The sequence below is a fragment of the Pseudomonas sp. YL2 genome, assembly GCF_023063025.1.
In the GTDB taxonomy this organism is placed as follows: Bacteria; Pseudomonadota; Gammaproteobacteria; order Pseudomonadales; family Pseudomonadaceae; genus Aquipseudomonas; species Aquipseudomonas putida_A.
The window spans coordinates 141,776-191,469 of the sequence record NZ_JAJSLU010000003.1 but is presented as its reverse complement, the minus strand read 5'-3'; the positions used below and the strand labels follow the sequence as shown (position 1 = coordinate 191,469).

Below are 49,694 nucleotides of genomic sequence, written 5' to 3'. Positions count from 1 at the left end.
GGGCGCTCCCCCGGGGGGGCGGGGCTGCGGCGGGCAGGGGGTGTGCCCCGCCCCACCCCCCCCCCCACCCCCCCCCCCCCGCGAGAAACCCCCCTCCCACAGGGATTGTGTTTAACCCCTCATCCTCGTCGGGCCTCTTTATATGCGTATCAAAGTCCACTGCCAAAACCGCATCGGCATCCTGCGCGACATCCTCAACCTGCTGGTGGAGTACGGGATCAACGTTGCACGCGGCGAGGTCGGCGGCGAGCACGGCAATGCGATCTATCTGCACTGCCCGAACCTGATCAACATCCAGTTCCAGGCGCTGCGGCCGAAGTTCGAGGCGATTGCTGGAGTGTTTGGGGTCAAACGCGTCGGGCTGATGCCCAGCGAGCGTCGGCACATGGAGTTGAACGCGTTGCTCGGCGCGCTGGAATTCCCGGTGCTGTCGATCGACATGGGCGGCTCGATCGTTGCGGCCAACCGCGCGGCGGCGCAGTTGCTCGGAGTGCGCGTGGATGAAGTGCCGGGGATTCCGCTGTCGCGCTATGCCGAGGATTTCGATTTGCCGGAACTGGTGCGCGCCAACAAGTCGCGAATCAACGGCATGCGCGTCAAGGTCAAGGGCGACATCTTTCTCGCCGACATCGCGCCGCTGCAATCGGAGCACGACGACAGCGAAGCCATGGCCGGTGCGGTACTGACCTTGCACCGCGCCGACCGCGTCGGTGAGCGCATCTATAACGTGCGCAAACAGGAATTGCGTGGCTTCGACAGTATCTTCCAGAGCTCGAAAGTGATGGCCGCTGTCGTGCGTGAAGCGCGGCGCATGGCGCCGCTGGATGCGCCGCTATTGATCGAAGGCGAAACCGGCACCGGCAAAGAATTGCTCGCCCGCGCCTGTCACCTCGCCAGTCCGCGCGGGCAGTCGCCGCTGATGGCGCTCAACTGTGCAGGGCTGCCGGAGTCGATGGCCGAGACCGAACTGTTCGGCTACGGCCCCGGCGCCTTTGAGGGCGCGCGCGCCGAAGGCAAGCTCGGCCTGCTGGAACTGACGGCGGGCGGTACGCTGTTCCTCGATGGCGTCGGTGAAATGAGCCCGCGCTTGCAAGTGAAGTTGCTGCGCTTTCTGCAGGACGGCTGCTTCCGCCGGGTCGGCAGCGACGAAGAGGTGTATCTGGACGTGCGAGTGATCTGCGCCACTCAGGTCGACTTGTCCGAACTGTGCGCGCGCGGCGAGTTTCGTCAGGATCTGTATCACCGCTTGAACGTGCTGTCGCTGCACATCCCGCCGTTGCGCGAATGCCTCGACGGTTTGACCCCGCTGGTCGAGCACTTCCTCGATCAGGCCAGCCGCCAGATCGGTTGCTCGCTGCCGAAACTGGCGCCGGCAGCAATGGATCGCCTCAGTCATTATCACTGGCCGGGCAACGTGCGGCAGCTGGAGAACGTGCTGTTCCAGGCGGTTTCACTGTGCGAGGGCGGCACGGTCAAGGTCGAACACATCCGCCTGCCGGATTACGGCGTGCGTCAGCCGCTTGGCGATTTCTCGCTGGAGGGCGGGCTGGACGAGATCGTCGGACGCTTCGAGAAAGCGGTGCTGGAGCGCTTGTATTCCGAACACCCGAGCAGTCGGCAACTCGGTAAGCGGTTGGGGGTTTCGCACACCACCATTGCCAACAAGCTCCGTGAGTATGAGGTCGGTAAAGATCCTGAAGCTTGAGATCAAAAGATCGCAGCGTGCCGCAGCTCCTACAGGGGGAAGCATTTCAATGTAGGAGCTGCCGAAGGCTGCGATCTTTTGATCCTTTGCCGCCAAGCGGCATAACACCGCCGGTTTTTCGACTTCGATACATTTCCAGTTTCCCCACAAACCCCCGCAAGTCCTTTGTTTACCGGGCCGCAAGCCGCCAGAAAAAAGTTGGTCTGCAAATTGCTTATGGCTCAGCAGTACAGCGGTGGGCGGCAAACGTCCGGCATGCAGAGGAAAGAGTGTGGACAAGTACCTTTATGTGGCAATGACCGGCGCCAGTCAGAACGCACTGGCGCAAAAGGCCCATGCCAACAACCTGGCGAACATCTCCACCAATGGTTTTCAGCGCGACCTGGAGCAGGCGCGTTCGATGCCGGTGTTCGGTGACAGCTTTCCGGCGCGTGCGTTTGCCATGAGCGAACGGCCCGCCACCGACTTCACCGCCGGTTCGCTGGTGCAGACCGGGCGTGACCTCGACGTCGCCGTGACCGGCAACGGTTTTATTGCCGTGCAGAACCCTAACGGTGGCGAAAGCTACGTGCGCACCGGCAGCCTGAACATCGACGCCCTCGGCGTATTGCGCGCCGGCAACGGCATGCCGGTACTCGGCAATGGCGGTCCGATCGCCGTGCCGCCGGAGCAGCAGGTCGAAGTCGGTGAAGACGGCACCATCAGTATTCGTGCGATGGGCGAAGGCCCGCGCGTCATGGCGGAAGTCGACCGGATCAAACTGGTCAACCCGGACATCAAGAACCTCAACAAGGGCCTCGACGGCTCGATCTACACCAAGGACGGCCAGCCGGCGCCGGCCGATGCCAACGTCAAACTGGTGTCGGGTTTCCTTGAGTCGAGCAACGTCAACGCCGTGGAAGAAATGACCTCGGTGCTGGCCCTGGCCAAGCAGTTCGAGTTGCACGTCAAGATGATGAATACCGCCAAAGACGACGACCAGGCCATGGCTCGGGTCTTGCAGATCAGCTAATTATCAGAACGTCGCGCCGTAAAACAGGCGCACGAGGAGAATCGAATGCTTCCGGCTCTATGGGTTGCCAAAACCGGTCTGTCCGCCCAGGACACCAACCTGACCACCATTTCCAACAACCTGGCGAACGTCTCGACCACAGGTTTCAAACGTGACCGTGCCGAATTCCAGGACCTGCTGTATCAGATCAAGCGTCAGCCAGGCGCCCAGTCGACCCAGGACAGCGAACTGCCGTCCGGTCTGCAACTGGGTACCGGTGTGCGCATCGTCGGCACGCAGAAAAACTTCACCGCCGGCAGCCTGCAAACCACCGAGCAGCCGCTGGACATGGCCATCGACGGTCGCGGTTTCTTCCAGATCCTGCAGCCGGACGGCACCACGTCCTACACCCGTGACGGTACTTTCCACCTCGACTCCAACGGTCAGATCGTCAACGCCAGCGGTTTCGCCCTGGAACCGGCCATCGTCATCCCGAACAACGCGCAGAGCTTCACTGTCGGCACCGACGGCACCGTGTCGATCACAGTGCCAGGCAACCCGGCCGCTCAGGTGATCGGCAACCTGCAAACCGCCGACTTCATCAACCCGGCCGGTCTGCAGGCAGTGGGCAACAACCTGTTCCTGGAAACCGCTGCTTCCGGCGCGCCGCAAATCGGCACCCCGGGCCTGAACGGTTTCGGTACCACGCTGCAGAACACCCTGGAAGGTTCCAACGTCAGCACCGTTGAGGAGATGGTCAACATGATCACCACTCAGCGCGCCTACGAGATGAACTCCAAGGTGATCTCCACCGCCGACCAGATGCTCTCGTTCGTAACGCAGAATCTGTAATCAAGTCTATGGGGCGGCCATGAGGTCGCCAGCAACACCGTGAGGTAGGGTCATGAAACGCTTCGTATCTGTTCTGGCATTGGGTGGGGTCGTCTCGCTCGCGGGCTGCGTCGCACCGACGCCCAAGCCCAATGACCCTTATTACGCTCCGGTGTTGCCACGCACGCCATTGCCGGCGGCGGCCAACAACGGCTCGATCTATCAGGCCGGCTTCGAGCAGAACCTGTACAGCGACCGCAAGGCGTTCCGGGTCGGTGACATCATCACCATCACCCTGAACGAGAAGACTCAGGCGAGCAAAAACGCCAACTCGCAAGTGGCCAAGAACAGCAAGACCGGCATCGGCCTGACTTCGCTGTTCGGCGGCAGTGGCACCACCAACAACCCGTTGGGTGGCAATGACCTGAGCCTCGACGTCGGCTACAGCGGCGACCGCGCGACCAAGGGCGACAGCAAGGCGGCGCAGGGCAACACCCTGACCGGTTCGATCACCGTGACCGTGGCCGACGTGTTGCCCAACGGCATCATCGCCGTGCGCGGCGAGAAGTGGATGACCCTCAACACCGGCGACGAGCTGGTGCGGATTGCAGGTCTCGTGCGTGCCGATGACATCGCCACCGACAACACCGTGTCGTCGACCCGTGTCGCCGATGCGCGCATCACCTACTCGGGCACCGGTTCGTTTGCCGATGCGAGTCAGCCAGGCTGGTTCGACCGTTTCTTCCTCAGCCCGCTGTTCCCTTTCTAGGTGGCGACTTTGAATTTCAAGAGCCTCATGCTGGCTGCGGCCCTGTTGTCCGCAGCCTTTGGTGCCCACGCCGAGCGGCTGAAAGATATCGCCAGCATTTCCGGCGTGCGTTCCAACCAGTTGATCGGTTACGGCCTGGTGGTCGGGCTTAACGGCACCGGCGACCAGACGACGCAGACCCCGTTCACACTGCAGACCTTCAACAACATGCTCTCGCAGTTCGGCATCAAGGTGCCGCCGGGATCGGGCAACGTGCAGTTGAAAAACGTCGCGGCGGTGTCGGTGAGTGCCGATCTGCCGGCGTTCGCCAAACCGGGTCAGCAGGTCGACATCACCGTGTCTTCGATCGGTAACTCCAAGAGCCTGCGCGGAGGCACCCTGTTGCTGACCCCGCTCAAGGGTATCGACGGCAACGTCTACGCCATCGCCCAGGGCAACTTGGTGGTCGGTGGTTTCGATGCTGAAGGGCGTGACGGTTCGAAGATCACCGTCAACGTTCCGTCGGCCGGTCGCATCCCGGGTGGTGCGTCGGTGGAGCGTTCGGTACCGAGCGGTTTCAACCAGGGCAACAGCCTTACGCTGAACCTCAACCGTTCCGACTTCACCACGGCCAAGCGTATCGTCGACAAGATCAACGACATGCTCGGCCCTGGCGTGGCGCAAGCCATCGACGGCGGCTCGATCCGTGTGACGGCGCCGCTCGATCCGAGCCAGCGCGTCGACTACCTGTCGATCCTCGAAAACCTTGAAGTCGATCCGGGTCAGGCGGTGGCGAAAGTCATCATCAACTCGCGTACCGGCACCATCGTCATCGGCCAGAACGTGAAAGTTTCGCCGGCCGCCGTGACCCACGGCAGCCTGACCGTGACCATCACCGAAGACCCGATCGTCAGCCAGCCGGGTCCGCTGTCCAATGGGCAGACGGCCGTTGTGCCGCGCTCGCGGGTCAATGCTCAGCAGGAAGCCAAGCCGATGTTCAAGTTCGGCCCGGGCACCACCCTCGACGAGATCGTGCGGGCGGTGAATCAGGTTGGCGCGGCACCGGGTGACCTGATGGCCATTCTCGAAGCACTGAAGCAGGCCGGCGCGTTGCAAGCCGACCTGATCGTGATCTGAGGACGCCGACCATGGATATGCGCAAAGGCAGTCTGGTGGGCACGGGCGATTCGGGTTCGTACTCCGACCTCAATCGTCTGAACCAGCTCAAGGTTGGCGACAAGAACAGCGATGCGAACATGCGCAAGGTGGCGCAGGAATTCGAATCGCTGTTCCTTGGCGAAATGCTCAAGTCGATGCGTTCGGCCACCGAGGCGTTGGGTAAAGACAACCCGATGAACACCCCGGCGGCCAAGCAATATCAGGAAATGTACGACCAGCAACTGGCAGTGTCGCTGTCCCGTGAGGGCGGTGGTATCGGTCTGGCCGACGTGCTGATGAAGCAGATGTCGAGGAACAAACCGCTGGCACCGGGTGAGGCTGCAGCCGCGTCCGCCGCCAAGCAAGAGGCGGCGAAAGCCGCTGCGGTGCAGACCCCGATTGCCGCCGGCACCACTGCCACCAATGGGCCGTTATCGCGGCTCAATGGCGAGCGTCCGTTGTGGGCCTCGCGTTCCGGGCGTGTGGCTACTACCGAAGCCTCGCACAGCAATGACATGGCAATGATCAACAAGCGTCGTCTGGCATTGCCGCCGAAGCTGGCCGATCGTTTGCTCGCCGGTCTGGTGCCGTCCGCCACGCCGACCGCCACCAATGCCTTGCCGCAACGTGCGGCGACCACGGCCGCCACCGGCGCCGGCCCGCTGTACAACGGCGACTGGCTGACCCGTGCCGAAGACGCCAAGGCGTCCGGCGGGCAGATGCAGATTTACGGTCGGGCGATGGCGCAGATTCCGCTGGCGCCGGCCAAGCGCGCTTTCAGCTCCGCCGACGAATTCGTCAACACCATGCTGCCGATGGCCAAAGAAGCCGCCGCGCGTATTGGCGTCGATCCGCGTTATCTGGTGGCGCAAGCCGCACTGGAAACCGGCTGGGGCAAATCGGTCATGCGTGCCCAGGATGGCAGTAGCAGCCACAACCTGTTCGGCATCAAGGCCAGCAGCAACTGGACCGGCGATTCGGCCCGGGCAATCACCAGCGAGTTCCGCAACGGGCAGATGGTCAAGGAGACGGCACAGTTCCGTTCCTATGCCTCGTACAAGGACAGTTTCCACGATCTGGTGACTTTGCTGCAGACCAACAATCGCTATCAAGATGTAGTGAAGTCGGCCGATAACCCAGAACAGTTTGTACGCGAGTTGCAAAAGGCCGGTTACGCGACCGACCCGAACTACGCGACGAAGATTTCGCAGATAGCCAAGCAGATGAACAGTTTCGAAAACTACGCTGCGGCCGGCGTTTCAACGACGCCTCTATAAACACACGGTAAGGTTTGAATCATGAGTTTGCTCAATATCGGGATGTCGGGGTTGTCCGCGAGTTCTTCCTCTCTCGCGACCACAGGTAACAACATTGCCAACGTCGACACCGCCGGGTATTCACGCCAGCAAACCGTGCAGAGCACCAAGTCCTCGCAGCAGTTCGGCAACGTCTTCATCGGTACGGGGACGACCCTGGCCGATGTGCGCCGGGTCTACAACTCTTACCTCGAAAACCAGCTGCATACCGCCACCTCGCTCAATAGCGAAGCGGCTGCGTACGGTGCCCAGGCCACTGCGCTGGATGCCTCGATGTCCGATACCAACACCGGCCTGACCGGTGTGCTGCAAAAGTTCTTTACCTCGATGCAGGGCGTGGCGACCTCGGCCACTGATGACACCTCCCGTCAGTCGGTGCTGACCGGTGCGCAGGCCCTGACCAGCCGTTTCAATGCGCTGGCCAAACAGCTGAACGATCAGAACACCACGATCAATGGCAACCTGGGCGACATGACGTCCCAGGTCAACAAGCTGGCGACTTCGATTGCCAACCTGAACCAGAAGATCGGCGAGATTTCCACCAGCGGCGGCCAGCCGAACGATCTGCTCGACAGCCGTAACGAAGCGGTGCGTCAGCTCTCCGAGCTGACCGGGGCGCAGGTTGTCGAACGTGGCACCAGTTTTGACGTGTACATCGGCACCGGCCAGCCGCTGGTGATCGGCAACACCACCAACACCCTGAGCACCGTGCCGAGCAAGGACGATCCGACGCGCATGGCGATTCAGCTGGACCGCGGCTCAAGCGTGATCGATATCACGTCGGCCATGAGCGGTGGCGAAATCGGTGGCCTGCTGACCTATCGCAAAGAAGTGCTCGACCCTTCGCTCAATGAGTTGGGGCGTGTCGCGCTGGTAGTGGCCGATCAGGTCAACAGCCAACAAGCCCAGGGCATCGACAAGAACGGTGACTTCGGCGCAGCGATCTTCAACAACATCAACAGTGCCGCTCTGGTCAGTCAGCGCAGCATTGCGCAGTCGACCAATAGCGCCGGGTCGGGCAACCTCGATGTCACCATCAAGGACACCGGCAAGCTGACCACCAGCGATTATCAGGTGACCTTCACCAGCGCCACCAACTATTCGGTCAAGCGCTCCGATGGCACCGACATGGGCTCGTTCAGCACCACGACCACGCCACCGCCGGTAATCGACGGCTTCACCCTGGCCCTCAACGGCGGGGCGCTGAGCGCGGGCGACACGTTCAAGGTGACGCCGACCCGTAACGCGGCAAGCACTATTCAGACGGTACTGACCGATCCGAAGAAAATCGCTGCGGCAGCGCCGTTGACCGGCGTGGCCAGTGCCAACAATTCCGGTACCTACACCCAGCCGACGCTGACTGATTCGTTCGACATCTACAACCCGGCGTCGCAGACCGAGTTGCAGAATGCGCTCAAATATTCGACGCCGGTCAAACTGGTGTTCGGTGCGGTCGCCAGCGGCAGCCAGTCGTACAACATGGTCGACGCCAAGGGCAACACCATCGGTTCGGGCACCATCGTGCCGGGGCAGGCCAACACCTTGAACCTCAAGGTCGGCATGGTCGACTCCACCGGTGCTCCGGTGATGGACACCACGGTCACGCCGAACGTGCAGAAGACCTTCACCGTACAGACCACCGTGGGCGCGACGCCGAAGTCCGGTGAAACCTTCACCATCAACCTGACCGGCGCGGCGTCTTCGGATAACCGCAACGCACAGACACTGGTTGGCCTGCAGACCAAGCAGACCGTGGACACCGGCAGCGGCAGCAAGGGCATCAGCCTGACCGACGCCTACAACAAACTGGTGACCAACGTCGGTACCAAGGCTGCGCAGAGCAAGTCCGACAATGAAGCCACCTCGGTGATCCTCGATCAGGCCAAGGGCGCGCGTGATTCGCTGTCCCAGGTCAACCTCGATGAAGAGACCGGCAACCTGGTCAAGTATCAGCAGTACTACACAGCGTCTTCGCAGATCATCAAAGCTGCGCAGGAAACCTTCGCCACGCTGATCAACAGTCTTTAAGGAGTCGTAATTCATGCGCATTTCCACCGCCCAGTATTACGCGACGCAAGCTGCTCAATATCAGCGCAACTACAGCAAGACGGTCGCGACCGCCAACGAAGCGAGCAGCCTGCAGCGCATCAACACCGCTGCCGACGATCCGATCGGCGCCGGTCGCCTGCTCAAGCTGGGTCAGCAAAGTGCGATGCTCGACCAGTATCAGGGCAACATCGACACCACCAAGAGCTCGCTGACCGTGCAGGAGTCGACGTTGAACTCCATCACCACGGCTCTGCAGCGCGCCAAGGAAATCGGCCTGGCCGCCAACAACGGTATCGCCACCGACGACAACCGCAAGGCGTACGCGGCGGAACTGAGCCAGATCCAGCAACAAGTGCTGGGCCTGATGAACTCCAAGGATGCCAACGGCAACTACCTGTTCTCCGGTTCCAAGACCGATACCGCGCCGTACTCGCAAAACGTCGACGGCACCTACACCTATAACGGTGACCAGACTCAGATCAACCTGGGCATTGGCGACGGTATGTCGGTCGCGACCAATACTACCGGTTGGGACGCCTTCCAGCAGACCATCAACACCAGCCGCACCCAGACCAGCATGACCGCTCCGGCGGTGGATGACGGTCGTGTGGTGCTGTCCAACGGTACGGTCGGCACCGCAGCGACCTACAACGCCAAGTTCACGGCGGGCCAGCCATACACCGTGGATTTCATCAGCAGCACGCAGTTGAAAATCACCGATGCCCTGGGCAACGACGTGACGTCCGAAGCCAGCCAGAACGGCCTGATCAGCAACAGCAATGGTGCCAACCAGACCGTCAGCTTCCGTGGCGTCGACATGAAGTTGAACATCAACCTCAAGGCCGGCGACACCAACCCGGATGCGGTCATCGCCGGTCACAGCTTCCAGCTGTCGGCCACGCCTGATTCGTTCACCACTGCGCGCAGCCCGGGCAACCCGTCGACGGCGGTCATCACCGGCTCCAGCGTGACCAACCAGGCGGCGTACAGCGCGGCCTTCCCGTCGGGCGGCGGCGCGGTGCTGAAGTTCACCAGCGCCACCGATTTCGACCTGTACGCGGCCCCTGTGACCGCTGACAGCAAACCGGTGTCGTCGGGCACCATGGTCGGCAGCAACGCCACGGCCGCCGGTGTGACCTTCGCCATTGGCGGTACGCCGGGTGCGGGCGATCAGTTCTCGATCCAGTCCAACAACCACCAGACCCAGAACGTGCTCGACACCCTGGGCCAGATGGTCACGGCGCTGAACATGCCGGTCGATGGTGATCCGGTAGCCAAGCAGAAATTCCAGGGGGCCATGGAGTCGGCGCTGGGCAACATCGACAGCGCCTCCAACCAGATTGGCGCTGCGGTGACCTCGATCGGTGCGCGCGGTCAGTCGCTGGATGACCAGGACACCACCAACCAGAGCCTGATCCAGGCCAACACCACGACCCAGGGTTCGATCCGTGATTCGGATCCGGCCGAGGTGATGACCCGCCTGACGTTGCAGCAGACCATGCTGCAAGCCTCGCAACTGGCGTTCAGCAAGATCAGTCAGTTGGGTCTGTTCAACAAGATCTGACATTGGACGGGCGCGCAGGCGCCCGTTTGTCTCGTCCTTCAGTTAATGTTTTTTTGCGGTTTCATGGGCTCGCTTTACCGAGCGGGCTCGTACCGCCTGTGAGCCCGCCGTGAATCCACTTCCTCTCGTCAGTCTGGTCATTCCCGCCTTCAATCCGCGCTTCTTCGAGCGGACCTTGAGCAGTGCGGTGAGCCAGACTTATGGCCAACTCGAAATCATCGTTTGCGACGACAGCCGCGGCAGCGAGATTGAAGCCATCGTTGCGGCGGTAGTCGAGCAGTCCGGCGTCGCCGTGCGTTACGTGCGCAATCCGCGCACCTTGGGCATGGTCGGCAATCTCAAGGCCTGCCTGGAACAGGCGCAGGGCCAATTGGTCAAATTTCTGTGCGACGACGACCATCTCTATGCCGCCTGTGTTGAACAGCAAGCGCAGGAAATGGTGCGTGAGGAAGTCCGGCTGGTGCTGGCTCAGCGACTGTTCTGGGACGCTGACGACATCATTCTTCCAGCGCGTCTGGAAAACACTTCGCTGTCTCCGCTCAGTGGCTTGTTCAAGGGCGACGACCTGCTGGGCATCTTTGAAAAGTTTCCGGTCAATGTGCTGGGTGGGTTCACCAATGCGCTGTTTCGCCGGGAAGATCTTGTCGAGTTGCTGCCGGCATTGACCCAGGAAGGCCACTGCTTTGTGGCAACCCTGGATTTCGCGCTGTTCGTCTGTCTGATGCGGCGCGGCAACGTGGCGGTGTCCAACAATGTACTCAGTGCCGAGCGACTGTACCCGGAGCGCCTGAGCGCCCAGCAGTCGATGAAAGATGCGGTTGAAGTCGAGCGCGAGTGGATTCTGCAAATGCTCAAGGCGCGCAGCGGCGAATCTGCGCCTGCGCCAGGTTGGGTTCGTTACATTCCGCTGACCAAGGCTGATGAGACACCCCGGGTCTGGGAAGAGCTGCCTCTGAGCCGCACCCTGGGTACCAAACAAAGTCGCCAGGAGTGGTGTGTCGGCATCGACAGCTGGAGTTTTGCCGAGCTTTATGCGCAATGGCTGGAGTGCCGGGTGCTCACCGAGGGGCAGCGCAAGTTGCTGCCGGAGACCCTGGCTGGCTGGTCGCATCAGCCGCGCATCGTCCCGATCGTCATCGATCGCGACGGCAGTCGCGACGGTGTCGAGCGCACGCTGGAGGCGCTTGCCGCACAGGATTATCTGCCGGAGTTGATTCTGGTGCTGTCCGCTGCCTGTTCCGAGGCCGAGCTCGATGGTCGGGTGTTCCGCATGCCGTTGCAGGACGACGGACTGGAGCAGATCAATGCATTGTTACCGCAACTGGAAGGGGCCGACTGGTTCTACCTGTTGCAGGCCGGCGATCGTCCGGTGGTGCCGGCGTTGTTGATCATGGCCGAGCGCATCGCCCATTCTCCGGCGCTGACGTGTCTGTACAGCGATGAAGGCAGCCTGCGCAACGGCGAATCGGCGGAGCCTGCGTTCAAACCGGATTTCAACCTCGACCTGCTGCGCAGTTACCCGTACGTCGGGCGCGCGCTGGCGTTCAAGCGCGAACGCTTTCTGGCGCTGGGCGGATTCGCGGCGACGTTCGCCGAACTGGCCCCCCACGACGTGCTGTGGCGCATGGTCGAGAGTGACGGTACGCAGGTGGTCGGGCATGTCGCCGAAGTTCTGGTGCAATCGCCCTTCGATCTGTCCGCCTGGCTCGCCGCTCCGGCGGTCATCGAGCAGAATCCGCGTGTACTCGAGGCCCATCTGCAGCGCCTGGGGATTGCCCACGAAATCCGCCGTGGCAGTTCCGGGTTGCTCAATCGTGTCGACTATCGCCATGCCCGGCGTCCGCTGGTGTCGATCATTATTGCGACCAAGGACCAGACGGCTGCCTTGCAGCGCTGCGTCGAGACGCTGTTGGAGAAGACCGCTTACTCCGAGTACGAGTTGTTGCTGGTCGACAACGGCAGCGAAAGCACCGAAGCGCGGGCCTGGCTGGACGGTATGGCAGAGCTGGGCGGCGAGCGGATTCGTGTCCTGAACTACCCGCAGCAGGGCAACGCGGCGGCGCTGCATAATTTTGCGGTAGGGCAGGCGCGTGGTGAATACGTGCTGCTGCTCAATTCGTTTGCGGTAATCACCCAGGCCGACTGGCTCGACGAACTGCTCAATCATGCGCAGCGTCCGGAAGTCGGCGTGGTCGGCGCCAAGCTGTTCAATCCTGATGGGTGCGTGCTGCACGCGGGTCTGATTCTTGGTCTGCAAGGTGCAGTGGGTTTGCCGTTCTATGGTCAGTCGTTGCAGTCGGATGGTTACATGTTCCGGCTGCAAGCGGTCCATGACCTGAGTGCCGTCGGTGGCGATTGCCTGATGGTGCGCAAGGCGGTTTACGAGTCTGTCGCCGGTCTCGATGAGCAAGCGCTGAAACAGGCGCTGAATGTCGTGGATCTGTGCCTGCGGATCGGTCAGGAAGGATACCTGGTGGTGTGGACCCCTTATGCCTTGCTGGCACTGGGCGCACGCCCCAGTGTTCAGGCGACGGCAGAGGAGGAGCAATTGCAGCTTCAGGAGCAGGAAACCTTCTACCAGCGCTGGTTGCCGCGCATTGCCCGTGATCCGGCCTTCAACGTCAATTTGTCGTTGCAGGGTGTCGGTGCGACGAGCTTCAGCCTGGAACCGGGCCTGCGTACCGGCTGGAGTGCATTTTCCCGGGCGCAGTTGCCGAACGTGCTTGCCGTGCCGATCAACGCCTCGGCCATCGGTCACTACCGCATGAGCCAGCCGCTGATCGAACTGGAAGCGGCCAACCGCGCTGAAGGGCGGATTTGCTATGGACTGCCGTCGATCATTGATATCGAGCGTCAGTCCCCGGACGTGATTGTGCTGCAGGGGCGTTATTCGCAGGGTGCCATTGATGAGATTCCGCCACTGAAGAAATTCAGTCATGCCCGGCGCATCTTTGAGCTTGATGACTATGTGATCGACGTTCCTCATCGCAATGCGCATATTCGCAACATGCCCAATAAACAGGAAATGGAGCGGATGGTGCGCAGTGCGATCAGCCTGTGTGATCGGGTGGTGGTATCGACCCAGCCACTGGCCAATGCATTGTCGGACATGCACCACGACATTCGCGTCGTCCCCAACATGCTCGCGCGCAACTTGTGGACTGACTTGCGCAGTCAGCGCCGCACTTCGAAAAAACCACGAGTCGGCTGGGGCGGTGGGACCAGTCACCACGGCGACCTGGCGGTGATCGCCGATGTTGTGCGTGAGCTGGCCAATGAAGTCGACTGGGTGTTCTTCGGCATGTGCCCGGATGATCTGCGTCCGTACATGCATGAATTCCACGGGGTAATCCCGTTGGAAGTGTACCCGGCCAAACTGGCAAGCCTGAATCTCGATCTGGCGCTGGCGCCACTGGAATTCCACATCTTCAACGACTGCAAGAGCAACCTGCGTCTGCTGGAGTACGGCGCCTGCGGTTACCCGGTGATCTGCACCGATACCGAGGCCTATCGCGGCTACCTGCCGTGCACCCGGGTCAAGACCAACAGCACCGATGAATGGCTGCAGGCGATCCGCATGCACCTGGCCGATCCCGATGCGAGCTATCGCATGGGCGATGAACTGCGAGAAATCGTATTGCGCGACTACGTACTGCGGGGCGACAACCTGCGCTATTGGGAAAACGGCTGGCTGGCGGATTGACCGGCACTGCTGAAAAAGGCGACTTTCGAGTCGCCTTTTTTGCGTCTTCAATATCCTGTTTGTATCAGTATCGACACTTTTTTACCGCAGAGCCTCAAGCATAGCGCTTTTCCTGTCGATACTTCTCTATTCGCTGACCTCGGACGGTTGCTGCTGGCGTGATCGGCTTGTTACCGGGAGGCAGGTTTCCGGAATCAACAACAATGCAAGGAAGAAGCAAATGGCAGTGATTTATGGGACGAGTGAAGCCGATGTCATGAGCGGCAGTGAAGGCAACGACGAGCTCTTCGGACTGGAGTCGGATGATCAGATCTGGGGGACTGCCGGAGCCGATCTGCTGGATGGTGGCGAGGGTTTTGATTCTGTGGATTATCGAATCATGTCTTCGGGCGTCAGCGTCGATATCCGTCAAGGGCTAGCCAGCGTCACGAAGGCAGATGGTTCCATTGACACGCTGGTTGCCATCGAAAAAGTGGTCGGCAGCTTCCTTGATGACACCCTTGCCAGTTCGGTTTCCGGCGTCACGCTGGAAGGCAGCGGCGGGGATGACGTTTACATCATCGGCAGTGAGGGCGTGACGATCATCGAAGACGAGCGCGGCGGCTACGACGAGTTGCGCACCAGCGTTAACATCCAGAAGATGGACCCGTTCCTCGACAAAATGACCTTCACCGGAATCGGCGACTTCAAGGGCTACGGCAATGCCGAGCACAACGTGATCATTGCCGGCGCCGGTAATGACTGGCTGTGGGGTGGCGACGGTGGCGATCAGTTCATTGGCGGCGAGGGCTTCGACACCGTCAGCTATACCGACAGCCTTGAAGGCGTCAGTATCGAGCTCTCGAGCATGTGGGGCGCCACTGGTATTGCATTCGGCGATACCTACTCGAGCATCGAGGCCGTGCAGGGTTCGAATTTCAACGATGTGATCTTCGCCGACGCAAGCGCAATGGTCATGGACGGTGCCGATGGCTTTGACGCCGTCGATTACAGCCGTTCCAACGACGCGGTCAGCATCGAGTTTCGTGATGGCAAGGGCTTCGGTTCCGGCGACTACGCCGAGGGCGACACCTTGATCAATGTGGAAAAGGTTGTCGGGACTAACCTGGACGATCACTTCACTGCCAACTCGGGCGGCGTGACCTTCGAAGGTGGCTGGGGCAGCGACGTCTACACGATCAACAGCGAGGGTGTGACCATCGTCGAGACAGACTCAGGCATGGGGTTTGACGAGCTGTACACCAGCCTGTCGGTCATGAAGATGGACCCGTTCATCGAGAAAATGACCTACACCGGTACAGCCGATTTCACCGGTTATGGCAATGATTCCGACAACTACATCTTCGGCGGCAGCGGCGATGACCTGTTCTACGGTGGCGCCGGACGGGATGTCTTCGTGGGCGGCGCGGGAATGGACATCGTCAGCTATGAGGACAGCGACACGGGTGTGGTGGCCACGCTGTGGAGAATCGGCCAGAACGGCACGGCTGACGGTGACACGCATTACGATGTCGAAGGCTTGCGTGGCAGCCATTTTAACGATGAGCTGGGTGCCAACAGGGAAGATACGATTCTGGAAGGCAGCAGTGGTGACGATACCCTGAACGGCAACGATGGCAACGATCATCTCTATGGCGGGCTGAAGTCCGGTCTCGACGGCGACGTGGCGCAGGCTGACAAATTGTTCGGCGGCAACGGCGATGACGTCATCGTTAGTGCTGCGAATGACCTGGGCACTGTGGCGGACGGTGGACAAGGCAGTGACACCATCACGGTCCACAACGGCAGTGCCTTTGGTGATGACGGTTTTGACGTGCTCACCGGCACCGGCAACAGTTATCTGTTGTCAGGTGGCAGTGGCAACGACGTGCTGAACCTCAATCTCACGGGGCAGTCGGGCACTGGCGGCATCGCATTGGGCGGTATGGGTGACGATACCTATATCCTGAACACCACTGGGTTGGTATCGATTCAGGACGAGGGCTGGGATATCAATGACACCCTGATCCTGAACACCATCGCCAATATCAGCCAGTTGAACGTCACCCGCATCGGTGACGACGCCTATCTGCATGGTGCCAACGACGGCAGCGCCGGCGTTCCCGACAACGGCGTGAAGCTGCAGGGCTGGTACGCCGGGTACAACAACATCGAACATCTGCAGACCGCTGACGGCCAGTCCTACGACCTGCCTGCCACGATCGATGGATTCGCGATGTTTGGCTGATCCGTCCGATTCATTGAAGTAGCTTGATGAAAGGGATGACTCCGGCAACGGACTCATCCCTTTTTCATGCCTTGAATTCCCGCCGACGCAGCGCTCGCGGAGCTGGCGCGTTTCCTGCAAGTCCCCCTCAAATCGCCATAAAACGAGCGCTCGCGGTCATCGCAGCGGCGCCGCAGGCGGCAAAAGGGTTAGCCAGACGGCCCGCATCGCTCAACAAAGCCATGCGCAGCCCGGTGACGAACGAGAGGGGAGACGATGAAGGCAGTTATTTTGGCGGGTGGCCTCGGCACGCGCATCAGTGAAGAGTCGCACCTCAAGCCCAAACCCATGATCGAGATCGGCGGCAAGCCAATTCTCTGGCACATCATGAAGCAGTATTCCGCTCACGGAATCCACGACTTCGTGATTTGCCTGGGCTACAAGGGCTATGCGATCAAAGACTTCTTCGCCAACTACTTCCTGCACACCTCCGACGTCACGTTCGACATGCGCAACAACCGCATGGACGTGCACCAGAACTACAGCGAGCCGTGGAGCGTCACCCTGATCGACACCGGCGAGGAAACCATGACCGGTGGCCGCCTGCTGCGTGCCGGCCGTTACCTCAAGGATGAAGAGGCGTTCTGCTTCACCTACGGCGACGGCGTTTCCGACATCGACATTGCTCAACTCGTCGATTACCACAAAGCCCACGGTCGCCTGGCCACCGTCACCGCGGTGCAGCCGCCGGGACGTTACGGTGCCCTTGAGCGCCAGGGCGATCAGGTACTGGGTTTCACCGAAAAACCGCGTGGCGACGGTGGCTGGATCAACGGCGGCTTTTTCGTGCTGTCGCCCAAAGTCCTGTCCTACATCGCTGGCGATGAAACCACCTGGGAAGCCGAGCCGCTGGCGCGTCTGGCAGAGGATGAACAGCTGAACGCCTTCGAGCACGAAGGCTTCTGGCATCCGATGGACACCCTGCGCGACAAGAACCACCTCGAAGCGCTGTGGCAGAGCGGGGAGGCCCCATGGAAGCAATGGGCCTGAGCGCGGATTTCTGGCGCGGCAAACGCGTACTGGTCACCGGTCACACCGGTTTCAAAGGCAGCTGGCTGAGCCTGTGGCTGCAAAGCCTCGGCGCGCACGTCAGCGGTTTCTCGCTGGATCCGTCGACCGAACCGAGCCTGTATGAACTGGCGCGGGTTCACGAAGGGATCAACGATCAACGTGGCGATCTGCGTGATCTCGGCGCGTTGCTGGAGATCATTGCCGACACCGAGCCGGAGATCGTTCTGCACCTGGCCGCGCAGCCACTGGTGCGTGAAGGCTATCGCGACCCGCTGGGCACTTACTCCAGCAACGTCATGGGCACGCTGAACCTGCTCGAAGCGATTCGTCAGGTCGGTTGCGTGCGCGCCTGCGTGCTGGTGACGACCGACAAGGTCTACGCCAACAAGGAATGGCTGTGGCCGTACCGCGAGGACGAAGCCCTCGGCGGCCACGATCCCTACAGCAGCAGCAAGGCTTGCTGCGAACTGTTGGCGCAGTCTTACGCCGCGTCGTTTTTCCCGGCCGACAAGTACGCTGAACACGGTCTGGCCTTGGCCACCGCGCGCGCCGGCAACGTCTTGGGTGGCGGTGACTTCGCCCCTGAGCGGCTGATTCCCGACGTGCTCAAGGCCTGGACTGCAGACGAGCCGGTGACCCTGCGTTACCCGCAAGCGGTGCGCCCGTGGCAGCACGCGCTGGAACCGCTGGCCGGTTACCTGCAACTGGCGGCGGGGCTCTACGAACAAGGCCCGGAATACGCCGGGGCGTGGAACTTCGGCCCGGGCGAGGCGGACATGTGCAGCGTCGGCGAAGTGGTCGAACTGCTCGCCAGTCGCTGGCCACAGGCACGTGGTCTGCGCATCGAAAAAAGCGAACTGCACGAGGCTGGCCTGTTGCGCCTCGACAGTAGCCGCGCCCGTCAGGTACTCGGCTGGCAGCCACGCTGGACCTTGCAGCAATGCCTGACCCAGACCCTCGACTGGCATCTGGCGTGGCAGAACGGCGATGACATGCGCAACGTCACTCTCGGCCAACTGAACCTGTACCGAGGCGCGCTGTGAGCGAGTTTTCCTTGAAACCGTTGCCGCTGGCCGGGCTGTTCAGCGTCCAGCACAGACGCTTCGAAGATCAGCGCGGGCATTTCGCCCGGCTGTTCTGCGAAGGCAGCCTGAGTGCGTTCGGCAGCGAATTTCACATCCGCCAGATCAACCATTCCTGCACCCGTGAAAAGGGCAGCGTGCGCGGTCTGCATTACCAGAATGCCAATGCGCCGGAAGCCAAGCTGATCACTTGCCTGCGCGGTGAAGTGTGGGACGTGGCGGTGGATCTGCGTCCGGATTCCGAGACCTTTCTGCACTGGCACGCCGAGCACCTCAAGGCTGGCGATGGTCGCAGCCTGTTGATTCCGGCCGGGTTCGCCCACGGTTTCCAGACCCTGACCGATGACGCCGAACTGCTGTACCTGCACAGCGCCGATTACGCGCCGGAGCACGAAGGCGGCTTGTCGGTGAACGATCCACGGCTGGCGATTGCCTGGCCGTTGCCTGTCAATAATTTGTCAGCGCGTGATTTCAGCCATCCTGCGCTCGATCAACACTTTGCCGGAGTGCGTCTATGAACTGCCGTGGGTGCGCCGCACCGCTGAGCCTGCCGCTGATCGACCTCGGCACCTCGCCACCGTCCAACGCCTACGTGCATGCCGAGCGCCTGGAGCAGGCCGAACAGTGGGTGCCGCTCAAGGTCGCCGTGTGCCAGCAGTGCTGGCTGGTGCAGACCGAGGATTACACCCGCGCCGACAGCCTGTTCGATGCCGAGTACGCCTATTTCAGTTCGTTCTCCAGCACCTGGCTGGCCCACGCCGAGCGCTATGTCGCCGAGATGGTCGAGCGCTTTGACCTGAGCGCCGACAGCCGTGTGGTCGAAGTCGCCGCCAACGACGGTTACCTGCTGCAGTACGTCGCTGCTCGCGGTATTCCGTGTCTGGGTGTCGAGCCGACCCGCAGCACCGCGCAAGCGGCGCGGGAAAAGGGTCTGCAGATTCGTGAAGTGTTCTTCGGTCGCGACAGTGCAGCACAGTTGAAAGGCGAAGGCTGGGGCGCCGACCTGATGGCCGCCAACAACGTGCTCGCGCATGTGCCGGACATCAATGATTTCCTCGGTGGTTTCGCCACGCTGCTCAAGCCGACCGGCGTCGCCACTTTTGAGTTTCCGCAACTGCTGACGCTGATGGCTGGCGCACAGTTCGACACCCTGTACCACGAGCACTATTCCTACCTGTCGCTGACCGCGGTGCAGACTCTGTGCGAGCGCAATGGTCTGGAAGTGTTCGACGTCAGTCAGTTGAGCACCCACGGCGGTTCGCTGCGGGTGTTCGTGCAGCGCCAGGACGGAGAGCGTCGTGCTGTGCAGCCGGCGGTGCAGCAACAGTTGCAGGCCGAGCTGGATGTCGGGGTGAAAACCCCTGAGTACTACGCGACCCTCGCGCCTGCTGCCGAACGCATCAAGCATGAACTGCTGCGCTTTCTGTTGCAGGCCAAGGCCGACGGCAAGCGGGTGGTCGGTTACGGCGCGGCGGCCAAGGGCAACACCTTGCTCAACTACGCCGGGGTCAAGCCGGATCTGCTGGCTTGGGTGGCCGATGCCAACCCGCACAAGCAGGGCAAGTTTCTGCCGGGCAGCCGTATTCCGATTGTTGCGCCGGCGCAGATCGACATCGAAAAACCGGATTACGTGCTGGTGCTGCCGTGGAACCTGCTGCACGAAGTCAGTCAGCAACTGGCGCAAGTGCGTCAGTGGGACGGGCGCTTCGTGATCGCCGTGCCTGAGATGAAAGTCCTGTGAACGTCCTGGTCACCGGGGCCACGGGCTTCGTCGGCCGGCATCTGGTCGCGGCGTTGCTCGCCCGTGGCTGCGCGGTACGTGCGGTGGCGCGTAATGTCGAGACTGCGGCGAGCATGCCGTGGATCAACCACGTCGAATTCGTCGCGGCGGATATTCACGCGGCGGATCTGGACATTGCGGCGCTCACCGACGGTATTGACGTCCTCGCGCACCTGGCCTGGCCGGGGTTGCCGAACTATCGGGCGCTGTTTCATTTCGAGCACAACCTGATGGCCGATTACCGCTTTATCAAAGGCGCGGTCGAGGCGGGTGTGGCGCAAGTGCTGGTGACTGGCACCTGCTTCGAGTACGGCATGCAAAGCGGCCCGCTCAGCGAAAGCGTCGAGCCGCAGCCGAGCAATCCTTACGGTCTGGCCAAACACACGCTGAATCTGTTTTTGCAAAATCTGCAGCAGGAAAAACCGTTCACCTTGCAGTGGGCGCGTCTGTTCTACCTGCATGGCGAAGGGCAGAACCCCAACAGTCTGCTGGCGGCGCTGGACCGGGCGATCGATGCCGGCGAGGCGTCGTTCAACATGTCTGGCGGCGAGCAGCTGCGCGACTTTTTGCCGATCGCCAGCGCCGCCGATTACCTCGCCACGATCGTCCATCAGCGCGATTTCAACGGCGTGATCAATTGCGCCAGCGGCCAGCCGGTATCGGTGCGCGCACTGGTTGAACAACGGCTGCGCGAGCGCGGTGCGGCACTGAATCTGAACCTCGGCCATTACCCTTATCCGACCCACGAACCGATGGCGTTCTGGGCCGTGACCGAGCGTTTGCAACAGCTACTGGGAGAGCCGCAATGAGGCACGAGTTGTATCGGGTCACCGACCTGCCGGTATTGCAGAACCGCACCTTTGCCGACCCGGAGTCGGCAAAGGCGTCGGCCAGCGCCGACATGCTGCTGGTGCAGGATGAGCGCAGTGGCCTGATCTTCAACGCCGCGTTCGATGCCGACAAGCTCAGCTATGACGCCGACTATCAGAACGAACAGGCCCATTCGGGCCAGTTCCAGAAGCACCTGAGCGACGTCGAAGGCATCATCGCCAAACACTTCAAGGGCCAGGAGCTGATCGAAGTCGGCTGCGGCAAGGGTTACTTCCTTGAGTTGCTCAAGGGCCTCGGTTATTCGATCACCGGGATCGATCCGGCCTACGAAGGCGAGAACGCCGACGTGATCAAGGCGCCGTTCACCCGTGGTCTTGGCCTGGCAGCTGACGCCATTGTCCTGCGCCATGTGCTGGAACACATCGAAGACCCGGTGAGCTTTCTGGCGGTGATCGCCGAAGCCAATCAGGGCGGGCAGATCTACATCGAGGTGCCTTGCTTCGACTGGATCCTCGAGCACAAGGCCTGGTTCGATCTGTTCTACGAGCACGTCAATTATTTCCGCCTCGATGACCTGCGCCGGATGTTCGGCACCGTGCACGAGGCCGGCCACCTGTTTGGCGGCCAGTACCTGTACATCGTCGCCGACCTTTCGACGTTGCGCCTGACCCCGCAGCAACCGGTGCCACGCCTGACGCTGCCGGACGGTTTCACCGCCAGCCTTGAGCGCGCAGTGCAGATCATTCAGTCCGCACCCGAGCAGGGTTCGGCGATCTGGGGCGCATCGTCCAAAGGCGTGATCTATTCGCTGTTCCTGCAGCGCGCCGGTGTCGCGGTGGATCGCGTGGTGGATATCAACCCGGCCAAGCAGGGGCGTTATCTGCCGCTGAGCGGCGCGCGGGTGTCCTCGCCGCAAGAGGCGATGGATGCGCTGCCCGAAGGCGCCCACCTGTTTGTGATGAATTCCAATTACCTCGAAGAAATCAAGCGGATGACCGGTGGACGCTACGTCTATCACGCCGTCGACAGCGCTTCGTTCCAGTGACCATTGAGACTTTGAACATGACCGACAACAGCATCAACCAAGCCTTCGAAGCCGAATGCCGCGAGCAGATCGCCCAGCAGGGTGACGACCAGAAACTCACTGGCCTGGCCCGTGATTTCTTCAACGAATCGGCCAAACACAAGTACAGCTACCACTTCTCGTGGATGGGCCGCCCGATCATCCAGCTGCCGCAGGACATGATGGCAATGCAGGAGATCATCTGGCAGGTCAAGCCGGATCTGGTCATCGAGTGCGGCATCGCCCACGGCGGTTCGATCATCTACTACGCCTCCCTGCTGGAACTGCAAGGTCACGGCGAAGTGCTGGGCATCGACCTCGACATCCGCCCGCACAACCGTGAAGCGATCGAAAGCCACCCGATGGCCAAGCGCATCAAGATGATCGAAGGTTCGAGCATCGACCCGGCCATCGCTGCTCAGGTGCAGGCGGCGGCCAAAGGCAAGAAGGTCATTCTGGTCCTCGACTCCAACCACACCCACGACCACGTGCTCGAAGAGCTGCGCCTGTATGCGCCGCTGGTCTCGGTCGACAGCTACTGCGTGGTGATGGACACCGTGGTCGAAGACATGCCGGCCGATTTCTTCCCGGATCGCCCATGGGGCCCGGGTGATAACCCGAAAACCGCGGTGTGGAAGTACCTGGAAGAGAACCAGGATTTCGAGATCGACCAGCAATTGCAAAACAAGCTGCTGATCACCGTGGCGCCGGACGGCTATCTGCGTCGCGTTCGTTAATTCGCAACATCACCAAAGCGTTATCTCGGCGAGTCGCCGGTTGTGGAGAGAAGTTATGCAAGGCAAGTACAGTTCTGAACTGGCGCTACCGCTCAACGAGCTGTTGACCGTGGTGCTGATTACTCACAATCGGCCGGCGTTCCTGCGTCGGGCGGTGAAGTATTACAGCAGCTTGCCCTGCCGGATCATGGTGCTGGACTCCACACCCGAGCGGCCGGAGGGGGATTTTTCCGCCGTCGATTACCATCACGTGCCGCAGTTCGCCTACTGGGGCATGCAGGCCAAACTGGCTTACGGTGTTGAGCGACTGACCACGCCGTACATGGTGCTGGCGGCTGACGACGATTTCATCCTGCACGATTCGCTGGCCGAGTCCGTCGGTTTCCTTCAGGCGAATCCGGACTATGGCATGTGCCATGGCTATTGCCTGATGTACCTGACGCTGTCCGGTGGTGTGAGCTATTACCGTCGCGACAAGAAAGTCCAGGAAGATTATGCGTCCGAGCGGGCTCAGGATCGGGTTATCGACTACATGAGTCAGTACATCCCGCCGTTTTATGCGGTGACCCGTACCGATCTGATGAAGATCTGGCACTCGGCGTTGCCGGCGGGCACCAATTTCCAGTGGCAGGAAATCGGCCATGTGTATTTCCTGCTGGCCAGTGCCAAGGCGCGGATCCTGCCGATGCCTTACGTGGTGCGCGAGATCAACTACGGCAATTCCGAGCACAGCACCGAGGTGTATCACTCGCTGACTTACGTCGACGCCAAATCGGTCGCCGAGCGAGAAGCGTTCGCTGAATTCCTCGCGTCGCTGCCGACCGGCATCAAGGATCTCGACGCGCAACAGGGTAAGGCCTTTGCCCTGCAAAGCTTCGAGGCGATGGTCGACAGCCTGCAAAGCGGCCGGGCACTGACGGCAGAACTGATTATCCAGTCCACCTGGAATCAGTCGCTCAAGAGGCCTGACCGGCGGTTCGGGCCTTTGCAATACGTCGAGATGCCGTTTTACAACCAGCCATTTTTCGATCGTCTGGAACAGTTCGAATTCATGCTGCACGCCATGCCCGCCGGGCGCATTCAACTGCGCGACCTGGAGGGTGTGTGGACTCGTCAGGCGCACTTGCTGCAGGCGCGCAACAACGATACCCCGGAAAGTGTTCTGGATCGCTTGTGGCAGGCGCACGACCTCAATGCGTTCAACCGCACCGTGGTCAAGCGTCTGGCACAACAGCTGGAACTGGCCGGCGAGGACGAAGAAGCGCAGAACATGCGCGACTGGAATGCTCGTCTCGAAGCGTTGACGCTGGAAGACCATCATCAGGTGTTCGACCAGACGCAGTCCGGCCGACTGCTCAAGTGGCTGGATTCGCGTCAGGCCGATGGTGCTCAGTTGGCATCGATTGCCGAGCACCTGTCGGTCAACGGCGGTGGCCCGCAGTTCGGCATCTTCCTGCTGGATCTGGACGATGACATCGACAAGTTGCAGGTCAGCCTCGACAGCCTGCTCGAAGGCCAATGCAAGGCGTTCAGAATTGTCGTGTTCACCACCGGCGAAGCGCCGGCGGCCACCACGGCGCAGAACACTTTGCACTTTGTCCGGGTTACGCCGGCCAACCTGGTCGATAAACTCAATCAGAGTGCCCGTCAGTCGCCGTGCGACTGGGTGCTGCTGGCCGAGGCGGGCGACGAGTTCACCGCCAGTGGTTTGTTGCGCGCCAGCCTGGAGTTGATGTCCGCAGGCGATTGCCGTGCTGTTTCCACCGACGAGATTCAGCGCGGGGAGAAGGGCGCGCTGATGGATGTGTTCCGTCCCGGCTTCAACCTTGACCTGCTCTTGAGCCTGCCGGGCCTGATGGCGCGACACTGGCTGGTGCGGCGTGACGCTTTGATCGAGATAGGCGGCTACCGCGTCGATTTCAACAAGGCGCTGGAATTTGACGTGCTGCTGCGCATCATCGAAGAGCACGGTTTGAACAGCCTGGCCCACCTCGACGAGCCGCTGCTGATCACCGAAGCCGCGTCGCTGGAAGAAAACGCGCATGAGCGTCTGGCGCTGTTGCGCCACCTGGGCAATCGCGGCTACAAGGCCAAGGTCACCTCGGCGGTGCCGGGCATTTATCAGATCGATTACCACCACAGTGATCGTCCTCTGGTATCGATCGTGATTCCGGCCGCCGATGACCTGCCCGCCCTGCAACGCTGTCTCGAAGGGGTGCAACTGCGCACCCGTTATCACCATTACGAGATCCTGATCGCCACCACGGCCACGCAATCGGCCCAGGTCAATGACTGGCTGGGTACGTACCAGCATCCGAAAGTCCAGGTGCTGCGTGCCGATCAATCGCTGAGCGTACCGGCATTGCTCAACGCCGCCAGCCGCCAGGCGCAGGGCGAATACCTGGTATTGCTTGCGGCCGACGCGGAAGTGGTCAACCCGAACTGGCTGGACTCGCTGCTCAACCATGCCCTGCGTCCGGAAATCGGCGTGGTTGGGCCGAAGCTGGTCGATCGCGACGGCAAAGTCAGCCAGGCCGGGCTGATCCTTGGTATGCATGGCGGGGTGGGTTCGGCGTTCGTCGGTGAGAAACATGATGCCGACGGCTATCTGTACCGGTTGTCGGTGGAGCAGAACTGCTCGGCGGTATCGAGCGTGTGCCTGATGGTGCGCAAAGAACTGTTTGAAGCATTGGGTGGTCTGGACGACAGCACATTCGGCGACGCTTTCAACGATGTCGATCTGTGTCTGAAAGCCGCTCAGGCCGGTTACCTCACGGTATGGACGCCGTCGGTGCAGGTCCTGCATCAGGGCGCGATTGCCCAGGCACCCCAGGCACTGGCAGCGCTACAGGAAAAATGGGCCGCCGCGTTCGCTCAGGATCAGGCGTACAACGCCAACCTGAGCCTGAGCGGCAAAGGGTATGGTCTGAACGACAGTGCGTCGCTGGACTGGTCGCAGTTACTCGCTTGAGTCCGTCGGACAAGGAACAGGAATCAGCACATGTTCAACGGTAAATCGATCTTCATCTCCGGCGGCACCGGCTCGTTCGGGCGCAAATTCATTGCCCGTCTGCTTGAGCAATACCAGCCCAAGCGCGTGGTGGTGTTCTCCCGCGATGAGCTCAAGCAGTACGAAATGCAGCAGACGTTCAACGCGCCGTGCATGCGCTACTTTCTCGGTGACGTACGCGACGCCGATCGTCTGCGGCAGGCCATGCGCGGCATCGACTACGTGGTGCACGCGGCGGCGCTCAAGCAGGTGCCGGCAGCGGAGTACAACCCGACCGAGTGCATCCGCACCAACGTCAATGGCGCGGAGAACATCATCGCCGCCGCCATCGACAATGGCGTGAAGAAAGTCGTCGCGCTGTCCACCGACAAGGCCGCCAGCCCGATCAACCTGTACGGCGCGACCAAGCTGCTCTCGGACAAGTTGTTCGTCGCCGCCAACAACATTGCCGGCGAGCAGCAGACCCGTTTTGCCGTGGTGCGCTACGGCAACGTGGCGGGCTCGCGGGGTTCGGTCGTACCGTTTTTCAGCAAGCTGATTGCCGACGGTGCGCAGGAGTTGCCGATCACCGACGAGCGCATGACCCGCTTCTGGATCACTCTGGATCATGGCGTGCAGTTTGTTCTCGACAGCTTTGCGCGGATGCACGGCGGCGAAGTGTTCGTGCCGAAGATCCCGTCGATTCGCATCGTCGATCTGGCGCGGGGCATGGCCGAGCATCTGCCGCACAAGAACGTCGGTATTCGTCCCGGGGAAAAACTACATGAACTGATGGTGCCGCTGGACGATGCGCGGATGACCCTGGAGTTCGCAGACCACTACACCATTCAGCCGTCGATCCGCTTCACCAGCGTCGATGTCGATTTCTCCATCGACAAGCTCGGCGAACATGGCCGGCCGGTGAGTGAAGATTTCGAATACCGCTCCGATACCAACCCGCACTACCTCTCGGTCGGGCAGATCGCCGAGCTGCACGCGAAGTTGTCGGCATGATTCCCTACGGTCGGCAGAGCGTTGATCAGGCGGACATCGATGCAGTGGTCGAGGTTTTGCAATCGGACTGGCTGACTCAAGGCCCGACTATCGAGCGTTTCGAGCAGGCAATGGCCGAACGTTGCCAGGCCGACTTCGCCGTGGCGGTGTGCAACGCCACGGCGGCGCTGCACATCGCTTGCCTCGCTGCCGGCCTTGGCCCGGGTGATCGCTTGTGGACCACGCCGAACACTTTTCTGGCTTCAGCCAACTGCGGGCGCTATTGCGGCGCCGACGTGGATTTCGTCGACATCGATCCGCTGACCTGGAACCTCGATGCCTTCGCCCTCGCCGCGAAACTCGATCAGGCCGAGCAGGACGGCACGCTGCCGAAAGTGTTGGTGGCGGTGGCGTTCTCCGGGCAGAGCTGTGACCTGCGCAAGATTGCTGAACTGGCCGAGCGCTACAACTTCACGGTGATCGAAGACGCCTCGCACGCGGTGGGCGCCAGCTACGCCGGGCGTCCGGTGGGTTGCGGGGACTTTGCGGCGATGACCGTGTTCAGTTTCCACCCGGTGAAGATCATCACCAGTGCTGAAGGCGGCATGGTCCTGACCAATCGCCCGCAACTGGCCGAGCGCCTGCAACGCTTGCGCAGCCACGGCATGACCCGCGATCCGCAGCAGATGAGCGAACCCAGCCACGGCCCGTGGTATTACCAGCAGATCGAGCTGGGCTTCAATTACCGGATCACCGATTTGCAAGCGGCGCTGGGTCTGTCGCAACTGTGCAAACTGGACAGCTTCATCGCCCGTCGCCGCGAACTGGCGGCGCGCTACGACCGTTTGTTGGCCTACCTGCCACTGAGCTTGCCCAGCGCGCAGCCGGAGGCGGAATCGGCGTGGCACCTGTACGTGGTGCGCCTGCAGACCGAGCGCATCGGCCTGACCCACCGTCAGGTGTTCGAAGGCTTGCGTGCCGCCGGCATCGGCGTGAACCTGCACTATATTCCGGTGCATTTGCAGCCGTACTATCGCGAACTGGGTTTCGCCGAGGGCGACTTCCCAGAAGCCGAGCGTTATTACGCCGAGGCGATCAGCCTGCCGCTGTATCCGTTGCTCAGTGATGAGCAGCAGGATCATGTGGTTGAGCAATTGCGCCGGCTGACCGAATAAACCCCGCTGCGGCGGCGAATGAGACTGTGCAATGCGTGATCTGAGTGAGCAGGAAAAATTCTGGCAGGGCGATTTCGGCAACCAGTATGTCGATCGCAACGTCGGACAACCGCTGGTGGCGGCCAACCTGGCGTTGTTCGCCAAGGCCCTGAGCCGCGCCGGGCGCATCGACAGTGTGGTTGAGCTGGGCACCAATGCCGGCAACAACCTGCAGGCGTTGCATCAACTGCTGCCGCAAAGTGAGTTGTTCGGCGTCGAGATCAATGAAAACGCCTGTGCTCAGGCGCGGGCACTGGGCATCGCGCAGATCTGGCACGGCTCGCTGTTCGACTTTCCGCGCGAGCGCAGTTACGACCTGACTCTGAGCAAAGGCGTGCTGATCCATCTGGCGCCGGAGCTGCTGCCGACCGCCTATGCGCAGTTGTATGCGTTGAGCCAGCGCTACATCCTGATCGCCGAGTACTACAATCCGGCACCGGTGGAAGTGTCCTATCGTGGCAACAGCGGCAAGCTGTTCAAGCGCGATTTCGCCGGGGAAATGCTCGATCGTTATGCCGATCTGCACTTGCTCGATTACGGCTTTGGTTATCACCGTGACCCACAATTCCCGGTGGACGACATCACCTGGTTCCTGCTGGAAAAACGTCCTTGAACAGCGTCGCAATCATCCCGGCCCGTGGCGGCAGCAAGCGCATCCCGCGCAAGAATCTGTTGCCGTTCGATGGCGTGCCGATGATTGTCCGCTCGATCCATACGGCGCTCGACAGTGGCCTGTTCGAACAGGTCGTGGTCAGTACCGATGACGCCGACATTGCCGAGCTGGCGCTGGCCCATGGCGCGCAAGTGCCGTTCCTGCGCCCGGCTGAACTGGCGGATGATTTCACCGGCACCGCTGCGGTGATCGTGCATGCCTTGCAGCAACTGCCAGCCTTCGATTACGCCTGCTGCGTGTACGCCACGGCGCCGTTGTTGCAGGCGCGTTTTTTGCGCGAGGGATTCGAGTTGCTGCAGCAGCACCCGGACAAAGCCTTTGCGTTCTCCGTGTGCAGCTTTGGTTTCCCGGTGCAGCGGGCGCTGACGCTGGACGGGCAGGGCGCATTGACCGCGTTGTACCCGGAATTTCGCCAAACCCGCTCGCAGGATCTGCCCGAGGCCTTTCAGGACGCCGGCCAGTTTTACTGGGGTCGCAGCGAGGCGTGGTTGCGCGGTGAAGTGTTGTATTCGTCCGCGAGTCTGCCGGTCATTCTGCCGCGACATCTGGTACAGGACATCGACACACTGCAAGACTGGAAACGCGCCGAATACCTCTACGCCGCGCTCAAGGCCGGCGGAGAACTGCAATGAGAGTGCTGATCCGCGCTGACGCTTCGCCGACCATCGGCAGTGGCCACATTGCCCGGGGCCTGACGCTGGCGCGAGTGCTGCGCAAGCAAGGCAGTCATGTTGCCTTTGCCTGCCGGCGGTTGCCCGGGCATCGGCTCGATGCCTTGGCTGCCGAAGGTTTCGAGACCTTCGCCTTGCCGGACTTCTACCCTGACGAAGACCCGCAGCAAGCCATCGAATCGATGCTGCCGTGGCAGGCAGACATCGAGGAGCTGGACGCCTTGCTGGCAGGTCACGCCGCATTCGACTGGATCATCGCCGATCACTACGGCCTCGATCATCACTGGCAAACCGCAGCGCGCCGTTGGGCACCTCGGATCGCGGCAGTAGACGATCTCGCCACTCGCCGTTACAGCGTCGATCTGCTGCTTAATCAGAACCTGTCCGGTCTCAGCGCAAACTATGCGCCGCTGCTGCCCGAAGGCTGCCGCACCTTGCTCGGCCCGCGCTACGCCATGCTGCGCGAGGAGTTCGTCTGTCCGGCCATTGCGATCAAGCCCAAGGCGCGCCGGGTGCTGGTGAATTTCGGTGGTTTCGATGCGGCGATGCAGACCCATCACGCGATGTTGGCGCTGAAGGATTTCGCAGAGCTGGAAGTGGATTTCGTCGCCGGTGCAGACAATCCTGCGTGGGCGCAAATGCAGGCACTGGCCGCAACACGGCCGCATTGGCGCCTGCACAGTTTCGTCAGCGATTTCCAGCAACGCATGACCGCTGCCGATCTGTTTATCGGCGCGGGTGGTGGCACCAGTTGGGAGCGTGCAGCCCTCGGCCTGCCGACGATCTGCATCGCGGTGTCGAACAATCAGCAGGCCAACGGCGAAGTGATGGCGGCGGCGGGGGCGCATGTGTTCATGGGCGCCCGCGAGCAGGTCAGCGTCGAACAACTGCGCGACGCCATCGGTTTTGTCGTCGACAATGTCTATCTGCGCCAGAGTCTGGCCGAGCGTTCACGGCAACTGGTCGATGGGCGCGGTGCGTTGCGCGTGGCGGCGGCGCTGGCCGGTGCGGTGCTCAAGCTGCGCCTGGCGACTCTGGATGACGCGCAATTGCTGTTCGACGGGCGCAATGCCGAGGCTGTACGCCGTTGGTCACTGGACGCTGGCGCAATCGAATGGCCGCAGCACCTGAACTGGCTCAATGCGAGCCTGCGCAATCCGCAGCGTCTGCTGTTGATTGCCGAGGCCGATGACGGCGCGGTCGGCGTCTTGCGTTATGACTTGCGCGGCTTTGAAGCCGAAGTGTCGCTGTATCTGCTGGAAGGACGGCTCGGTCTCGGCTGGGGCAGGGCGCTGCTGGCGCGAGGCGAGGCGTTCGTCCGCGAGCACTGGCCGCAGATGACCGTTATCACCGCTCAGGTGCTGCCGGGCAATCGCCCCTCTTTGAATGTGTTTCGTGACGCCGGATTCACCCAGAATGCCTGCACGTTCACCAAGGTTTTGAAGGATCACCGCGATGAGTAGTTTCAAGATTGGCGAGCGTCTGATCGGTGCCGATGCGCCGCCGTTCATCATTGCCGAGATGAGCGGCAACCATAACCAGTCGCTGGAGGTGGCCCTGCAGATTGTCGAAGCCGCCGCCAAGGCTGGCGCGCACGCCTTGAAGTTGCAGACGTACACCGCGCAGACCATGACCCTGGATCTGGCCGAGGGCGAGTTTTTCATCAAAGACCCGAATAGCCTGTGGGCGGGTACTTCGCTGTACGACCTGTATGAGAAGGCCCACACCCCGTGGGAGTGGCACGCGCCGATTTTCGCCCGGGCCAAAGCGTTGGGCATGCTCGCGTTCTCGACGCCGTTCGATGACACGGCGGTGGACTTTCTCGAAAGCCTCGATGTGCCGGCGTACAAGATCGCCAGTTTCGAAAACACCGATCTGCCGTTGATTCGTCGCGTGGCGGCGACCGGCAAACCGCTGATCATCTCCACCGGCATGGCCAGCATCGCCGAGCTCGACGAAACCGTGCGCGCCGCCCGCGAGGCAGGGTGCAAGGATCTGGTGCTGCTCAAATGCACCAGCACTTACCCCGCGACCCCGCTCAACAGCAATCTGCGCACGATCCCGCATCTGCGTGAGCTGTTCGGTTGCGAGGTAGGTCTTTCCGATCACTCCATGGGCGTTGGCGTGTCCGTGGCCGCTGTGGCGCTCGGGGCGACCGTGGTGGAAAAACATTTCACCCTCGACCGTTCGGCGGGCGGGGTCGACGCCAGTTTCTCGCTGGAACCTGCAGAGCTGGCCAGTCTGGTGGTGGAAACCGAGCGCGCCTGGCAAGCCATGGGCCAGGTGCATTACGGCGTCACCGAGGCCGAGCGCAAGTCGCTGGTCTATCGCCGTTCGCTGTACGTCACTGCCGACATGGCGGCCGGTGAAGCCTTTTCCGGGGACAATCTGCGCGCCATTCGCCCAGGTCTCGGTCTGCCGCCCAAGCACACCGATGCCGTCCTCGGTCGCCGCGCTCGTCAGGCGATCAAACGCGGCACGCCGCTGGACTGGTCGTTGGTCGAATAACCCGATCTGCAACCGATTCGGCAAAATAGCGTGACCTGCGAGTCATAACGCGCATCTTCACTGTATTGTATTGACCGGGGAGATGGCGCCTGGCCGTGTAATCGGTTCCAGTGATAGCCCTTTGCGCTCCCCGTGGCTGCCCTTTGTGGCGGCCGTTTTCTGTTTGTCGGCGCCCCTCGAATCCTTGCGAGCGGTGGTTTTGGGCTGTTTTTTATTGGGAAGCCGTAATGATTGGCATAAAAAGCATTGCGAGCTACGTTCCTGTAGCCGGCGTGGACAATTACGCACAAGGTGCAAAATTCGAGAAGGATGAAGAATTCATCCTCGGCAAAATCGGTTCGGCTTTCCTGCCGCGCAAAGACGCTGAACAGGAAACCTCCGATCTGTGCGTGGAAGCGGCCAATGCGCTGTTTGCCAGCAACCCTGAACTGAAGCGTGAATCGATCGACGCGCTGATCGTCGTCACCCAGAACGGTGACGAAGAAGGTCTGCCGCACACCGCTGCCATCGTCCAGGACAAACTCGGTCTGCCGACTAATGTCGCGGCGTTCGATATTTCCCTGGGCTGCTCCGGTTACGTCTACGGCATCTACGCGATCAAGGGCTTCATGGAAGCCGCCGGCCTGAAGAACGGCCTGCTGATCACCGCTGACCCGTATTCGAAAATCGTCGACCCGGAAGACCGTAACACCACCATGCTCTTCGGCGATGCCGCCACCGCGACCTGGATGGGCGAAGATCCTTCATGGGCGCTGGGCAAGGCCAAGTTCGGCACCGACGGTTCGGGCGCACCGCACCTGAAAGTCACCGATGGCGTGTTCTTCATGAACGGCCGTCAGGTGTTCAACTTCGCGCTGCTCAAAGTCCCGGCGCACTTGCACGAATTGCTCGACGACTCCGGCCTCAAGGCTGACGACATCGACGCCTTCTGCATTCACCAGGGCAGTGCGGCGATTGTCGATGCGGTGGCGCGGCGTTTCGAAGGCGAGCCGGAGAAGTTCATCAAGGACATGGTCGAGACCGGTAACACCGTGTCGTCGAGCATCCCGCTGCTGCTGGAAAAACACGTACTCGATTCCGACTGGCAGCGCATTGCCCTGAGCGGTTTCGGTGTCGGTCTGTCGTGGGGCTCGGCGATCATCTATCGTCCTTGAGTCGGTCAAAAACGGCGGATACAAAAATAGCGTTCAAGGTTACCCTTGAGCGCTATTTTTTTTGCCTGAATGGAGCGCTAGGCGGCATGAGCGAGTTTTTCCAACCCAACGCCCAGGTCATCCAGCAACGCTGGCCGGCGTTGTTCGAGCGGCTGATGGCGGAAGACACCTCAGTCGTTCAAGCCGAACTGGTGCAGGGCTTGGGCTCGACGCTCAGTGTCAATGGCATTCAACTGACCAGCCGCCACGACCGGGTCCACGAAGCCCGAATCCAGGCGGCCAGCCTGGCGGAACAACCGCAGTTGCATGTCTACGGCACCGGCCTCGGCGATTTGCCAACGGTGCTGCTGGAGCGCGCCGGCCTTGAGCGGTTGTACGTGCACATCCTCAATGGCGCGTTGTTCGCGCTGGTGCTGCAACTGCTCGATCAGCGCCAATGGCTGGAAGATCCGCGCGTGCAGCTGTTCTATGCCGGTGATCTGTCAGACATCTGCACACCGTTTTTCGCCCTGCCGGCGGAGATGCTGCTGGCTGATGACTTCAATGCGAAGATCCGCGATCGGCTGGTCAGTGAAGTGCACCTGAGCTTCAACAATCGCGAGTTCGATCCAAACTTGCCGTTCATTCAACAGCGTTTGCAGGACTGCCTGCCGGTGTTGCTGGGTGATGACGATGTGGCGCAGTTGTTCGGCAGCGCCAATGGCCGGGAAATCTATGTGATCGGCACCGGGCCGACGCTGGAAGGGCATTTCCAGCGTCTGGCGGCGGTGCATGCGCAGGCTGAACGTCCATTGTTGATGTGCGTCGATACCGCTTACCGGCCACTGCGCGAACACGGCATCGTCCCGGATCTGGTGGTCACCATCGATCAGCGCATCAGCTTCCGGCATTTGCCGTTCGAGGACTCCGCTGGCATCCCGCTGGTGTATCTGCCTATGAGCGATCCTGCGGTGCTGACCGCCTGGAAAGGCAAGCGCTATGGCGGTTACTCGGCCAGCCCGGTGTACGCCGCGTTGCGTGAGCAATATCCGCGCGGACAACTGCATGTCGGTGGCAGCGTGATTCATCCGGCGGTGGATCTGGCGGTGAAGATGGGCGCGTCGCGCATTACCCTGTTTGGCGCTGACTTCGCGTTCCCGATGAACAAGACCCATGCCGGTTGGAATGACGGTGATCTGGGCCCCGGTGTTGATCAGGCGCGGCATTGGGTGCAGGACGGCCATGGCCAGCGGGTCAGCACCCAGCTGAACTTTCGCGGTTATCTGTGCGTACTGGAGCGTTATATCGCCGCGCATCCGCAGGTGCAGTTTTTCAACAGCAGTCGAGCGGGCGCATTGATCGCCGGGACGCAGTTCAATCAGGAGTTTGTGCAATGAAGACGATTGAGCGCTGCGTCGACGAGTGCCGCCACTGCGCCGGGCTGTTTCGTCTAGGGCGTGATGTCGAGGCGGCGCTGGATATGGTCGATGTGTTCGAGGGCGCGCAGCAGTTGCTGATAGTTACGCCTGCGCCGATTCAGCAGGCCTGGGCCTTTGTACTCACGCACATGCTCGATTGTCAGGAGCGTCAGGACTGGTTGGGGCTGGCGGACTGGATGGAATACGAACTGATCGAAGTGTTGCAAAAAGCACGATCGGCAAAGTGAGCGACCGCACTGGCCCGCGGCCTTACGCGCGGGTCGGTTTTATGGCGTCATTTTTTCGCAGGTGGGAGGGCGCTAAGCCCTTGTTTTCTCGGGGGTGGCAGGGTGATGGCAAATTTTTTTCAAAAAGCCCTCAAGCAACTTGCCAACCCGACGATAACTATTACGAAGGTTCTCTAGGCCATTCCAGGCGGTTGCCAGGGCCGGAAGCCGCAGTACCCAACCAACGAGGAATTCGTCATGGCTTTAACAGTAAACACCAACACCACGTCGCTGAACGTTCAAAAGAACCTGAACCGCGCTTCCGACGCTCTGTCGACTTCGATGCAGCGCCTGTCTTCCGGCCTGAAAATCAACAGCGCAAAAGACGACGCTGCTGGCCTGCAGATCTCGAACCGTATGTCTTCGCAGATCCGTGGTAACACCCAAGCCATCCAGAACGCCAACGACGGTATCTCCGTTGCTCAGACCGCTGAAGGCGCTCTGCAAGCTTCGACCGACATCCTGCAGCGTATGCGTGAACTGGCTGTTAAAGCACGTAACGGCACCAACGGCACTGCTGACCAGACCGCAACCAACGCTGAATTCGCTCAGATGTCTGACGAAATCACCCGTATCTCGGCTGCTACCAACCTGAACGGCAAAAACCTGCTGGACGGTTCGGCTGGTACTGTAACCCTGCAAGTTGGCGCAAACACCGGTTCGGCTAACCACATCGACCTGGTACTGAGCTCCAAGTTCGACGCCGTCAGCCTGTCCGTAGGTAGCGGTACTGTAGTTCTGACTGGTACCACCGGTACTGGCGCTGGTTCTGCTTCGCAGAACATCGACAACGCGATCACTGCAATCGACGCCGCTATCGCTGCAATCGGTGCAACTCGTGCCAGCCTGGGTGCTTCGCAAAACCGTCTGACCAGCACCATCCAGAACTTGCAGAACATCACCGAGAACACCACTGCTGCACAAGGTCGCGTACAAGATACCGACTTCGCCGCAGAGACTGCTAACCTGACCAAGCAGCAAACCCTGCAACAGGCTTCGACCTCTGTTCTGGCTCAAGCCAACCAACTGCCTTCCGCTGTACTGAAGCTGCTTCAGTAATTTCGGAATGAGTTTGGGCGGGAGGGTGCGCTGGTCGCGCTCTCTCGCTTTTTTACGTTAGGAGGTGATGAGCATGGACATGAGCGTAAAGCTTAACGTGTCTTATCCGGCTCCCAAGCCAGCGACGCCTGTTGCTGATAAGCCGTCGGAGACGCCAAAAGTTGCACCGGTCGACGCTCCGGTCGCTGACAGGAAAAGTCAGCAAACGGATGACGCCAAGTTGAAACTGGCCGTGCAAGAGATCGAGAAGTTCGTTCAATCGATCAAGCGTAACCTGGAGTTCTCGATCGACGAGCACTCTGGCAAGGTCATCGTCAAGGTGATCGCAAGCGAGACGGGTGAGGTCGTACGCCAGATCCCCTCCGCAGAAGCACTCAAGCTCGCAGACAGCCTCGCCAACGCAAGCCATGTGTTGTTCGACGCCAAAGTCTGATAGCTGGCATGAATAGTGTTTGTCTTTCTTGAATGACGCCTGGATGGGTCAAAAGTCTGGCAACAATCTGAAGGGAGATGCACATGGCAAGTCCAATTCTACCGGGTTCCGGACTGGGTTCCGGCCTGGACATCGGCGCGATCGTGACCGCGCTGGTCAACGCCGACAAGTCGCCGAAGCAGACGCAGATCGATTCCGCGACCAAAACCAATACCCTGAAGATTTCCGGTGTCGGCACGTTGAAGAGTGCGCTGACCGCGTACCAGACGGCGATGACCAACCTGGGCAGCAAGACCAACCCGGCATTTGCCGGCTTCACGGCGACCTCGAGCAACACAGCGATTCTCGGCGCCACCTCCGATAACACCGCGGTGTCGGGGACTTACAACGTTGTTGTCAATCAATTGGCCACTGGCTCGAAAGTTGCCAGCGCTTCTTTCGCCGGCGGTGCTGCCAGTGCCATTCCGAGTGGTACCCTGAAAATCAGTCAGAATGGCACTGATTACAATGTCACGATCCCGGCCAATGCGACCTTGCAGAGCACCCGTGACGCAATCAACACGGCTCAGGGCTCAAATGGTATTTCTGCCAACATCGTGACCGACAGCAGCGGTGCTTCACGCCTGGTGATCAGCTCGAACAAGACGGGCGCAGGTACCGACCTCTCTGTCAGCGGGATTGCTGGTCTGGAGATCGACGGTACTCAGCCGATGGGTACCAATCCGGCGGCAGGCGCCTCTGGCAACGTCAATGGCCCTGCACAAGATGCCAAGGTGACCATCGACGGCCTGCAGGTTTCCAGCAAGAGCAATACGGTCAGTGGTGCAATCAGCGGCCTGACCCTGAATCTGACCACTGTCAGTCCTCTCGTTGGTGGCGTTGCCACGCCGACCGTTGTCAGCGTCGATACCAACACCAAGGGGCTGCAGGCGTCGGTTCAGGCGTTTGTTGACGCCTACAACACCCTGAAGACCACCATCGACACGCTTTCCAAGGCTACGCCTGATGAAGACGGCAAACTGACAGTGCAGGCGGCGTTTACCGGTGACTCGTTGCCGCGTTCGCTGATCGCCGACATCCGTGGCCAGTTGACTGCTCCTGGTGCTGGTGCAAAGGGTTCTTTGTCCTATCTGTCGGAGATCGGTGTGATGACCGACCGCAACACCGGCAACCTGACATTTGATACTGCTGCGTTCACCAAAACCATGGCTCAGCCCGGCAAGGCTGGCCAGGTGCAGCAGATGTTCACCGGGACCGACGACACCAACGGTCTGCTGGCGCGCATGAACAAGGCAGTGGATCCGTATCTGAAGGCGCCTGCCGGTAGCGCCCCTACTGCCGTAGGCCTGCTTGATCAGCGCATGTCCATTCTGAACAACAACACCAAGAGCCTGACCAGCCAGCAATTGGCGCTGGATCTGCGTGTTGCCAACCTGACCAAGACGTTGACTGCCAAGTACAACGCCATGGACTTGCTGGTAGGGCAGATGAAGGCGACGGCGAGCAATATCACGTCGTTCTTCAGCTCGCTGAACGCTCAGCAATCCGCGAAGTAACAGGCAATAACGACAAAAACCCGGCTACGCTTTATCGGCGTGCGCCGGGTTTTTGTCTTTTGATCTAAAGTTCTGTGATTCGTTGGCGATACACTGGTTATACGAGTCATTGTGGCAATGAGGTAGAACATGAACCCAATGTTAGCCCTTCGGCAATATCAGAAAGTCGGCGCGCACGCCCAGACCTCCGAGGCGAGTCCGCACCGTCTGGTGCAAATGCTGATGGAAGGCGGGCTGGCCCGCATCGCTCAGGCCAAGGGTGCCATCGAGCGCAAGGACATTCCTGGCAAATGCACCTCGATCAGCAAGGCCATTGGCATTGTCAGCGGGCTGCGCGAAGGTCTGGATCTGGAAAAGTGTGCCGATGAACTGGCCGATCTGGACGGGCTGTACATCTACATGATGAAACGTCTCGCCGAGGCCAACATCAACAGCGATCCGCGCATTCTCGATGAGGTCGCCGGCTTGCTGAGCACGGTCAAAGAAGGCTGGGATGCCATCGCCCCCGAGCCTGCTCCGCAGTTTTAAAGGAGAGCACCATGAGTCTTGTATTGCAGCGAATTGCCGACACCCGTGAAGCGCTGGTCAGTGCGCTGGCCGAACGCAACTGGGAAGCCATTGGCGAGCTGGATCTGGCTTGCCGTTCCTGCATGGAAGACGTCATGGCCGAGGCCTCGCTGGATGAGGAGGCCCTGCGCAGTAACCTTGAGGAATTGCTCCACGTTTACAAGGAGCTTCTGGAGGCGGCGATGGGTGAGCGCCAGGCGATAGCCAATGAGATGTCGCAGATCACCCAAGCGCAAAAGGCGGCAAAGGTTTACCATCTGTTTGGTTAATTAACCCCCAGTTAATCCAGACATGTGCGCCATAAATTTGACTGTGCACGGTTTTTTGACTTAACTAGTGGCTGTTTTCAGATTTCAGGCGTCTACAGGCACAAGGTGTCCTGCAAGCGTCTCGCTTGCCCCATTTTTCGGGCATTGAGTTGACTAGGGAAGTTGCTATTGCATGTGGCGTGAAACCAAAATTCTGCTGATCGATGACGATAGCGTCCGCCGCCGCGACCTGGCGGTGATTTTAAATTTTCTCGGCGAAGAAAATTTACCCTGCGGCAGCCATGACTGGCAGCAGGCTGTCGGCTCTTTGTCATCGAGTCGTGAAGTCATCTGTGTACTGATCGGGACGGTAAATGCTCCGGGTGCACTTTTGGGCTTGTTAAAGACACTCTCGACGTGGGATGAGTTCCTTCCGGTTTTGCTGATGGGCGATAATTCTTCCGTCGACCTGCCGGAAGACCAGCGCCGCCGGGTGCTTTCGACCCTGGAAATGCCGCCCAGCTACAGCAAACTGCTCGACTCCCTGCACCGTGCCCAGGTCTATCGCGAGATGTACGACCAGGCCCGCGAGCGCGGTCGTCATCGCGAGCCCAACCTGTTCCGCAGCCTTGTCGGCACCAGCCGGGCGATTCAGCACGTCCGGCAGATGATGCAGCAAGTGGCTGATACCGACGCCAGCGTGCTGATCCTCGGCGAGTCCGGCACCGGCAAGGAAGTGGTTGCGCGCAACCTGCATTACCACTCCAAGCGTCGCGACGCGCCTTTCGTGCCGGTCAACTGCGGGGCGATCCCGGCAGAGCTGCTGGAAAGCGAACTGTTTGGCCACGAGAAGGGCGCCTTCACCGGTGCGATCACCAGCCGTGCCGGGCGTTTCGAACTGGCCAACGGCGGTACGCTGTTCCTCGACGAAATCGGCGATATGCCGCTACCGATGCAGGTCAAGCTGCTGCGCGTGCTGCAGGAACGCACCTTCGAACGCGTGGGCAGCAACAAGACCCAGAGCGTCGACGTGCGCATCATTGCCGCGACCCACAAGAATCTCGAAAGCATGATCGAGATCGGCACCTTCCGCGAAGACCTCTACTATCGCCTGAACGTGTTCCCGATCGAGATGGCGCCGCTGCGTGAGCGCGTCGAAGACATCCCGCTGCTGATGAACGAACTGATCTCGCGCATGGAACACGAAAAGCGCGGTTCGATCCGTTTCAACTCGGCGGCGATCATGTCGCTGTGCCGTCACGGCTGGCCGGGCAACGTCCGCGAGCTTGCCAACCTGGTGGAGCGCATGGCGATCATGCATCCGTACGGGGTGATCGGCGTGGTCGAGTTGCCGAAGAAATTCCGCTACGTCGACGACGAAGACGAGCAGATGGTCGACAGCCTGCGCAGCGATCTCGAAGAGCGCGTGGCGATCAACGGTCATACGCCGGACTTCACCGCCAACGCGATGCTGCCGCCGGAAGGCCTGGACCTTAAGGACTACCTCGGTGGTCTGGAACAGGGCCTGATCCAGCAGGCGCTGGACGACGCCAATGGCATCGTGGCGCGCGCCGCCGAACGCCTGCGCATTCGTCGCACCACGCTGGTGGAGAAGATGCGCAAGTACGGCATGAGCCGGCGCGAAGGAGACGAACAGGCGGATGATTGACGCCTGTTTTTCAACGCCTTCATTTATAAGCAGTTTTTTTTAGGCACGGGTATTGCTACATCCCTCGCAACGTTCCGTTTAACTGACGGTCAGCCAAGCGAGAGAACACAATGCCCCACGCCCAGATGTCATCTGCCTCCCATGCCGAGGGGCAACCGTCGTCCGTAGAGCAGGCGAGTCGTCAGGGTCTTGAGCACGCGTTCGCGCTGTTCAATCAGATGTCCAGTCAACTGACCGATTCCTACAGCATGCTTGAAGCCCGGGTTACCGAGCTCAAGGGCGAGCTGGCGGTGGTCAGTGCCCAGCGCATGCAGGAGCTGGCCGAAAAAGAACGTTTGGCCAACCGTCTGCAAAACCTCCTTGATCTGTTGCCCGGTGGCGTCATCGTGATCGACGGCCACGGTATGGTGCGCGAAGCCAACCCGGCGGCGATCGATTTGTTGGGGCTGCCGCTGGAAGGCGAGTTGTGGCGCCACGTCATCGCCCGTTGCTTCGCCCCGCGTGAAGACGACGGTCATGAAATCTCTCTGAAAAACGGTCGACGCCTGTCGATTGCCACGCGCTCGCTGGATGCCGAGCCGGGGCAGTTGGTGCTGCTCAACGACCTGACAGAAACCCGCCACCTTCAAGATCAACTGGCGCGCCACGAGCGCCTGTCGTCGCTCGGACGGATGGTCGCCTCGCTGGCCCATCAGATCCGCACGCCGTTGTCCGCTGCGTTGCTCTACGCCAGTCATTTGACTGAGCAGGAATTGCCCGTCGCCACCCAGCAGCGCTTCGCCGGCCGTCTCAAAGAACGCCTGCATGAGCTGGAGCATCAGGTGCGCGACATGTTGGTGTTCGCCCGTGGCGAGCTGCCACTGACCGACCGCATCACCCCGAATACTTTGATGCAGGCGCTGCAAGCGGCGGCGCTGACCCATGTGCAGGATCTGCCAATCCGCTGGCAGTGCGACAGCCATGCCGGCGAGCTGCTGTGCAACCGCGACACCCTGGTCGGGGCGATTCTCAATCTGATCGAAAACGCGATTCAGGCCAGCGATGGCAACGTGCGCCTGAAAGTGCACTGCTACACCCGCGACAACAGCCTGCGCCTGTGTGTCAGCGACAGCGGCAGCGGCATTGATCCGCTGGTGCTGGAGCGTCTCGGTGAGCCATTTTTTACTACCAAAGTAACCGGCACCGGGCTTGGCCTGACCGTGGTCAAGGCTGTGGCGCGGGCACATCAGGGAGAATTGCAGCTGCGCTCGCGAGTCGGGCGCGGCACGTGCGCGCAGGTGATCCTGCCGCTGTTTTCCGCTGTACACGGAGCTGAGTAAACGTCATGAGCATCAAGGTTTTGCTGGTCGAGGATGACCGCTCGTTGCGCGAAGCGCTGGCCGATACGCTGTTGCTGGCGGGCCACGACTACCATGCAGTCGGCAGCGCCGAAGAGGCGTTGCAGGCGGTCGAGCGCGAAGCGTTCAGTCTGGTGGTCAGCGACGTCAACATGCCCGGCATGGATGGCCATCAACTGCTCGGTTTGCTGCGTGCGCGGCAGCCGCAATTGCCGGTGTTGCTGATGACTGCGCATGGCGCGGTCGAGCGCGCAGTCGATGCGATGCGTCAGGGCGCGGCGGATTACCTGGTCAAGCCTTTCGAACCCAAGGCTCTGCTGGACCTGGTGTCGCGGCATGCTCTGGGCTGCATCAGTGTGACGGAGGGTGAAGGTCCGGTGGCAGTCGAGCCGGCCAGTGCGCAGTTGCTCGAACTGGCGGCGCGGGTGGCACGCAGTGATTCCACGGTGCTGATCTCCGGCGAGTCCGGCACCGGCAAGGAAGTGCTGGCGCGTTACATCCACCAGCAATCCCACCGTGCGAGCCAGCCGTTCATCGCGATCAACTGCGCGGCGATTCCTGACAACATGCTTGAAGCCACGCTGTTCGGTCACGAGAAGGGCTCGTTCACCGGCGCCATTGCGGCTCAGGCCGGCAAATTCGAGCAGGCCGATGGCGGCACCATTCTGCTCGACGAGATTTCCGAGATGCCCCTGGGCCTGCAAGCCAAGTTGCTGCGGGTGTTGCAGGAGCGCGAGGTCGAGCGCGTCGGCGCGCGCAAGCCGATCACCCTGGATATTCGCGTGGTGGCGACCACCAACCGTGATCTGGCTGGCGAAGTGGCGGCGGGGCGTTTTCGTGAAGACTTGTTCTACCGCTTGTCGGTTTTTCCCCTGGCGTGGCGTCCACTTCGCGAGCGCACTGCCGATATCCTGCCGCTGGCCGAGCGGTTGCTGAACAAACACGTCAATAAAATGAAGCATGCGGCGGCGAAACTTTCGCCAGAAGCCCAGGCTTGCCTGACCCACTACCCGTGGCCGGGCAACGTGCGTGAGCTGGATAACGCGATTCAACGGGCGCTGATTCTGCAGCAGGGCGGTTTGATCCAGCCACAGGATTTCTGTCTGACCGGCGCAGTGACCTATACCGCGGCGCCGGTGCAACCGCTGGTGCGCGAAATCGAAGTCGAGGCTGAATCCGCCGGGGCGCTGGGCGATGACCTGCGGCGACGGGAGTTTCAGATGATCATCGACACCCTGCGCACCGAGCGTGGCCGGCGCAAGGAGGCTGCGGAGAAGCTCGGTATCAGCCCGCGTACCCTGCGTTACAAACTGGCGCAGATGCGTGATGCCGGGATGGACGTCGAAGGTTATCTGTTCGCCACCTGAAAGTTGACGCGAATAACGGTGGGAGGGGGCTTGCTCCCGAAGAGGTCAGGTCTGTCACATCATTGTTGAATGACACGCCGCCTTCGGGAGCAAGCCCCCTCCCACAGTTGTTTTGCGGTGATCCCGACATAGCGCACAGACCACAGCGGCATTTATGAAACAAGACCAGCCGAGCTGGCACCCTTGTTGCTAACACCTGTGTACCCGCCGAGTGAGTGTCAAAAAATTGCGGGCCGCCCAAGAGAGTAGACCATGAGCCAAGGTATTGAATTCAATCGGTTGATGATGGACATGAAGGCCATGAAAATGGACGCCATGGCCACGCCGAAATCGACTGCCGCCGTCCCTGAACTGGCAGGCAGCAGCTTTTCCGACATGCTCGGTCAGGCCATCAACAAAGTCAGCGATACCCAACAGGCGTCGACTCAGTTGGCCAACGCATTTGAAATCGGCAAGAGCGGCGTCGATCTGACGGACGTGATGATCGCCTCGCAGAAAGCCAGCGTGTCGTTCCAGGCTCTGACCCAGGTGCGCAACAAGCTGGTTCAGGCTTATCAAGACATCATGCAGATGCCGGTTTAAGGACGAGATTGAGTCATGGCAGAAGCAGTCGCCGATAATGTTCCGGCCAAGGCCACCCCGATAGACGGCAAACCGCCGCTGTTCGGCCTGTCCTTCCTGGAAAACCTCTCCGAGATGACCATGCTGCGTCAGGTGGGCCTGTTGGTCGGCCTGGCTGCGAGCGTGGCGATTGGCTTTGCCGTGGTGCTGTGGTCGCAGCAGCCGGATTACCGTCCGTTGTACGGCAGCCTTGCCGGCATGGACGCCAAGCAGGTCATGGACACCCTGGCTTCCGCCGACATCCCTTACACCGTCGAGCCGAACTCCGGCGCCTTGCTGGTCAAGGCTGACGACCTGTCCCGTGCGCGGATGAAACTCGCGGCCGCTGGTGTCACTCCCAGCGACGGCAACATCGGTTTCGAAATCCTCGACAAGGAACAGGGTCTGGGCACCAGCCAGTTCATGGAAGCGACGCGTTACCGTCGCGGCCTCGAGGGCGAACTGGCGCGCACCATCTCCAGCCTGAACAACGTCAAGGGCGCCCGCGTGCACCTGGCGATTCCGAAAAGTTCGGTGTTCGTGCGTGATGAACGCAAGCCAAGCGCTTCGGTATTGGTCGAGCTGTACTCCGGGCGTTCGCTGGAGCCGGGTCAGGTGGTGGCGATCATCAACCTGGTGGCGACCTCCGTGCCTGAATTGAGCAAATCGCAGATCACCGTCGTTGATCAGAAGGGCAACCTGCTCTCCGATCAGGCGGAAAACTCCGAAATGACCATGGCCGGCAAGCAGTTCGATTACAGCCGCCGCATGGAAAGCATGCTTACCCAGCGCGTACACAACATTCTGCAGCCGGTACTGGGCAACGATCGCTACAAGGCTGAAGTCTCCGCCGACATCGATTTCAGTGCCGTCGAATCGACCGCCGAGCAGTTCAACCCGGACCAGCCGGCGTTGCGCAGCGAGCAGTCGGTCAACGAACAACGCACCGCCAGCAATGGCCCGCAAGGTGTGCCGGGTGCCCTGAGCAACCAGCCGCCAGCGCCGGCCTCGGCCCCGCAAACCACCGGTGGCGCGCAAGGCTCTACCGGCATGATTCAGCCAGGTCAGCCACTGGTCGATGCCAACGGTCAGCAGATCATGGACCCGGCCACCGGCCAGCCGATGCTCGCGCCGTATCCGGCCGACAAGCGTCAACAATCCACCAAGAACTTCGAGCTTGATCGTTCCATCAGCCACACCAAACAGCAGCAGGGTCGCCTGAATCGTCTGTCGGTGTCGGTGGTGGTCGACGATCAGGTCAAGGTAAACGCGGCCAACGGTGAAACCACCCGCGCGCCGTGGAGCGCCGATGAACTGGCGCGCTTCACCCGCCTGGTGCAGGACGCGGTCGGCTTCGATGCCAGCCGTGGCGACAGCGTCAGCGTGATCAACATGCCGTTCTCCGCCGAGCGCGGTGAAGTGGTCGCCGATATACCGTTCTACTCCCAGCCATGGTTCTGGGACATCGTCAAGCAAGTGCTGGGTGTGTTGTTCATTCTGGTGCTGGTGTTTGGTGTGCTGCGTCCGGTGTTGAACAACATCACCGGCGGCGGCAAAGGCAAGGAGCTGGCCGGTCTGGGCAGCGACGTGGAACTCGGTGGCATGGGCGGCCTGGACGGCGACCTGGCCAACGACCGCGTGAGCCTCGGTGGTCCGCAGAGCATTCTGTTGCCGAGCCCGAGTGAGGGTTACGACGCACAACTGAATGCAATCAAGAGCTTGGTGGCCGAGGATCCGGGTCGCGTGGCTCAGGTCGTGAAAGAGTGGATTAACGCAGATGAGTGATAACCGAGCCGCAACCGTCAAACTGAACAAGGTCGACAAAGCCGCGATTCTGCTGCTGTCCCTGGGTTCGACCGATGCAGCCCAAGTGCTGCGCCACATGGGCCCGAAAGAGGTTCAGCGTGTGGGTGTGGCCATGGCCCAGATGGGCAACGTCCATCGCGAGCAGGTCGAGCAGGTCATGAGCGAGTTCGTCGACATCGTCGGCGACCAGACCAGCCTCGGCGTCGGCTCCGACGACTACGTGCGCAAAATGCTCACCCAGGCGCTGGGTGAAGACAAGGCCAACGGCCTGATCGACCGCATCCTGCTCGGGGGCAACACCAGTGGCCTCGACAGTCTGAAATGGATGGAGCCGCGCGCTGTTGCCGACGTGATCCGTTACGAACACCCGCAGATCCAGGCCATCGTGGTGGCGTACCTCGACCCGGATCAGGCCGGTGAAGTACTGGGCAACTTCGACCACAAGGTGCGTCTGGACATCATCCTGCGCGTCTCGTCGTTGAACACCGTGCAACCGGCCGCCCTGAAAGAGCTGAACCAGATTCTCGAGAAGCAGTTCTCCGGCAACTCGAACGCCTCGCGCACCACCCTGGGTGGCATCAAGCGTGCGGCGGACATCATGAACTTCCTCGACAGCTCGATCGAAGGCCAGCTCATGGACTCGATCCGCGAAGTCGACGAAGACCTGTCCGGTCAGATCGAAGACCTCATGTTCGTGTTCAACAACCTGGCCGATGTCGACGACCGTGGCATCCAGGCGCTGTTGCGCGAAGTGTCCTCCGACGTGCTGGTGCTGGCCCTCAAGGGTTCGGACGAAGGTGTCAAAGAAAAGATCTTCAAGAACATGTCCAAGCGTGCGGCCGAACTGTTGCGCGACGACCTCGAGGCCAAAGGCCCGGTGCGCGTCAGCGACGTGGAAACCGCGCAGAAAGAAATCCTCACCATTGCCCGTCGCATGGCCGAAGCCGGCGAAATCGTGCTCGGTGGCAAGGGCGGCGAGGAAATGATCTAAGCCCATGGACAAGCATGACGAGTCAGTGACGGATCTGATCCGCGCCCGCGATGTCCGTGGTTTCGAATCCTGGGCGCTGCCCAGCTTCGATCCGCCGAAACCGGAACCCGAACCGGAACCGGAGCCCGAACCGCCGGAAATGGAAGAAGTGCCGCTGGAAGAAGTCCAGCCACTGACCCTGGAAGAACTCGAAAGCATCCGTCAGGAGGCTTACAACGAGGGCTTTGGCATCGGCGAGAAGGAAGGTTTTCACAGCGCCACGCTCAAGGTGCGTCAGGAAGCCGAGGTGGCGCTGGCGGCGAAACTGGCCAGCCTCGAGCAACTGATGACCCACCTGTTCGAGCCGATTGCCGAGCAGGACACCCAGATCGAAAAGTCGCTGGTCGACCTCGTGCAACACATCACCAGACAGGTGATCAAGCGCGAATTGGCCATCGATTCCAGCCAGATCGAACACGTCATGCGCGACGCGCTCAAGCTGCTGCCGTTGGGCGTGGAAAACGTGCGTCTGTACGTCAATCCGCAGGACTTCGAGCAGGCCAAGGCCTTGCGCGAGCGTCATGAGGAATCCTGGCGCATCGTCGAAGACGACTCGCTGCTGCCGGGCGGTTGCCGGGTTGAAACCGAGCACAGCCGCATCGACGCCAGCATCGAGACCCGCGTGACCCAGGTCATGGCCAAACTGTTCGACCAGTTGCACGAACAGGCTCTGCACCCGGCCGCGCCGGACCTGAGCCTGGACATTCCTGAAGAAAGCCAACTGACGGCTGCGCCTGAAGAGCCGCTCGCGGACACCCCCGATGCGCCTTGAACGCACCAGTTTCGCCAAGCGCCTCAGCACCTATGCCGACGCCACTGAAATCGCCGGCGCGCCGATTCTCGAAGGCCGCCTGCTGCGCATGGTCGGCCTCACCCTCGAAGCCGAAGGCCTGCGCGCCGCCATGGGCACGCGCTGCCTGGTCATCAATGACGACAGCTATCACCCGTCCCAGGTGGAAGCGGAAGTCATGGGCTTCTCTGGCAGCAAAGTCTTTCTGATGCCGGTCGGCAGCGTCGCCGGTATCGCCCCGGGCGCCCGCGTGGTGCCGCTGGCAGAAACCGGTCGCTTGCCGATGGGCATGAGCATGCTCGGTCGCGTCCTCGATGGGGCCGGACGCGCGCTGGACGGCAAGGGCGGGATGAAGGCTGAAGACTGGGTGCCGATGGACGGCCCGACGATCAACCCGCTCAACCGTGACCCGATCCACGAACCGCTGGATGTCGGCATTCGTTGCATCAACGGCTTGCTGACGGTCGGGCGTGGTCAGCGTCTGGGCCTGTTCGCCGGTACCGGTGTCGGTAAATCGGTGCTGCTGGGCATGATGACCCGCTTCACCGAGGCCGACATTATCGTCGTCGGTCTGATCGGTGAGCGGGGTCGAGAAGTTAAGGAGTTCATCGAGCACATCCTCGGTGAAGAAGGCCTCAAGCGTTCGGTGGTCGTCGCCTCGCCGGCGGACGATGCGCCGCTGATGCGTCTGCGCGCGGCGATGTACTGCACGCGGATCGCCGAGTATTTCCGCGACAAGGGCAAAAACGTTCTGTTGCTGATGGATTCGCTGACCCGTTTCGCTCAGGCCCAGCGGGAAATCGCCCTGGCCATCGGCGAGCCGCCGGCGACCAAGGGGTATCCGCCCTCGGTGTTCGCCAAACTGCCGAAATTGGTGGAGCGCGCCGGTAATGCGGAGAAGGGCGGCGGTTCGATCACTGCGTTCTACACCGTATTGTCCGAAGGCGATGACCAGCAGGATCCGATTGCCGACTCGGCGCGGGGCGTGCTCGACGGCCACATCGTGTTGTCCCGGCGTCTGGCCGAGGAAGGGCACTACCCGGCCATCGACATCGAAGCCTCGATCAGCCGGGTGATGCCGGCCGTGGTCTCGGCGGAACACATGCAGCGCGCGCAGTACTTCAAGCAGCTGTGGTCGCGCTATCAGCAGAGCCGCGATCTGATCAGCGTCGGCGCTTACGTCGCCGGTGGCGACCGCGAGACCGATCTGGCGATCTCGCTGCAACCGCAACTGACCCGCTACCAGCGGCAGGGGCTGAACGACAAGATCAACATGGGCGAGAGCCAGGCTTACCTCGAAACCCTGTTCGCGCCTGCGGCGGGCGGGTAACCGGCCATGGCCGTGAGCCGAGCTGCGCGCCTGGCGCCGGTGGTGGAAATGGCCGAACAGGCCGAGAAAACCGCCGTGCAACGCCTGGGTTACTTTCAAGGCCAGGTCAAAGTCGCTGAAAGCAAACTCGCCGACCTCGACGCCTTTCGTCTGGATTATCAGGAACAGTGGATCGTGCGCGGCAGCGACGGGGTTTCCGGGCAATGGCTGCTGGGGTATCACGGCTTTCTGGCGCAACTGGACACCGCGATCGACCAGCAGCGCCAGAGCCTGGTCTGGCACCAGAACAACCTGATCAAGGCGCGCGACGCCTGGCAGCAGGCGTTCGCCAAGGTCGAAGGCTTGCGCAAACTGGTGCAGCGCTACCGCGAAGAGGCGCAACGCCTCGAAGACAAGCGCGAGCAGAAGCTGCTGGACGAGTTGTCGCAGCGCTTGCCGCGGCACGATCCGTATTAACGTGCCGCAGCAGTGGTGCTAGAGGATGGACGGAGTCATTTGTCCAATATTGTGAAGCTGAAGCCTTTGGAACGACCCAGGAGTTTGGAGTCTCGGATCACATCGAAGAACATATATATTTGTTTGCCCACTAACTCCCATTCCCAGTAGTCAGTGATGGGTAGAGCGTAATCCGGCCGATCACTAAGGTTTATTTGCCACTTTCTATGGGTATCAACGTCTTCGGCCACAAGGTAAAACGCAAGTTCGTCGCCTGCTTTACCTGGGTAGGTCGCCTTCACGCGGGAATCACCCTTAAGGTATTCATCATGAGTGATGATGGTTGGTGACGCGGTGTTAGTCAGTGACGGTTTTTCAAAGCGTTCAAAAAGCGGGTCCATGATGCAGTCCTTTGACCTGAGCGCAGCGAAATTGCTGCCGCTTGATTAAGGGCTATGCCTCTTTCCTCGATCTACTGTCAGATCTGACAGTGGCGACAAGCGGCAGTCGCGAAGTGGCTGCAGGGCCTCGGTTCTCCTGCGCAAACGGGTGCAGCGCTACGGCGAAGAGGCGCAACGCCTCGAAGACAAGCGCGAGCAGAAGCTGCTGGACCAGTTGTCGCAGCGCCTGCAGCGGCACAACCCTTTTCAAATTGCCCAAAAATTCCCTGTGGGAGCGGGCTTGCTCGCGAAAGCGGTGTGTCAGAGACAGCAATGTTGACTGACACACCGCTTACGCGAGCAAGC

Annotated in this window: 42 protein-coding genes and 1 pseudogene; 42 read left to right on the top strand and 1 reads right to left on the bottom strand. The window is 61.0% G+C overall.

What is annotated here, in order from left to right; genetic code table 11:
- The first annotated feature begins 142 nt into the window (after nt 1-142).
- From LVD08_RS06195 to fliJ, 41 genes are all read left to right on the top strand, one after another.
- Nucleotides 143-1,705, top strand: coding sequence for a sigma-54-dependent phenylalanine hydroxylase transcriptional regulator PhhR (locus LVD08_RS06195; protein ID WP_047600009.1), 1,563 nt, complete (start codon nt 143-145; stop codon nt 1,703-1,705).
- Nucleotides 1,706-1,976: 271 nt separating this feature from the next.
- Nucleotides 1,977-2,717, top strand: coding sequence for a flagellar basal body rod protein FlgF (locus LVD08_RS06190; RefSeq protein ID WP_007965507.1), 741 nt, complete (start codon nt 1,977-1,979; stop codon nt 2,715-2,717).
- 45 nt (nt 2,718-2,762) lie between these two features.
- On the top strand, nt 2,763-3,548 hold the full coding sequence (gene flgG, locus LVD08_RS06185; protein ID WP_003222804.1) for a flagellar basal-body rod protein FlgG: 786 nt from the start codon (nt 2,763-2,765) through the stop codon (nt 3,546-3,548).
- Nucleotides 3,549-3,600: 52 nt separating this feature from the next.
- Nucleotides 3,601-4,296: a flagellar basal body L-ring protein FlgH gene (gene flgH, locus LVD08_RS06180; protein ID WP_007965503.1), complete on the top strand. Its 696-nt coding sequence runs from the start codon at nt 3,601-3,603 to the stop codon at nt 4,294-4,296.
- Nucleotides 4,297-4,323: 27 nt separating this feature from the next.
- Entirely contained in the window at nt 4,324-5,412 is a 1,089-nt protein-coding gene (locus LVD08_RS06175) for a flagellar basal body P-ring protein FlgI (protein ID WP_161794916.1), read from the top strand.
- 11 nt (nt 5,413-5,423) lie between these two features.
- Nucleotides 5,424-6,710 carry a flagellar assembly peptidoglycan hydrolase FlgJ gene (gene flgJ / locus LVD08_RS06170; RefSeq protein ID WP_096796286.1) on the top strand — a complete coding sequence of 429 codons (1,287 nt, stop codon included), beginning with the start codon at nt 5,424-5,426 and terminating at the stop codon, nt 6,708-6,710.
- Nucleotides 6,711-6,731: 21 nt separating this feature from the next.
- On the top strand, nt 6,732-8,777 hold the full coding sequence (gene flgK, locus LVD08_RS06165; protein ID WP_115987967.1) for a flagellar hook-associated protein FlgK: 2,046 nt from the start codon (nt 6,732-6,734) through the stop codon (nt 8,775-8,777).
- A 13-nt stretch (nt 8,778-8,790) separates the two neighbouring features.
- Nucleotides 8,791-10,362, top strand: a complete 1,572-nt coding sequence (locus LVD08_RS06160; protein ID WP_150367978.1) for a flagellar hook-associated protein 3 — start codon at nt 8,791-8,793, stop codon at nt 10,360-10,362.
- 109 nt (nt 10,363-10,471) lie between these two features.
- Entirely contained in the window at nt 10,472-14,065 is a 3,594-nt protein-coding gene (locus LVD08_RS06155; protein ID WP_247267725.1) for a glycosyltransferase, read from the top strand.
- 220 nt (nt 14,066-14,285) lie between these two features.
- Complete coding sequence (locus LVD08_RS06150; protein ID WP_247267724.1) at nt 14,286-16,292, top strand: calcium-binding protein; 2,007 nt, start codon at nt 14,286-14,288, stop codon at nt 16,290-16,292.
- A gap of 255 nt (nt 16,293-16,547) precedes the next feature.
- Entirely contained in the window at nt 16,548-17,321 is a 774-nt protein-coding gene (gene rfbF / locus LVD08_RS06145; RefSeq protein ID WP_247267723.1) for a glucose-1-phosphate cytidylyltransferase, read from the top strand.
- Nucleotides 17,303-18,385, top strand: a complete 1,083-nt coding sequence (gene rfbG, locus LVD08_RS06140; protein WP_097090155.1) for a CDP-glucose 4,6-dehydratase — start codon at nt 17,303-17,305, stop codon at nt 18,383-18,385. The genes rfbF and rfbG overlap by 19 nt, the downstream gene beginning before the upstream one ends.
- Nucleotides 18,382-18,942 (top strand): dTDP-4-dehydrorhamnose 3,5-epimerase family protein, encoded by a 561-nt coding sequence (locus LVD08_RS06135; protein ID WP_247267722.1) that lies wholly within the window; start codon nt 18,382-18,384, stop codon nt 18,940-18,942. Before rfbG ends, LVD08_RS06135 begins: the two co-directional genes overlap by 4 nt.
- Nucleotides 18,939-20,165: a class I SAM-dependent methyltransferase gene (locus LVD08_RS06130; protein WP_247267721.1), complete on the top strand. Its 1,227-nt coding sequence runs from the start codon at nt 18,939-18,941 to the stop codon at nt 20,163-20,165. Before LVD08_RS06135 ends, LVD08_RS06130 begins: the two co-directional genes overlap by 4 nt.
- On the top strand, nt 20,162-21,013 hold the full coding sequence (locus tag LVD08_RS06125) for an NAD-dependent epimerase/dehydratase family protein (protein WP_247267720.1): 852 nt from the start codon (nt 20,162-20,164) through the stop codon (nt 21,011-21,013). The genes LVD08_RS06130 and LVD08_RS06125 overlap by 4 nt, the downstream gene beginning before the upstream one ends.
- Entirely contained in the window at nt 21,010-22,080 is a 1,071-nt protein-coding gene (locus LVD08_RS06120) for a class I SAM-dependent methyltransferase (RefSeq protein WP_134785732.1), read from the top strand. Before LVD08_RS06125 ends, LVD08_RS06120 begins: the two co-directional genes overlap by 4 nt.
- 17 nt (nt 22,081-22,097) lie before the next feature.
- Nucleotides 22,098-22,835, top strand: coding sequence for a cephalosporin hydroxylase family protein (locus tag LVD08_RS06115; protein ID WP_027614220.1), 738 nt, complete (start codon nt 22,098-22,100; stop codon nt 22,833-22,835).
- 55 nt (nt 22,836-22,890) lie between these two features.
- Nucleotides 22,891-25,806 (top strand): TIGR00180 family glycosyltransferase, encoded by a 2,916-nt coding sequence (locus LVD08_RS06110; protein WP_247267719.1) that lies wholly within the window; start codon nt 22,891-22,893, stop codon nt 25,804-25,806.
- A gap of 30 nt (nt 25,807-25,836) precedes the next feature.
- Nucleotides 25,837-26,838, top strand: coding sequence for a UDP-N-acetylglucosamine 4,6-dehydratase (inverting) (gene pseB / locus LVD08_RS06105; RefSeq protein ID WP_047292505.1), 1,002 nt, complete (start codon nt 25,837-25,839; stop codon nt 26,836-26,838).
- Nucleotides 26,835-27,992 (top strand): UDP-4-amino-4,6-dideoxy-N-acetyl-beta-L-altrosamine transaminase, encoded by a 1,158-nt coding sequence (gene pseC / locus LVD08_RS06100; protein WP_247267718.1) that lies wholly within the window; start codon nt 26,835-26,837, stop codon nt 27,990-27,992. The genes pseB and pseC overlap by 4 nt, the downstream gene beginning before the upstream one ends.
- A gap of 31 nt (nt 27,993-28,023) precedes the next feature.
- Nucleotides 28,024-28,644 (top strand): pseudaminic acid biosynthesis-associated methylase, encoded by a 621-nt coding sequence (locus tag LVD08_RS06095; RefSeq protein WP_247267717.1) that lies wholly within the window; start codon nt 28,024-28,026, stop codon nt 28,642-28,644.
- Nucleotides 28,641-29,336, top strand: coding sequence for a pseudaminic acid cytidylyltransferase (pseF, locus tag LVD08_RS06090; RefSeq protein WP_247267716.1), 696 nt, complete (start codon nt 28,641-28,643; stop codon nt 29,334-29,336). Before LVD08_RS06095 ends, pseF begins: the two co-directional genes overlap by 4 nt.
- Nucleotides 29,333-30,838 carry a UDP-2,4-diacetamido-2,4,6-trideoxy-beta-L-altropyranose hydrolase gene (gene pseG, locus LVD08_RS06085; protein WP_247267715.1) on the top strand — a complete coding sequence of 502 codons (1,506 nt, stop codon included), beginning with the start codon at nt 29,333-29,335 and terminating at the stop codon, nt 30,836-30,838. Before pseF ends, pseG begins: the two co-directional genes overlap by 4 nt.
- The gene (gene pseI / locus LVD08_RS06080) at nt 30,831-31,883 is read left to right on the top strand and encodes a pseudaminic acid synthase (RefSeq protein ID WP_115987959.1); all 1,053 of its coding nucleotides are present in this window, start codon (nt 30,831-30,833) and stop codon (nt 31,881-31,883) included. The genes pseG and pseI overlap by 8 nt, the downstream gene beginning before the upstream one ends.
- 227 nt (nt 31,884-32,110) lie before the next feature.
- A complete protein-coding gene (locus LVD08_RS06075; protein ID WP_096796272.1) occupies nt 32,111-33,037 on the top strand; it encodes a ketoacyl-ACP synthase III in 927 nt (308 codons plus the stop codon).
- An 86-nt stretch (nt 33,038-33,123) separates the two neighbouring features.
- Nucleotides 33,124-34,413: a motility associated factor glycosyltransferase family protein gene (locus LVD08_RS06070; RefSeq protein ID WP_247267714.1), complete on the top strand. Its 1,290-nt coding sequence runs from the start codon at nt 33,124-33,126 to the stop codon at nt 34,411-34,413.
- Nucleotides 34,410-34,682, top strand: a complete 273-nt coding sequence (locus LVD08_RS06065; protein ID WP_247267713.1) for a hypothetical protein — start codon at nt 34,410-34,412, stop codon at nt 34,680-34,682. Before LVD08_RS06070 ends, LVD08_RS06065 begins: the two co-directional genes overlap by 4 nt.
- A 237-nt stretch (nt 34,683-34,919) precedes the next feature.
- Complete coding sequence (locus tag LVD08_RS06060; RefSeq protein WP_007958307.1) at nt 34,920-35,780, top strand: flagellin domain-containing protein; 861 nt, start codon at nt 34,920-34,922, stop codon at nt 35,778-35,780.
- A 73-nt stretch (nt 35,781-35,853) separates the two neighbouring features.
- Nucleotides 35,854-36,213 (top strand): flagellar protein FlaG, encoded by a 360-nt coding sequence (locus LVD08_RS06055; protein WP_097090143.1) that lies wholly within the window; start codon nt 35,854-35,856, stop codon nt 36,211-36,213.
- An 83-nt stretch (nt 36,214-36,296) separates the two neighbouring features.
- The gene (gene fliD, locus LVD08_RS06050; RefSeq protein WP_103368115.1) at nt 36,297-37,769 is read left to right on the top strand and encodes a flagellar filament capping protein FliD; all 1,473 of its coding nucleotides are present in this window, start codon (nt 36,297-36,299) and stop codon (nt 37,767-37,769) included.
- Between the two features lie 129 nt (nt 37,770-37,898).
- Nucleotides 37,899-38,297, top strand: coding sequence for a flagellar export chaperone FliS (gene fliS / locus LVD08_RS06045; protein ID WP_027614233.1), 399 nt, complete (start codon nt 37,899-37,901; stop codon nt 38,295-38,297).
- Nucleotides 38,298-38,308: 11 nt separating this feature from the next.
- Nucleotides 38,309-38,605 carry a flagellar protein FliT gene (gene fliT, locus LVD08_RS06040; protein ID WP_007966233.1) on the top strand — a complete coding sequence of 99 codons (297 nt, stop codon included), beginning with the start codon at nt 38,309-38,311 and terminating at the stop codon, nt 38,603-38,605.
- A gap of 172 nt (nt 38,606-38,777) precedes the next feature.
- On the top strand, nt 38,778-40,253 hold the full coding sequence (locus tag LVD08_RS06035; RefSeq protein ID WP_003222863.1) for a sigma-54 dependent transcriptional regulator: 1,476 nt from the start codon (nt 38,778-38,780) through the stop codon (nt 40,251-40,253).
- 125 nt (nt 40,254-40,378) lie between these two features.
- Nucleotides 40,379-41,572: a sensor histidine kinase gene (locus tag LVD08_RS06030; RefSeq protein WP_179353308.1), complete on the top strand. Its 1,194-nt coding sequence runs from the start codon at nt 40,379-40,381 to the stop codon at nt 41,570-41,572.
- Nucleotides 41,573-41,577: 5 nt separating this feature from the next.
- Nucleotides 41,578-42,957 carry a sigma-54-dependent transcriptional regulator gene (locus LVD08_RS06025; protein WP_247267712.1) on the top strand — a complete coding sequence of 460 codons (1,380 nt, stop codon included), beginning with the start codon at nt 41,578-41,580 and terminating at the stop codon, nt 42,955-42,957.
- Nucleotides 42,958-43,209: 252 nt separating this feature from the next.
- Nucleotides 43,210-43,539, top strand: coding sequence for a flagellar hook-basal body complex protein FliE (gene fliE, locus LVD08_RS06020; RefSeq protein ID WP_003222869.1), 330 nt, complete (start codon nt 43,210-43,212; stop codon nt 43,537-43,539).
- 15 nt (nt 43,540-43,554) lie between these two features.
- Nucleotides 43,555-45,342, top strand: a complete 1,788-nt coding sequence (gene fliF / locus LVD08_RS06015) for a flagellar basal-body MS-ring/collar protein FliF (RefSeq protein ID WP_027614236.1) — start codon at nt 43,555-43,557, stop codon at nt 45,340-45,342.
- Complete coding sequence (fliG, locus tag LVD08_RS06010) at nt 45,335-46,354, top strand: flagellar motor switch protein FliG (RefSeq protein ID WP_007920042.1); 1,020 nt, start codon at nt 45,335-45,337, stop codon at nt 46,352-46,354. Before fliF ends, fliG begins: the two co-directional genes overlap by 8 nt.
- 4 nt (nt 46,355-46,358) lie before the next feature.
- Nucleotides 46,359-47,165 (top strand): flagellar assembly protein FliH, encoded by an 807-nt coding sequence (fliH, locus tag LVD08_RS06005; protein ID WP_247267711.1) that lies wholly within the window; start codon nt 46,359-46,361, stop codon nt 47,163-47,165.
- Nucleotides 47,155-48,513: a flagellar protein export ATPase FliI gene (gene fliI / locus LVD08_RS06000; RefSeq protein WP_007966241.1), complete on the top strand. Its 1,359-nt coding sequence runs from the start codon at nt 47,155-47,157 to the stop codon at nt 48,511-48,513. Before fliH ends, fliI begins: the two co-directional genes overlap by 11 nt.
- Nucleotides 48,514-48,519: 6 nt before the next feature.
- A complete protein-coding gene (gene fliJ / locus LVD08_RS05995) occupies nt 48,520-48,969 on the top strand; it encodes a flagellar export protein FliJ (protein ID WP_095139370.1) in 450 nt (149 codons plus the stop codon).
- A 35-nt stretch (nt 48,970-49,004) separates the two neighbouring features.
- Here the strand turns inward: fliJ and LVD08_RS05990 are convergent, their stop codons facing one another.
- Nucleotides 49,005-49,349, bottom strand: coding sequence for a hypothetical protein (locus tag LVD08_RS05990; protein ID WP_247267710.1), 345 nt, complete (start codon nt 49,347-49,349; stop codon nt 49,005-49,007).
- 136 nt (nt 49,350-49,485) lie between these two features.
- On the opposite strand from LVD08_RS05990, the pseudogene LVD08_RS05985 reads away from it, so the two are divergent.
- Nucleotides 49,486-49,596: pseudogene (locus tag LVD08_RS05985) on the top strand (flagellar export protein FliJ); the annotation flags it as partial.
- Nucleotides 49,597-49,694 lie beyond the last annotated feature (98 nt).

Bases quoted from the DNA above. Each gene is read 5' to 3' on its own strand.
- LVD08_RS06195 (WP_047600009.1), top strand. From the start codon at position 143: ATGCGTATCAAAGTCCACTGCCAAAACCGCATCGGCATCCTGCGCGAC.
- flgG (WP_003222804.1), top strand. From the start codon at position 2,763: ATGCTTCCGGCTCTATGGGTTGCCAAAACCGGTCTGTCCGCCCAGGAC.
- flgH (WP_007965503.1), top strand. From the start codon at position 3,601: ATGAAACGCTTCGTATCTGTTCTGGCATTGGGTGGGGTCGTCTCGCTC.
- LVD08_RS06175 (WP_161794916.1), top strand. From the start codon at position 4,324: ATGCTGGCTGCGGCCCTGTTGTCCGCAGCCTTTGGTGCCCACGCCGAG.
- flgJ (WP_096796286.1), top strand. From the start codon at position 5,424: ATGGATATGCGCAAAGGCAGTCTGGTGGGCACGGGCGATTCGGGTTCG.
- flgK (WP_115987967.1), top strand. From the start codon at position 6,732: ATGAGTTTGCTCAATATCGGGATGTCGGGGTTGTCCGCGAGTTCTTCC.
- LVD08_RS06160 (WP_150367978.1), top strand. From the start codon at position 8,791: ATGCGCATTTCCACCGCCCAGTATTACGCGACGCAAGCTGCTCAATAT.
- LVD08_RS06150 (WP_247267724.1), top strand. From the start codon at position 14,286: ATGGCAGTGATTTATGGGACGAGTGAAGCCGATGTCATGAGCGGCAGT.
- rfbF (WP_247267723.1), top strand. From the start codon at position 16,548: ATGAAGGCAGTTATTTTGGCGGGTGGCCTCGGCACGCGCATCAGTGAA.
- rfbG (WP_097090155.1), top strand. From the start codon at position 17,303: ATGGAAGCAATGGGCCTGAGCGCGGATTTCTGGCGCGGCAAACGCGTA.
- LVD08_RS06130 (WP_247267721.1), top strand. From the start codon at position 18,939: ATGAACTGCCGTGGGTGCGCCGCACCGCTGAGCCTGCCGCTGATCGAC.
- LVD08_RS06120 (WP_134785732.1), top strand. From the start codon at position 21,010: ATGAGGCACGAGTTGTATCGGGTCACCGACCTGCCGGTATTGCAGAAC.
- LVD08_RS06115 (WP_027614220.1), top strand. From the start codon at position 22,098: ATGACCGACAACAGCATCAACCAAGCCTTCGAAGCCGAATGCCGCGAG.
- LVD08_RS06110 (WP_247267719.1), top strand. From the start codon at position 22,891: ATGCAAGGCAAGTACAGTTCTGAACTGGCGCTACCGCTCAACGAGCTG.
- pseB (WP_047292505.1), top strand. From the start codon at position 25,837: ATGTTCAACGGTAAATCGATCTTCATCTCCGGCGGCACCGGCTCGTTC.
- pseC (WP_247267718.1), top strand. From the start codon at position 26,835: ATGATTCCCTACGGTCGGCAGAGCGTTGATCAGGCGGACATCGATGCA.
- LVD08_RS06095 (WP_247267717.1), top strand. From the start codon at position 28,024: ATGCGTGATCTGAGTGAGCAGGAAAAATTCTGGCAGGGCGATTTCGGC.
- pseG (WP_247267715.1), top strand. From the start codon at position 29,333: ATGAGAGTGCTGATCCGCGCTGACGCTTCGCCGACCATCGGCAGTGGC.
- pseI (WP_115987959.1), top strand. From the start codon at position 30,831: ATGAGTAGTTTCAAGATTGGCGAGCGTCTGATCGGTGCCGATGCGCCG.
- LVD08_RS06075 (WP_096796272.1), top strand. From the start codon at position 32,111: ATGATTGGCATAAAAAGCATTGCGAGCTACGTTCCTGTAGCCGGCGTG.
- LVD08_RS06070 (WP_247267714.1), top strand. From the start codon at position 33,124: ATGAGCGAGTTTTTCCAACCCAACGCCCAGGTCATCCAGCAACGCTGG.
- LVD08_RS06065 (WP_247267713.1), top strand. From the start codon at position 34,410: ATGAAGACGATTGAGCGCTGCGTCGACGAGTGCCGCCACTGCGCCGGG.
- LVD08_RS06060 (WP_007958307.1), top strand. From the start codon at position 34,920: ATGGCTTTAACAGTAAACACCAACACCACGTCGCTGAACGTTCAAAAG.
- LVD08_RS06055 (WP_097090143.1), top strand. From the start codon at position 35,854: ATGGACATGAGCGTAAAGCTTAACGTGTCTTATCCGGCTCCCAAGCCA.
- fliD (WP_103368115.1), top strand. From the start codon at position 36,297: ATGGCAAGTCCAATTCTACCGGGTTCCGGACTGGGTTCCGGCCTGGAC.
- fliS (WP_027614233.1), top strand. From the start codon at position 37,899: ATGAACCCAATGTTAGCCCTTCGGCAATATCAGAAAGTCGGCGCGCAC.
- fliT (WP_007966233.1), top strand. From the start codon at position 38,309: ATGAGTCTTGTATTGCAGCGAATTGCCGACACCCGTGAAGCGCTGGTC.
- LVD08_RS06035 (WP_003222863.1), top strand. From the start codon at position 38,778: ATGTGGCGTGAAACCAAAATTCTGCTGATCGATGACGATAGCGTCCGC.
- LVD08_RS06030 (WP_179353308.1), top strand. From the start codon at position 40,379: ATGTCATCTGCCTCCCATGCCGAGGGGCAACCGTCGTCCGTAGAGCAG.
- LVD08_RS06025 (WP_247267712.1), top strand. From the start codon at position 41,578: ATGAGCATCAAGGTTTTGCTGGTCGAGGATGACCGCTCGTTGCGCGAA.
- fliE (WP_003222869.1), top strand. From the start codon at position 43,210: ATGAGCCAAGGTATTGAATTCAATCGGTTGATGATGGACATGAAGGCC.
- fliF (WP_027614236.1), top strand. From the start codon at position 43,555: ATGGCAGAAGCAGTCGCCGATAATGTTCCGGCCAAGGCCACCCCGATA.
- fliG (WP_007920042.1), top strand. From the start codon at position 45,335: ATGAGTGATAACCGAGCCGCAACCGTCAAACTGAACAAGGTCGACAAA.
- fliH (WP_247267711.1), top strand. From the start codon at position 46,359: ATGGACAAGCATGACGAGTCAGTGACGGATCTGATCCGCGCCCGCGAT.
- fliI (WP_007966241.1), top strand. From the start codon at position 47,155: ATGCGCCTTGAACGCACCAGTTTCGCCAAGCGCCTCAGCACCTATGCC.
- fliJ (WP_095139370.1), top strand. From the start codon at position 48,520: ATGGCCGTGAGCCGAGCTGCGCGCCTGGCGCCGGTGGTGGAAATGGCC.
- LVD08_RS05990 (WP_247267710.1), bottom strand. From the start codon at position 49,349: ATGGACCCGCTTTTTGAACGCTTTGAAAAACCGTCACTGACTAACACC.